Source organism: Lujinxingia vulgaris (assembly GCF_007997015.1).
In the GTDB taxonomy this organism is placed as follows: Bacteria; Myxococcota_A; Bradymonadia; order Bradymonadales; family Bradymonadaceae; genus Lujinxingia; species Lujinxingia vulgaris.
In genome coordinates this window covers 1-57,671 of record NZ_VOSM01000012.1, presented here as the reverse complement: position 1 = coordinate 57,671, position 57,671 = coordinate 1, and the positions used below count along the sequence as shown (strand labels likewise).

Here is a 57,671-nt window from a genome sequence, read left to right as displayed (position 1 = left end):
TCACCGGCGACGAGAACCCGGCGGTGCGCGAGGTCGTTGAGCCCTTTGTGCCCGACCTCAACCACATCCGCGGCGCCGGCAAACACCTGCTGGCGGTCATCAACGACATCCTCGATCTCTCAAAGATCGAGGCCGGCAAGATGACCACCCATATCGAGCTCTTCGATCTGGCCGCCCTCCTGCGCGATGTGACCGCCACGGTGCTTCCCCTGGCCCAGAAAAACGGCAACCAGGTCACCCTCGATATGGATGAAGACGCGATCCGTTTCGTGCGCACCGACCCCACCAAGGTGCGCCAGATCGCGTTTAACCTCCTGTCCAACGCCTGCAAATTCACCCACTCCGGCCAGGTCACCGTGGACGTGCGCCCCGACGAGGAGAACCAGCACATCGTCATGGCCGTGCGCGACACCGGCATGGGCATGAGCCCCGAGCAGCTCGCCAGCATCTTTGAGGCCTTCACCCAGGCCGACGCCTCCACCACCCGCGAGTTCGGCGGCACGGGCCTCGGTCTGACCATCACCCGCCACTTTGCGAGCCTGCTGGGCGGCACCATCGAGGTGGAGAGCCAGGTCGGTCAGGGCACGACCTTCACCGTGCGCCTGGCCATGGATCTGGGCAGTGACGACGAGGCTGAGACCCCCTACTCGACCCTTGTCGACTCCTCTCCGGTCGCCCAAGCCACCTTCACCGGCAGCGGCCACACCCTCTCCAACCTCCCGGCCATCGGCGAATCGGGCCTGGTGCTGGTCGTCGACGACGACCCGACGGTACGCGACCTCTTCCGCCGCATCCTGGAGCGCGATGGCTACGAGGTCGTCACCGCCGCCAGCGGCACCGAGGCCCTGCTGCTCGCCGAGCAGCTTCGCCCCGACGCCATTACCCTGGATGTGATGATGCCCCAGATGGACGGCTGGACCGCCCTCTCCCGGCTCAAGGCCCACCCGGAGCTCAGCCAGATCCCGGTCATCATGATCACGATGGTCTCCGAGGCCGCCCGCGGCTACGCGCTGGGCGCCGACCACTACCTGATGAAGCCCGTGGAGCGCGACGCCCTGCTGGAGATCCTGCACGCCTACCGCGACGCCGACCTTCCCGACGAGCACCCCATCCTTATTGTCGAAGACGACGAGCCCACCCGCGCGCTGATGCGCCGCGTGCTTCACAACGAGGGCTGGCAGGTGATCGAGGCCACAAACGGCCTGGAGGGCCTCGAGCGCCTCGAAGATCACAGCCCCCGGCTCATCCTCCTCGACCTGATGATGCCAAAAATGGACGGCTTTGAGTTTCTCCATAAGCTGCGACAGGATGAGGCCCATCGTCATATCCCGGTGGTGGTCGTCACCGCCAAAGAGCTCACCGAAGAGGACCGCACCCGACTTCGCCAGGGCGTTAACGCCATCATCGAGAAGGGCGGAAACGACCGCGATCGCCTCCTCGACGAGCTCCGCCAGATGGTGCGTCGCCACACCCCGCGCCCGGTCGTCGACACGCTCTAAAGGTCCGACCGAGCTTTTTCCATCGCCACGAGCGTTTGCCTGAAGGCGGTGCTCGACCCAGGGCTTGCACTATGTTTCAGAGAGCAGTCGACTATTTCATCCCCGCCGACTTCGGCGGCGGGCAGGACATTGAGAAAAAACGCGCCGAGCTCGCCATCAAGACGGTGATCTTCATGGTGATCTGGGGGCCGATCACCACGATCTTCTCCTACGCCACGCTGCGCTCTCTTCCCATCGCGCTGGCGGTGGTCGCCGCCACCCTCTGCGTGGCCCTGGCCCCCTTCGCGCTGCGCGCCACACGCAACATGAGCGTGGCCGGAAACCTCATCCTCATCCCCTTCTACGCGCTGATCTTAGGCCTGGTCTTTGTCTCGGGGGGCATCAAGGCCGCCGCGCTCAGCTGGATGGCGCTCGTCCCGATGTTCGCCCTCCTCTTCTTCGGCGCGCGCACGGCGATGGGCTGGATGGCGCTCACGCTCATCACCTGGGTGGCGGTCTTCGCCGCCGACATCGGCGGCTTTCCCTTCGGCCGCATCATCGGCGGCGAAAACGACGAGGCCCGCCGCCTCATCGAGATGGTCGGCCTGGGAAGCGTGGTGTTCGCGATGTTCGTCTTCAAAGATCGCCTCCAGGACTGGCTGATCGCCAACGTCAAAGAGCGCGAGGCCGAGACCCGCGCGGTGGTCGAGACCGCCCCCGACCCCATCCTGGCCATCAACGCCAATGGCGAGATCGAGGCCGGAAACCCCGCCAGCGCCCGCATCTTCGGCGTTGACCTGCGCTCGCTCCCCTCCACCCCCATCCAGGACCTGGTCCCCGCCCTCACCGCCACTCGCCTCATCGAGTCGGCGAAATCTGGCGAGTTGCGGGAGGCCACGGAGTTGGAGGGTCGCCGTGGTGGGGAGCTCTTCCCGATCGAGGTCGCGCTGGGCGTGCTGGGTGAGAGCTCACGCGCACGCTACGTCCTGATCCTGCGCGACGTCACCGAGCGCCACGCCTCCCGCCAGGCCCTGGAGCTCGCCCGCGACGAAGCCCTGGAGGCCAACCGCGCCAAGAGCGCCTTTCTGGCCAACATGAGCCACGAGCTGCGCACCCCGCTCAACGCCGTCATCGGCTACTCCGAGATCATTCTTGAGGAGATCGACGCCATCGCCGACGAGGGCGGCCCGGCCGCCGACGCCGTCGACCCCTTCCGACCCGACCTCAAACGCATCCGCTCGGCCGGAAAGCACCTGCTCGCGCTCATCAACGACATCCTCGATCTCTCAAAGATTGAGGCCGGCAAGATGACCACCCACATCGAGCTCTTTGATATCAGCGAGCTCCTGGATGACGTCGCCGCCACCGTCGCCCCCCTGGCGCGGCAGAACTTCAACACCCTGACGATGACCCTCGATCCCGATCTGCGCTACATGCGCTCCGACCCCACGAAGGTGCGCCAGATCGCCTTCAACCTTCTGTCCAACGCCTGCAAATTCACCCGCCAGGGCCAGGTCAAGGTCGACGCCCGCCGCGACCCCGAGAACGACCAGATCGTCATCAGCGTCACCGACACCGGCATCGGCATGGGCCCCGAAGAGCTCAAGCAGATCTTTGAGGCCTTCACCCAGGCCGACACCTCCACCACCCGCGAGTTCGGCGGAACGGGCCTCGGCCTGACCATCACCCGCCATTTCGCGAGCCTGCTGGGCGGCACGATCGAGGTGGAGAGCAAAAAAGATCAGGGCACGACCTTCACCGTACGCCTCTCGGCCGATCTGCGCGCCAACGAGATCCGCCGCGACGAGGCTGAAGACCCTGGCGAGCGCCCCCGCGCCCGCACGCTCTCCACGCCCGGTGAGGCCGGCGAAGCGCTGGCCGAGGCCGGCGTCGACCTCGCCACGGGCGACGTGGTGCTGGTGATCGACGACGACCCCACCGTGCGCGATCTGCTGCGCCGCATGCTCGAGCGCGAGGGTTTTGAGGTGGTCAGCGCCGCCAGCGGCACCGAGGGCCTGCACCTGGCCGCAGAGCTGCAACCGGCCGCCATCACCCTGGATGTGATGATGCCCCAGCTCGACGGCTGGTCCACCCTGGCCCGCCTCAAATCCGACCCGAAGCTCGCAGCGATCCCCGTCATCATGGTCACCATGGTCTCGGAGACCTCCCGCGGCTACGCGCTAGGCGCCGACCACTACCTGATGAAACCCATCGATCGCGACGCCCTGCTGGAGATCCTTCAAAAATACCGCAGCGACGAGCCCAACAGCGAGGCGCCCCGGAGCGAGCGCGTGCTCATCGTCGAAGACGACGAGCCCACCCGCTCGCTCATCCGCCGCGTGCTCGAAAAAGAAGGCTGGCAGGTCGACGAGGCCACAAACGGCCTCGAAGGTCTCGAAACACTCGCCAGCGACCTGCCCCCGGCGCTGATCCTCCTCGACCTGATGATGCCGAAGATGGACGGCTTTGAGTTCCTGCGCCGCGTGCGCGGCGACGATGCCCTCTGCGACGTCCCCGTGGTCGTCATCACCGCCAAAACCCTCACCGACGCCGATCGCGAAGAGCTCTCCCGCGGCGCCCGCGAAATTTTGCCCAAAGGCGGCGACGACGGCGAACTTCTCCTCGAGCAGATCCGCGAGCTGGTACGAAAGGTGCGTGAGCACACCTGATCGCTCAGCCCGCGCAGCCGGCGCTCTGGTTTTTGCCCGCCAGTCGATCTGCTATAGAAGCCGACGCAAGTCCCCTGACTTCGTCGGCTTTTTCTTGAGGATAGTGCCCATGCCCACGACGCCTTCCCCCCTGCTCGCCATCGCGCTGCTCCCGGCCCTCCTGCTCACTGCCGCCTGCGACCAGGCCCCCGACACCCCCCAGACCGGACCGGCCCCGGCGGCCACCGCCGCCGGCGCCAACGACACCACCGGCCTTCAGGGCGGAGCGCTCGTCTACAAAAACACCTTCGACGGCCTCGCCCTCGGCGACGAGTGGCAGAGCGGCTACGCCGGCTGGCAGATCGAGGAAGGAAAGCTGCAGATCGCCGGCGCCAAAAACGACGCCCTCTGGCTGCAAACGCCCCTTCCCGAAAATTTTCGCGTGAGCTTTGAAGCCACAGCGCTCTCGGAGGTGGGCGACCTCAAGTTCGAGATCCTCGGCGACGGCCAGACCCACGAGAGCGGCTACATCGGCATCTTTGGCGGCTGGAACAACAGCCTCAACATCATCGCCCGGCTCGACGAACACGGCGACGACCGCCTCGTCGGCGCCCCCGGCCAGAAGGTCGAACCCGAGCGCACCTACACCTTCGCCATCGTGCGCACCGACAACCGCCTGCGCTGGTTCGTCGACGGCAAACCCTTCCTCACCTACGCCGACGAAGATCCCCTCAAAGGCGACGGCCACCGCCATTTTGCCTTCAACAACTGGCAGGCCCCGGCCACCTTCGACAACCTCGAAGTCTACGATCTGGGCGCAGAGTAAGTTCGGCGCGGGGGCACCCAAAACGGCTGCCCCCCTGCACCCCACCAAACGCTCTCACGAACCTCCCCACACCGCACCGCCAACCCCTGTGCCCCACCAGCCCCACACACAAATCGACCCACATCGCGAACCCCGGCGCCCCTCAACCACCTAACCTCATAACCACCTAACCACAAAAAGCGCCCCACCAGCCCCACACAAACCTCCCCACACCGCGAACCCCCCAAGCGTTCTAACCCAACCGCCTCTTCACCCCCTCCACATACCGCCCCAACGCCGCCGGACACAGGTTGAAAAATAGCGACGGCTCCACCAGCTCCAACTCCGCCACCATCGGCGCTCCGTCTGCACCCCGCACCAGATCCACCCGCGCGTAGAGCAGACCTTCGCCCCCCACCGCCTTGAGCGCCCGCTCCCCAACCTCGCGCTCCGCCGCCTCGACCGGATGCGGCCCGCTCACCGACTCATCCTGCCCGGCAAAACGCGGCGACTTGCGCACGCTATGCGTGAGCTCCCCATCGATGAAAATCAGCGAGCGTTCCCCGTAGGTGTCCACGCTCTCGATGTAGGGCTGCACCAATACATCTTCGGCAGCCACCAGCGCCCCGACCACCTCCTCGTCGATCGCCCCGGCCTCCATCACATGCGTCTGGTACGAGCCGGCCGAGACCGCCGGCTTGACCACGATCTTACGCCAGCCCTGATCCTCACAGATCTCCCCGGCTTTTAAACACGAGCCCCGCTCGATCATCGCCGTAGGCACCGCCGCCACCCCCCGCAGCGCCAGCGTGAGCAGGTAGCGTTTGTGGGTGTTCCACAAAACCACCTCCGCCGGATTGAGCAGCTGACTGCGCTCCCCGACAGCCTGCGCCCAGGCCACAAAGGCATCGCGTCGACGGTGGTAATCCCAGGTCGAGCGAATCACCGTCAGGCTGCTCTCCCCCCAGTCCACGCTCGCGTCATCCCAGACCACCCGGCGGGCCCGCAGGCCTGCCAGCTCAAGCGCCGCCATGAGAGGGGCCATGTCGGCGTCGGGCTCCGGAAGCTCGGCGCAGGTCACCACCTGCACATCCCACTCCCGGAGCCCCGCCCCGCGTCGATCGTCGATCACAGCAGGATTTCCACGCGGTAGAGCTTCCCTTCGCTCTGATGCACAAAGTAGAGGTTGCCATCGACCGGACTGACCTCAACGCCCGCCAGCGCCCCGGCGCCCAGGCCCGTGTCCAGCTCCCGCAGATGCTCCCCATCGAGCGTAAACGCGTGCAGCTTGCCGGTGGCCTGATCGCTGACAAACATCACGCCCTCATGCAGCGCAAGCCCGCTGGGCTGCTCCAGAAGGCCCGCCGGCACGATCTCCTCAAGCTCGGCGCCCTCCATATGGTCGTACACCTCAATGCCGTCGTAGTTCGGCAGGGTGATCGGATCGCCCATATCCCCGGCGTCGATATTCAGGCGCACGATGCGGCTGTTACCGGTATCGGCCACATAAAGAAGACGCGTCTCCTTATCGAGCTCCATATGGCTGGGCACATTCTCCACCCGGCTCAGCTCGCCATTGACATAACGAAGCACCTTGCCGTCGGTATGGTCGGCCTCACCCACGCCGTGATCCTCACCGAAGTCGGTGCGATCCAGCGATCCGTGCATCCCGTTAAACACCCAGTAGACGTTATCGACCTCATGGGCGATCCCCATCCCGTAGGGCGCGTTATGCAGCATGTCGAAGTGCGAGCCGTTGAGCCCGGGATCCGGCTCTTCCCCGTAGATATCGAGGTCGGCCGACCAGAGCACCGGTCCCATAAAGTCGGCCTGACTGCCGAGGAAGTTCGCCGTGCGCTCTTCGCCCACCGTCGCCCAGAAGCCGTTATCGCCAAAGGCCATCGCCGGCGGACGACGCATAAAGTGCCAGGCGTTCGGGTCGACCTTGACGATCACCTCCTGGTCCGCGGTGCCAAAGTTCTTGATCGTCGTCGTCGATCCCTCCAGCGCTCCACAGCCCGCAGCGGTGGCGTTGCCCTCTTCGCAGGGCTCGCCGCTCTCATGCTCCCGACGAAGCAGCCAGAGCTCATTCTCCTCGGCCGGATTAAACGCCAGGTCGGTAAGCTCCATGGAGCGCTCCGTGGCATACACCTCTTCCAGAATCACCGACCCCGGCGTCCCGTCGCCCACCCCGATCTGGTAGCCCTGGGGCAGCGCCTCACAGGTCTGCTCCGGCGCACACCAGGGGGTCTCCCCGCCACAATCGGCAGAACTCTCACACTCAGCCTGGCTCCCCTCGCCACAACCCACAGCCAGCATCATCGACGCCGCCCCGAAAAGGGTCAGCTCCTTCAAACTTGCAACTCGCACATGTACTCCTGAACAAACCAGATGTTGTCTTCACATCGTCGGCGCTTTCCTCTCAGCGGTCTCGGAGGAACACCGTCCATAACCAACCGTCGCCGCACGGCGACGAGCCTTCAAAGGCGCGGGGCTGCGTGACTTCGACGCGCACTCTACGCCAGCACCACCCTCCCGACAAACACTGCCCTCGCCAGCCACGCAGCGCGTCCAGGCGTCGGTCAGCGGCGTCGGACCATGCGGCGCCGGCCACAACCACACATCGATCCCAAAAGGGACCTGCCAGAGGTTGTGCCAACCCAACGTCTTCAACCCCTCGATTCTTCCCCGGATCGTCTCGCGATCGCCCGCCAACAACGCCTCCCCGAAGGTTTTAGCGAGCCTCAAAAACCGCAAACGCCCGGCCCGATGCTGCGGCGCATACACCCCTTCCTCGTCGGCCAGAAAGGCCTCCAGCCCCACCGCCTCCGCCATCATGATCAGGGTCATCGTCGCGTAACGCGCCCTCACGCCCTCCACCTCAAAACGCCGCGTCGATGTCCGCACATAGCCCCCCAGCGTCACTCGCCGACCCCCCATCCTCTCCAGCGCCGCAACAAAACGCTGATCTTCCAAAAACCCCAGCCCCTCCTCAAATCCCCCCACCGCCTCAAAGGTCTCCCGGCGCATCAACATCCCCTGATCCCCGTGGGTGGTGAGCGCCCGATTCAACGCCGACTTACGCTCCAGCAGCCGATAAAACCTCCCCCGCTCCTCCCTCCCCTTCCCCTCAAACCTGAGCGAAAAATGCCCCACCACACGCTCCGATACACCTCTTTGCTCCTCCCACCTCATCCGCTCCAGGGCGTCCCTCACAAGATCCGGATCCCCCGGGACGCTGTCCGCATGCAAAAACAACAACCACTTCCCCTCACTCTCCTTTGCCCCCGCGTTCATCTGCACCCCTCGCCCCGCCCGACCCACCTCCACAACCCGGGCCCCTGCCTTACGCGCAACCTCCGGCGTCCCGTCACCCGAGCCCCCGTCGGCCACCACCACCTCCAGCCGCACCCCGCGCTGCGCCCGCAACCCCTCCAGAAGTCGCCCGATACGCCCCTCTTCCTCCAGGGTGGGGATGACCACGCTCAGCTCATACGTCTCGTTCACATCTTCGCCGTTTCACGTGAAACACCTTCAAGATCAACACCTTATCACGCCATGCACACCCTGACCCACAAACGCCCTGGCGTCTTCTCTTCCGCTCACGCACCGCGACACCATGCTCGCCACGCGCCAATCTGACCACGCATTGCCCGGCGTCCACATCACCACTCACCAACCCCTCAACACCCCCCTTCCCACTGGCACACCCACCCAACTTTCGGTACACCCACCCCCGACACAGACCTCAAACCCCCGGAGTGCACGATGAGTGAAGGACTGGATCAAGAAACCCTGGAAGGCCGCCTCAAGGCCATGCTCGACACCCTCGACGAGAGCGACCTGCGCTACCAGGCCCTCAAGGGCTCGGTGGAGTTTCGCTCCGCCTGGGTCGACCTGGCCGAATACCTGAGCGAAGTCGTCGACAATGACGCGTTCAAAGAGTGGGGCTACCGCACCGTCTTCGCCTACTGCGCCACCGAGCTCGACATCAGCCGCGCCACCGCCCGAAAACTTCTCGAAGGCTACAGCTGGCTGGCGGAAGAAGCCCCCGAATACCTGCCCAAAAACCGCCCCGCCGACGCCCCCGCCCGCGTGATGCCCGACATGGACACCGTCTCGGTCATGGCCAAAGGTTATGCCGACTACACCGACGAGCGCGTCCCCCAGGAAACCTACCTGGAGCTTAAAGACGCCGCCCTGCGCGGCGAACGCAACGCCCGCGAGCTGCGCAAAGAGTTCAAAGAGGCCGTGCCCGAGCACCTGCGCGAGACCCCCGCACCCAACCCCCTCAAACACCTCAAACGCGCCCTCAACGAGGTCGAAAAAGCCCTCGACCAGATGGAGCCCGAAGAACAGGCCGAGCTTCTTGAACAGGCCGGCGAGCTGCGGGATGCGATCTTTGCGCTGGTATCGAGCCAGGAGATCGCCGGGGAGTGATCGTTACTTTTATTTACATCTAAATGCTCGCCCCGGGGCCCTCACTCCTTAGGATGAATGGACATCCTTTCAGGTTGGCCCCGGGGGCTCTACGCATGTTCTTCCGCGCACCGAGGCCATCATAACGACGTCTCTGGCGTGTGGTGTGATGATGCGTGTTTTGTTCAGGGCAAGTTTCGGCCTTGTTGGCCTTCTCATAACCTCGGTGCTCGCAATGGCCTGCGACGACCCCGCTGAGGGGTCGCGCGGGAACGCAGCGCGGGCGCTGGTGCCTTACGAGCGGCCGGCCGCCGGGGTCTCGCCAGGCGGCACGCTGAGCGGCGAGTCGGCGCCAGGCAGCGAGCTCTGCCTGGCAAATTTTGACTATCAGTCCAATGGCTGGTGGCGGGGAGATTTTCAGGTAGCCGGCTTCAGCAGTGGCCCTGACCAGACCTTCCGCGACGCAAAACGCGTGCTTGCCAGCGCTTTTGACGAGCCGGAAATCGTCGTCAATTTAGAGCCCATCGCCACCCTCCTCGAAGATCGCCACGCCCAGCTTGCGCAGGATGGCGAGCGCGACATCGTCTGGATGGTTCAGGCGATTCCCCATCTCCACCGCTCCACACACCCTTATGGTCCAACACGAGATGGCGACACGTTGACCTACGCCCCCGAGAGTATCTGCGGCTTACCCGTGGAGCAGCGCCCGGCGAGCGCAGGCGAATTTGCGCAGCGCTGCGGGAGCGCCCGTGTAAAACTCGAGGTCCTGGGCCACGTCTACGTCTTCATCGCCGACATCACAGACCTCAACGGCGATGAACGCGCGGAACTCCGAAATGTACTTCCCTTTAACGTGCTCACCGGACCGGGTGACGAACCTGCACTCAACTGGATCAACTCTCTGACTGAGAGCACCTACGCGCAGCTCGGCTGGCAGCTCTACCCCCTGGGCGTCGAGAGCTTTGAGGAGTTCTTCACGCCCCTGGCCTGGCAATCCTTTGACTGGAGCACATTTCGCGAGCGCAGCAACACCATCCATGAAAGACTCTTCGAACACCGCGCTGATAACGAGTACGAACATCCCGCCTTTGGCATCCCATACGCCTTCACGACCGAACCCTACAACTCGGTCGAGCTCACCTACTGCCACGCCGACGCCTTTGAGGATGAGCTGGAGTGCCTCCATGAGTTCGAAACGCGTCGTGCCTCCTTTATTTCTCCGAGCAGTGATCTGAAGATCTGGCACGATCACCTGCGCTGGGTTCTCGCAAATCCGGCGCGCGTGATCTGGCAAAGCAACACGAGCGACCGTCAGGCTCCTCTTCAAAGCTGGGTCGACGAGGTGCAGCTCTGCATCGACACCCTGCATCAAAACGCCGCCAGCTGCGCTACCGCCGTCGACGCCCAGGCCCGGGGCGACGATACCGCACCCCTGCTCTGCGACGCCTGCACTCTCCCTGCTGACTGCGACCCCGAAGCCCTGCTGGCCGAGCTCGACGACTTACGCCTTCCTTATAATGACGACTCTCAGGAGATGTTTTTGCATCCCCGCCGCTTCGAGCCCCTCTTTCACGATGCTGAACAAAACAAGAGCGGCGGGGTGCGCGGCGCCGAAGACTGGCTCTGCACGCTCAACTCCATCAGCGGCTACTTCGCCGGCGGCGCCGAATCCGTCATGCTCTCCCGAGAGGTCGACACAACTGTTGGTCGCTCGTACTGGCACCTCGACTTCGACTCCGGGCGCGCGCACGCCGCCACCGGCGAACGCCTGCGCGCCGGCGTCAGCTGCATCCCCCGCGCCCTCTTCGGCGACGCCTCCTTCGAGTTGGAAAACGACGCCTTCACCGACCTGAGCACCTCCGCCCGCACCACCACCGAGGTGGTTGGCACGCGCCGGCAGCTCCACGCGCTGGCAGGTATCGGCGGCCGCCTCGGCGGCCTGCAGACCTTCGCCCAGACCGCCCTGGAACCCTCCTCCGACGACGCGCTCGCCACGATCGCCAGCACCGACGAGCTGCGCGCCCGTGTGCTGAGTTTTGGCAGCGTTGAGGATGGCGCCGAAGATGGCGGGGCCCTGCGTCTCATCAGCCCCGCGAGCGAATTTACCCTTCAGAACCCGCCGGCCGAACCCGGCGAAGCCAGCACCGAAACGACTCGCATCCTCGCGCGCCTCGATGAAGCCTACTGCTATCTCACTGAAATATCAGGTCAATTCGACGGTCGCACCGAGCTCGTCGACCTCAACGCCACCTACGACCACTGGCAGCTCCGGGTGCGCGCCGCCGCAGGAAAACAGGTGCGCGCCAGCGCCCGCTGCGTCACCTACGACCCGTCCGCAGTCCGCGATCCCTGATCAACTGCGACGCGCTCTTAACTCTCCGATGCCCCTTTTCGCTGCGAGCCCATCATGACCTTTTTGAAGATCAACACGTTTTGCCCGATCCTCCTGCTCCTCCTCGGCACAGCCGCCCTCGGCTGCTCCGATCCGGCGGCCTCCCGCACGCCTCAGAGCTGCCTTGAGGCCACCGCGGAACCAGGCTGCGTGCTGGCCGATGGCGAACGCGTCACCCTGCGTACTGCAGACGATCTCAATGAGACCTGCCAGGCGCTCTGCCCCCGCGCTTACTCCCTGACCTTCAGCCTCGACACCACCGAGCAGCTCCAGGGTTTTGCCGACCTCACCCACATCGACGCCTCCCTGCGCTTCTCGGGTAACCCGGAACTCCAGCGCGTCGAAGCCCTGGCCGGCGTACAAGAAGTCGGAAGCATCGAGGTGCTCAACAACCCCAACCTCACCAACCTCCCATCCTTCGCCAACCTCACGCGCCTCGACGGACTGCGCATTGAGCGCACCCCCAACCTTGAGACCTTACGCGCCTTCGCGAACCTCCGAGAAGTCGGCTTCCCCGACGATCCCCGCGCCGCCGAGCGTGGCGTCTTCCTGCGCGACCTCCAACGCCTCAGCGATCTCGAAGGCCTCAACGCCCTTGAGCGCGCCGGCACCCTGCACCTGACCCACAACCCCAACCTCACCTCTCTCGATGGCCTCAACAACCTCCAGGCCCTGGGCGGCCTGCACCTCCACGCCAACCCCTCGCTCACCACGCTGAGCGGCCTGGACGCGCTGCAACGCCTCGATCGCCTCGCCATCTCCGGCTCGCCAGAGCTGCGCCGCTGCGAGGTCGACGCCCTGCTCGCCAGCCTCGAAACCCCACCCCGGACCATTGAGCTCAACGATCTCAGCGACGCCCCCTGCACCTGAACTCCCCACCCCGAATTCGACCTCTGGCGCTCCGACCGCCCCTTATGCCATCCTCTCCCCTCCACATCACAGAAGTTGACCCTTCAGGGAGAGGTCCCCATGGCGTATGGATGGTTGATCCTTCGCACGCTTATCGTGCTCGCTGCCGTGCTCGCGCTGGCCTACGCCGCGCTGCGCCTGCTCGCAAGACACCTGGGCCGCCGCCAACCCACCGAGCCCGGCCGCATCGAGGTCCTGGAGCGCCAGCTCATCGAGCCTCGCCGCTCCCTGCTCGTCGTGCGCACCGCCGATGAGTACTGGCTGCTGGCCAGCACCGAGCAGGGCCTCAACCCGGTCGGAAAACTCGACCCCGCTCCCTGGCGCGCCGCCGCGACCTCATCTCCCGAGGTGGAGATCCCGGCCGACGCCCACCTCGCGCCCGACGCGATCGCCGCCGACACCAGCCTCAATAGCTTTGATGCCGAGGCCCTGATCCCCGCACCACAGGCTGAGATCAACCCGATCGAGTCCCCGAGCAACGCCCTCCCCGGGCGCTGACCCGATCAAAAAATTTTGAAAAAAACGCCTCCCCACGCAAAACCTCCGCGCGCCCCACGACAATAAGAGACACAGGCCTGACTGACCTCAGACGACCCGAGCCCGCGGAGCTCCTCGTGTCTCTTCGTTTCATCGCCCCTTTCATCGCTGCGCTCTCCCTTCTGGCGCCCACCCTGGCCAGCGCCGAGCCCCTGGCCCAACCTCTGGCGCCCGGTGGCGGCAGCCCCCTTGCGCTCACGGCGCTCCTGGCAGGCATGGCGCTCTTGCCCTTTGCGCTCATCCTGGTCACGAGCTTTGTGAAGGTCGCCGTGGTGCTCTCGATCCTGCGCACCGCCATCGGCGCCCAGCAGGTCCCGCCCAACACGGTCATCACCGGCCTGGCGATCCTTCTGAGCATCTACATCATGGCGCCGGTCGGCCACGACATCTTCACCGAGCTCCGCCCCCACATCGACGCCTATGAGGCTGGCGAGCTGCAGGTGAATTTTAGCAGCATCGAGGAGGCGTCGCAGGCAGGCGCCGCCCCGCTACGTGCCTTCTTGATGCGCCACGCCGACCCCGAAGATCGCCTCCTGCTGCACGAGCTCGCCATCGAGCTTCGCCCCCCCGAGCAGCACAAAAACGTCGCCGCCGAAGATCTGCTGGTGGTCGTGCCCGCCTTTGTCATCACCGAGCTCAAAGAGGCCTTCACCATCGGCTTCATCCTCTTTGTGCCCTTCATCATCGTCGACCTCGTGGTGGCCAACATCCTGCTCAGCTTAGGCATGCACATGCTCAGCCCCACCACGGTGAGCCTGCCCTTTAAGCTCTTGCTCTTCGTGCTCGTCGACGGCTGGTACCTGGTCGTTAAGGGCCTGATCCTCGGCTACGTCTGACGCCCCCTCACCCCCGGAGTTTCGCGTGGAAGATTACATCCTCCAGGTGGCCCGCGAGGGCCTGTGGCTTGTGCTCTTAACCTCCGCCCCACCGCTTATCGCCAGCATGGGCGTGGGTCTGGCGGTGAGCGTGGTCCAGGCCACCACCCAGATCCAGGAGCAAACCCTGACCTTTGTGCCCAAGCTCGTCGCCGTCTTCGCAAGCCTGGCCATCGCCGGCCCCTGGATCGGAAGTCAGCTCGTGCGCTTTACCCACGCGCTCTTCGAGGGTTTTCCCAACTACTTCTAACCGGCCCTCAGCCCAAGACGCGCCATGAGCGAGCTCTCCGGCTTTTTACAAAACACCGCCCTGCAGACGATGGCCTTTGAGGCCGTGGCCCTGGCCGCGCTCATCGCCGCGCGCCTGATCCCCATCGTACAGATGGTGCCCTACTTCGGCGGCAAGGCCACCCCGCAGACGGTCAAGCTCGCGCTGACCATCACGCTGGGCGCGCTCATCTTCCCCACCGTCTGGATGCAGGGTGCCGGCGCCGAGCTTCCCGAGAGCAGCGCGCTGCTCACCGTGCTGCTGCTCAAAGAAGTGCTCGTGGGCTTCACCCTGGCCTTCGTCGCCTCATTGAGCTTTGAGGCCATCAAAGTTGCCGGCCAGCTCATCGACAACAACGCCGGGCTCACCCAGGCCACAAGCCTCGTCCCCCAGCTCCCCGAGCGCGTCTCCCCCAGCACGAACTTCTTGCTGCAGCTGAGCATCGTCACCTTCTTCACCCTGGGCGGCCACCGCGTCTTTTTATGGGGCCTGGCCAAAAGTTTTGAGCGCCTCCCCCCGCAGGCCCTGCTCCCGGCACCGGTGGGCGAAGGCGCTGCGATGTTTGCCGAGACCGCCGACCTCATCCTGCGCCTGAGCGTAGAGGCCATCGCGCTCGGCGTGCTCATGGCCTTCCCGGTCATCGCTGCGATCTTGCTCGTTAACGTCTTTTTGGCGCTGGTCAACAAGTCCGCTCCCCAGATCAACGTCTTCTTCCTGGGCATGCCCCTGAAAGCCGCCATCGCCGTAGCCGTCATGCTGCTCGGCCTCGACGTGCTCCTCGATCTCTTTATGGATCGCGCCCTCGACGACATCGCGCTCCTTCACGCCCTCCCCACCATGATGGGAGGCGACCCGTGAGCGAAAAAACCGAAGAACCCACACCCAAAAAACTTCGCGACGCCCGAAAAGACGGAAAAGTCGCCAAATCTCAGGAGTTTACGGGCGTCGCCGTGATGCTCATCGCCCTGGCCACCCTCACCCTCACCCTGCCGCTCATCGCCCTGGAGTTGGCCGGCTTAAGCGCCCGCGCCATCGAGCTGGCCACTCGCCACGACCTCGACGTCACGCATATCGGCCCCCTGCTTTGGGAGGCTCTGCAGAGCATGGCCCGCGCGCTGGCCCCCGTACTCGGCGCGGCCTTTGTCGCCGCCGCACTCGCCACCTACCTGCAAGTTGGCGCGATGCTCGTCATCAAGCCCCTGATCCCCGATCCGCAGCGCCTCGACCCCATCCAGGGCGCCAAAAAACTCGTCTCCAAAGATCGCGTCGTCGAGCTGATCAAAAACCTCCTCAAACTCAGTCTGATGGGCTTTGTGGGCTACGGCATCCTGGGCGACTGGTTGCCACCGGTCTCCCGCGCCCCGGGCGGATCGCTGCTCGGCGCGCTGAGCGCCCTCTCAAAAGCCACCTTCGAGCTCACCACCCACCTGGTCGCCGGCCTGGTCGTCTTTGGCATCTGCGATCTTCTCCTGCAGCGCTACAACTTCACCAAAGGACTGCGCATGGCCAAACACGAGATCAAACGCGAGCACAAAGAGAGCGAAGGCGACGGCCAGCTCAAGGGCAAACGCAAACAACTTCACCGCGAGCTCACCGCCGGCAACGGCCTGGCGCGCGTGCGCGACGCCGACGCCGTCGTCGTCAACCCCACCCACGTCGCCGTGGCCATCAGCTACGACCAGAACGCGATGCGCGCGCCCACCATCGTCGCCTGCGGCCGCGGCGTGACCGCCCAGGTCATCAAACGCGCGGCCTACCGCCACAACATCCCCGTAGTCCAGAACGTCTCGCTGGCTCGCGCGCTGGTCGAGCTCGGCGAAGACACCGAGATCCCCGAAGCCTTCTTTGAGCCGGTGGCCGAGATTTTGCGCCACGTCTACAGCCTGCGCGACGCCGAGTCGCATTCACACCCGGGACACCCATGAACCCCGCACCCACCCTCGATCACACCGCGCGCCGCGCCATCCTGCAGCTCGCCTACTGGCATCTGGAGCGCGGCCACCTCCACAAAAGCGAAGCCCTCACCCGCGGGCTGCTCAGCCTCGACGCCACCGATGGTCCGGCCTGGTACTACCTGGGCGAATCATTGCGTCGACGAGGGCGCTTAAGCGACGCAGTCCAGGCGCTGACCCAGGCCACTCGCCATGGCGACCGCCGTCCTCAGACCTGGCTCGCGCTGGCCGAAGTTCAGGTCCTCTGCGCCGAGCCGGACGCCGCGCGCCACGCCATCACCGAGCTCTGCCGGCTCGTGCCACGCGACGATCCGCGCGCGAAGCGCGCGCGCGCTCTGCTGCGATGCTGCCCCGCCCCTTTTGTCGCGTCCTGACCTTCGGTCGGCCTCAGCCGATCAGGCTGGCGATCATCGGCGGAAGCTCCGCCGCGATCACCGGCATGCCGTCATCTTTGGACAACGCCCCCTGCGCCCCGCGCTCCGCGGCGATCTGCTCAAGCTCGGCGCGCGGACGCCCCGACACAATGATCACCGGCAAGCTCGCAAGCCCCCCGATCTCCCGCAACGCGCGCACGGTGTCATCCCCCGGAACTTCCGGCAGGTTCAGGTCCGTGATCACCACATCAAAGCCCTGCCCGGCGACCTCACCGACCTCCCCAAAACGCTCACACGCCACCACATCATGGCCCGCCCCCTGGCACACCATCGTGAGCATCTGCACGATCAACGGACTGTCTTCAACGATCAATACCCGCGCCATGAATCCCTTTCCTCTGGCCTCACCGCCGCTTAAACGTCGAGCGCTTCGCGATCGGCGGCCAGCAGCTCTTCCACCAGGTTGAGTAACTTCCCGCCGGCGATCTCGCCCTTAATCAAGTAGCGATTCACCCCGGCTGAGACCGCCTGCGCGATCTCCTCTTCTTCTTGAACACTTGTGAGCATCACGATCGGCAGGTCATCAAAGGTGCCCAGCCCGCGCACCGCGCGCACAAGCTCCGTGCCGCTCATATAGGGCATCTGCATGTCGGTGATCAACAGGTCGTACTCGGCCTGTTTGATCCTCGAGAGCGCATCTTTACCGTCGGTCGCCAGCACAATGTCGTAAGGCCCCTCCGAGAGCACAAACGCGATCGAGGCCGCCACCGTCTCGGTATCTTCCGCCACCAGAATGCGCTGCTTACGCACCGTCTCCTGACGCTCCACATAAGGCGCGACCGTCAGGATCTCCTGCACGCGGTTGACCAGCTCTCCGCCACCAATGGAGCCCTTGATCAGATAATCGATCGCCCCGGCCTTCAGTCCCGCCTCGCGCTGCTCGGGGTGGTCCAGGCTCGTGAGCAAAATCACCGGGATGTGGTCGAGCCCCGGCGTCGAGCGCACCATCCGTGTGAGCGCCACACCGTCCATCCGCGGCATATCCACATCCGAGATCACCAGCGAGTAGGCCTGCTCCTGCAACATCTGCAGCGCCTCTTCACCGTTCTCGGCGATGTCGATGGGCACCTCCAGATCGGAGAGCAAGAAGCCCACGCTCGCTGCAATCGTGGGGATATCGTCGACCACCAGGATGCGTTGCTCCAACACCTCCGGTGCAGGCCCATCTTCCACATCGGTGACTTCGGCCACGCCTTCGATCTCGGCCGGAATCTCCGGGGCCGCGTCCTCTTCGGTGCTTTTCGCCTGCTCCGGCGCTTTTTCAGCTGCGTTCGGTCCGGTGCTCGCCTGCTTCGCGGGCATCAGCACCGCCGCGCCGCTCTTCGACTCCCCGGCCTGCCGGGTCTGCCCGAGCTCACCGAGGGTTTTGCGAAGCTCCTGCACGATCTCGTCGGCCTGCACCTCATCGATGCGCGCGCCCTTCTCGCGGGCGGCGTCTTCGATCAGCGCATAGCCGCGCAGCAGGGTCTTGGTGGGCCAGGCGCGTTTGCCCGGCTCAACCTTGCGCATCGCCACGAGCACCTGCTCCATCGTCCCGGTCACTTCGGCCACGGGCTTTAAGCCCAGCATCGCCGCGCCACCGCGGATCGCGTGCAGGTGTGAGGTCGACTGCTGCAGCGCTTCTTCGGAGCCATGCTCGCTGAAGATCCCCATCATCGCGATCGACAACCCGGTGAGCCTGCGGCTGGCCTCCTGCTGGAAGGCCTCCACAAACTGCTCCAGCCCGGCGGCTGCGCCGCCTGAAGCCTTCGCCTTGGTCGGCGCCTTCACACTCGCCGCCTGGCGGGCGCTCAAGAAGTCGGCCAGCCCCGAGAGGCCGCGCACGATCACGTCAACGCGCGTGGCGTCGGTGCCGTCCTCGTCGAGCTCTCCGATGATTTCGGAAAGGCCCTGCGCGATCTTCGCGCTGCCCTCGCTGTGGGCGCTTTCGGGCTCGGAGAGCGCCTCAAAACGCTCCCTTAGTCTGTCGATTGCTGCTCGTTGATCCATCACGTTTATCAACGCCTGTGGGTTGCCTGATCGTCGTCCGCGCGGCACTTGCGCGCGCATCATACGTCGGCCTTCGATCTGGGGCAACGCCGTCAGGGCGCCAATCGGGGCCAAAAAAAAGATCCGGCGATCGTCTCGCGATCGCCGGATCTCCTATCGTGCCGCGTCGGGTACATCGCACCCAACGCGCTCTACACCTGACCCGGAGCCGGCCTCATCGGGCTCACGCAACATCGGGTCGGTGCCTGACCCTTATGAGGTCGAAGCAGGCTCGACGATCGCATGGATCCTCCAGCCTTCTCCGCGGGGAGACGACACCACGTTGATGGGCGTCTCGTAGTTCTCGGAAAAATCAGCCAACAGCTCGCCAAGATGCTCCACCCAACGCTGGGTGTAGGCGCGCTCGCGGCCTCGCATTCGCATGACAAATCGCACCTGGTTGCCGCCCTCCAAGAACTTCTTGGCGCGGCGCAACTTCACGTCCATATCGTGATCATCGGTGTTCGGACGCAGCTGCACGGTCTTGAGCTGCACGCGCGTCGAGCGCGATGCGGCCGCCTTCTTGGACTGGTCGTACTGGTACTTACCAAAGTCCATGATGCGGCAGACCGGCGGGCGCGAATTGGGCGCAACCTCCACCAGATCCAGGCCAAATTCCTTGGCCTTATCGCGAGCCTCATTGGGATGCATGATCCCCAGCTGCTCGCCATCCGGCGAGATCACCCGAACCTCGGATGCACGAATGGAGTGGTTGACGCGTTGTCCCGCGTTATTGCGATCGTTGTGATTGCTCCGGCGAATAATGACCTCCTCAAGGGTTGGTTGTTTTTTACGCTCTGAGCTCGCGTTGATGCCACATCTGCTGCGTTCAGCAGCCTCAACCTCTGCGCAGTGCGTAGTACGGGCCTACCGTACGAAGTTAACATAAGCCCTGTTACGCAACAAGCAAGCCGGCGGCACTCTTCCAGCGGAAGTCGGCTCTGAGCCCCAGAACTCGGACGCTGACACCGACACGACGTCCCCCGACTTTTTTCAGACCTTCCTTAAAGCTGCGCACCCTCACCGGACGCGGCGAGCCCGGCTGGCGTGTTTTTTTAGCCCTGAGGTTCAAAAAGAGGGTGCGGTGGGTTGGCCCGCGATCATTCCGTCAGAAAGATGCGTCGCACCCGCGGTGAGATGCGGCAGAGCAGCTCGTACGAGATCGTGTGACCGCGCTCGGCCCACTCCTCCACCGCGATCGAGGGGCCGCCGGGCGTCGCCTCGCCAAAGAGCAGCACCTCATCGCCCACCCGCACCTGCCCGGCATCGGTGACGTCGATCATCGCCACATCCATACACACGTTGCCCACCACCGGGCAGCGTCTTCCCCCCACCATCACCTCGCCACCATTCGACAAAAAGCGCGGGAAGCCGTCGTTGTAACCCACCGCGATCGTCGCGAGCCGGCGAGCCTGCCCTTCGCAGCGCCAGGTGCGCCCGTAGCCCACCGTGTCGCCGGGCTCCACCTGCTGCAGATGCAATATCCGCGTGGTAAAGCGCAGCGCCGGGCGCACTCCGCGGGCCTCATCGCCCACCGCCTCCGAGGGGTGAAGCCCGTAAAGTCCAAGCCCCACGCGCACCATCGAGTAGCGCGCGCGCCAGTGTCGCCAGGCCGCCGCCGTGTTCGCCGCGTGCACAACGCCTGTGGGCACTCCCGCGGCGCGCAAACCCTCGAGCACCCCGTCAAACGCGTCGAGCTGCCGGTGGGTGAAGGCGTCTTCGTCGGGATCGTCGGCTGCGGCCAGATGCGTCATCACCCCGCCGATGCGCAGCCCGCTCATCCCGGCGACCTTTTTGCCAAACGCCACCGCATCCTCCGGGCGAAGCCCCACCCGGCGCATGCCGCTGTCGATCTCCAGGTGCACATCGACCTCCCTGCCAGCCCGGCGCGCCTGCATTTGCAGCGCGCGAGCCACGGGCAGCGCATAAATCAGCGCTGTGAGGTCGTATTTGACGATCTTATCGGCCTCCGCCGCCTGCACATTGGTCACGAGAATCGGCAGGCGAATCCCGCGCCGCCTCAGCGGAATTGCCTCATCCGGATACGCCACCGCCAGCGCCCGCACCCCCTGGCGCGCCAAAAGCTGCGAGACCCGGGTGGCATCATTGCCGTAGCCAAAACTCTTGACCACAGCCATCACCCCCACCTCATCGCCCAGATGACGGCTGAGCGCGTGGTAATTGTCGCGGATCGTCCCCAGATCGATCGACAGCCGCGTAGGCGCCACACTCTCCAGAAGATGGCGCGCGGCGCGGTCGAGCCCGATGGTGCGGCTGGCCTTAAAGAGCACCACATCACCCGCCACAAGACGCTCTTCCAGCACGCGGTTGAGCGCCTCCAGCCCTCCCGCCTGGTGAATGCGCGCCGGGTCCATGCCCGCCTCCACCGCCCCCTCGCCAATGTATTTTGCGAGCTCCCCGAGCAGGTAGAGCGCGTCGATTTTATGGCGCGCCACCGTCCTCCCCAGCTCCCGATGTGCCTCCTCGGCGCGGGCGCCCAGATCGAGCATATCCCCTAAGATCGCTACGCTGCGCTGCCCCGCCGAGAAGTTCCGCAGCACCTCCAGGGCCGCCCGCGCGCTGGCCGGGTCGGCGTTGTAGGCGTCGTTGATCAGCGTCACGCCCCCGCTCGTCGTATGCATCTGCAGGCGCATCTCGCTGAGTTCAAAACGCTCCAGCCCGCCCACCACCTCGTTCATCGAGGCACCCAGGATCCCGGCCATCGCCGCGGCCACCGAGGCGTTTTGTACATTATGCGCTCCGGGCACCCGCAGGCGTACCTCCCGGCTGCCCCTCCCCGCCAACGCCAGCTCAAAACGCCAGCCCGAAGCCAGGGCCTGCACCTGGCGAGCAACGCTTAACCCATCCTCGCCATCGCCAGTGAATGCGCGCCCCTCAGCCTCCTCCGGAGTCTCACTGACCTCGCCATCGCCGGGCTCCGAGAGCCCCTCTTCCCCCGCGTTATCTCTTGCTTCAAACGCACCTCCAAACGCCTGATCGACCGCGATCTCCCCCTCGATCGCCGCGTCCACAAGGTGCGGTTTCACGTGAAACAGGTCCGAAAATTCCTCGAAAACCTCACGTAAAACGACCAGTCGGCCGGGCTCCAACCCCTCAAAAAGACGCATCTTTTCTTCGGCGATCCCCCGCGCATCCCCCAGACCCGCGGCGTGCGCCGATCCGATATTCGTCAAAATCCCGTGGGTCGGCCGCACCATCGCCACCTGCCGGGCCATCTCTCCGCGCTGGCTGATGCCCACCTCCACCAGCGCCACATCATGCACCGGCCGAATGCCCAACAAGGTCAGCGGCACCCCCACCTGGGAGTTGTAGCTCCCCGGGCTCGCATGCACCGTATGGCCCCGCGCCAGCATACTCGCCAGCATATCTTTGACAATCGTCTTGCCGTTGGAGCCGGTGATAGCCACCACCGGAATGTCGAACTTTGCCCGCCAGGCCGCCGCGATCGCCTGCAACGCCGCCCGCGTGTCCGCCACCCGAATCAGCGAGCCCTCGCCGAACTCCTCCCGACGCCCGTGATGCACAAGCGCCGCGCCCGCCCCCGACTCCAGGGCCTGTCGCACATACGCATGCCCGTCAAAACGCGGACCCTCCAGCGCCACAAAGAGCGCGCCGGCGGCCAGAAGCCGCCGCGAATCCACCACAACTTCGCTGATCTCGGTGTCCGGATCCCCCCCGTCGAGCTTCCCGTTGGCCCAGCGCGCCACCTCCCCCAGTGTCAGCCGCGCGGCCGACTCGCCACTCGCAACCGACCTCTTTTTGCTGCTCACCGCCACACCCCGTGCATCGGATTCACCGGCGAGATTCCCTCACCGACCTTCGGTGCCTTCTCGATCGCCTCGCTGATGAACTCGCGGGCAAAGGCCACCGCATCCACCAGCGCATCGCCCTTGGCGAGCCGCGCGCAGATCGCCGCCGAAAACGTGCAGCCCGAGCCGTGCACCCTTTTGGAGTCCACCCGATCCGCCCCGAACTCCACAAAGCCCGAGCCATCGTAAAACACATCGCGCACGATGCGCTCAAAATGCCCGCCCTTGATCACCACGTTCTTCGCGCCGGCGCCGTGCAGGCGTTTGGCGGCTTCTTTCATATCCTGCACGCTCTCCACCTCGCTCATGCCCGTGAGATGCCCGGCCTCAAAACGGTTGGGCGTCACGATCAGCGCATGGCGCAATAACTTCTCGCGCAGCGCCTTAAAGGCTGAGGGCGGCATCAGCGGCTCCCCGTGCTTGGAGATCATCACCGGATCGACCACCAGGCGCTCCATCGGATGATCTTCCAGATACTCGACCACACACCCGATCATCGCCTCCGAGCCCAGCGCCCCGGTCTTGGCCGCGGTGGGCTTGAGGTCGCCCAGCACCGCGTCGAGCTGCGCGCGCACCATCGTCTCCGAGACCATCTCCACCGCCGTCACGCCCACGGTGTTCTGCGCGGTGAGCAGCGTGAGCACGCTCGTGCCAAAGACCCCGCAGGCCGCAAAGGTCTTTAAGTCAGCCTGGATACCCGCGCCGCCCCCGCTGTCGCTGCCGGCAATCGTCAACGCCACCGCCGGCGCTACGCCTGCCCCCGGGCCTTCAGGCTTTTCGAAAAGATCAAAAAACGCGCTCATCTCAACCCTCGCTCACGCTGGTGTCGGGGCCGCCCTGCCCCTCCTCATCTTCGATCTGCTCGCCAGTCTGCCCGTAGCGCCGCTGGCGTCGGCTGTAATCCTCAAACGCTTCGATCAGCTTCGCCTCATCAAAATCCGGCCAGAGCGTCTCGGTGATAAAGAGCTCGCTGTAGGCGATCTGCCACAACAAAAAGTTCGAGACGCGGCACTCCCCGCTGGTCCGAATCACAAGGTCCGGATCGAGGCGCCCGCGGGTGTAGAGGTAGTCGCTGATCGTATCTTCATCGATGGCGTCGACGTCCAGCCTTCCGGCGACCGCATCACGCGCGATGTTGCGCGCCGCCTGGGTGATCTCTTCGCGACCGCCGTAGCTTACGGCCACCTGCAAAATCATCCCGGTGTTCTCGGCGCTGCGCGCCTCCAGCTCCCCGATGGCTTTTTGCAACTTCGGAGAGAGGCGCTCGCGGTCGCCGATCACCTGCATGCGAATGCCGTTCTGCAGAAGGCGTTTGCGCTCTTTCTTGATGTAGAGATCAAAGAGCGTCATCAACCCGCTGACCTCATCGCGAGGCCGCCCCCAGTTCTGGGAGCTGAACGCATAAAGCGTCAAAATCTCCACCCCCAGGTAACGGCAGCTCTCCACCACGCGGCGCACCGCGTTGGCCCCCTCGTGGTGGCCGCGAATGCGCGCCATCCCCCGCTGCACCGCCCAGCGCCCGTTGCCGTCCATGATCACGGCCACATGCCGCGGGACGCTTCCCTCAAACCGCTTGAGCGTGGCCTCATCGACCGTCAGTTTTGCCATCGCGTCTGCACTCGCAAAAGGTTCGAACTTGTTCAGAAAATTCAGCGCTCGCCAGGGCCCCTCAACATATCAACGCACGCGGGAGCCGGCGCACGCTACTACGCGCCGGGCAGCGATTGAAGGGCCTCAAGCTCGCCACTTACCTCACCGACGCGGATTGTCTGCCCCACCTCATACGCCCCACGTTTCATAAAGACCAGCCCCCGGTACAACGCCCCACCCACGTCGCGGGCCACGCTGACAAGCTCCCCCTTCTTGACCCACTCCCCATCAATGAGCGCCTCCACATCCGCCCCCACCTCCGGCGCCTCCCCCGCCTCCAAACTCACCCGCCGCAGCATCTTCGCCGGCGTGCCGCGGGTATCGAGCCGCGCGATGATCTCCTGGCCCAGATAACATCCCTTATCGTAGGCAATCGCGTCTTCAAAACCGGCCTCCAGGGGAATCACCTTCTCGTGCAGCTCCACCCCGAAGCGCGGCACCCCGGCGGCCAGGCGCAGCCTTTCAAAACCGGCCTCCCCGCACATCGAAAGCGGCCGACCCACGGCCTCTTCCACCGCCTTCATCACCTCGAGCACATCACCCGCATCCAGGCGCAGCTCGAAGGCTTCTTCAGGCGACCAGGGCACCCGCTGCACCACCACGCCACGTCCCGCGAGCTGACCCCAGGTGCCCGAAAACATATTTAAACTTCCCGGCGCCATCCGATGCGCCCACGACCCGCATTGCGCCAGCACCCGGGCTGCCCCCCGGCCGTAAAGCCCCAGCACAAAGGTCTCCGCGCTGCGATCGTTGAGCGTGACCTTTTCCAGAATAATATGGCGGCGCAGGTGACTCATCAGCCCCCCGGCCAGCGTGCCGGGCTCCATATCCACCAGAAGCATCTCGGGAAAATGCAAGAGGCGCGCCTCACCAACAAAGCGTCCGGTGTGGCTGACCCAGGCGGTGCGCTGGCCGCGGCCCTCCTCGGCCAGGCCCATCAGATCGCTCGTCACCAGGCCCTGAAGCCAGGGAATGGCGTCATCGCCGGCGATCGTCAGCGTCTCGCGCGGGCTTCGAGCCACCCAGCCCAGCCCCTCTTCGAGCACCGCGTCGACGCCGGCCTGATCCTCGTCGCCCTCCTGACCCACATAGCGAACCCGACCTTCGTCGCCAAAAACCGCGCCGCGCGCCTCAAAGTTCGCCCGAATCTGTTGCGATATCGCCATCACCTGCCTCACGCTCATCGTTGCATCGTTTAAAGTCGGCGGCCCGCAGGGATATCCTGGATATACTGCATATCCTGCCTCATCCTTCACCGGGGCGCCCACGGCGTTATAAGTCGGGTGCGGAACAAGCTCCAGCGCCGCTTCGTTCCACCGGCATCAAGCATGGGCACTTCGCCCACCCTTCCCGACCCGCAGGGCCTTGCGGTTGCGGTCGTTCCTGATTAGATTCCGCCTGCCTCACGGGCCTCATCGCCGGCCGCGCATCGCGCGCCGCTTCGGCCGGGCCCCTCCCAGCAGCTCCCCCCTCCTCGGTGAGCCCGACGTGTCCTCCCCAGACCTCTACAACCGGCGATTTTTCCTCTTCAGCGGCAAAGGCGGCGTGGGCAAAACCACCCTCTCGGCGGCCTTCGCCCTCAGCTGCGCTCGCCGCGGCGAACGCACGCTGCTGATGGAGCTCAACGTTAAGGGCAAGATCAGCACCCTCTTTGGCGCCGGTGAAGTCGACCACGAGATCCGCGAGGTCGACGACAACCTCTATGCCGTCAACGTCACCCCGGCCGCCGCGATGCGCGAATACGCGCTTATGATCCTCAAGATCAAACTCGTCTACCGCGCCGTCTTCGAGAACCGCATCGTCAGCTCCTTTCTCAAAGTGATCCCCGGCCTCAACGAGCTGGTGATGCTGGGCAAGGCCTACTACCACGTCAACGAGACCGACGAGTCCGGCCGCCCGAAATGGGACAAGATCATCGTGGACGCCCCGGCCACCGGCCACGGTATTTTCTTCCTGAAGATTCCCTCGGTGATCACCAGCCTTGTGAAGTCCGGCCTGATGTTTGAGGAAGCCCAGCGCATCCTCGATCTTCTGCAAGACCCGGAGCGCACGGCCATCAACCTGGTGACCCTGGCCGAAGACATGCCCGTCAACGAGACCCTGGAGCTGGCCCGGGTGGTGCGCGAAGAGATGGGGGTTCCGATCGGCGTGGTGCTCGCCAATGCCGTCTACCGCCCGCTCTTTGACGACGCCCAGGTCGCGCATCTCAACGAGGCCCACGCCGCCCTGCAGGCCGCCGCCGACGCCGGCGACGAGCGCGCCCAGACCCACCCGGGCGCGGGCTTTGTCGAAGCCGCCCGTTTCCGCAACGCGCGGGTCGCCATGCAGCAAGAATACCTCGATCTTCTGCGCGAGCAGGCCGACGCCCCCATGGTCGAGGTGCCCTTCTACTTCCACGACCGCATGAGCTTCGCCACGATCGACGAGATCGCCGAGCACCTCTCCCGCGAGCTTCCCGCGCTTGCCAACCCTGCCGAAGATACCGCCGACCGCTCCTCAAGCTCCGCCGGCTGAGTTGCCCGGCGGCGGCTGAGCACGCTCGGCGACCTTTTTGAAGGACTCCCCCCATGGCCCGCACCGACGATGAGGCCCAGGCCTCCCGATACTTTGAGCGCGTGATCTCCGAGCGACAGGTCGTGATCTGCGTGGGCTCCGGCGGCGTGGGCAAGACCACCTCCAGCGCGGTGATTGGCCTCAACGCCGCGCTCAGCGGCCGCCGCGTGCTGGTGATGACCATCGATCCGGCGCGCCGCCTGGCCAACTCACTGGGCATCGAGGCCCTGGGCAGCGAGATGCAGCAGATCCCACTCGAGCGTTTCGAAGAGCTCGGCCTTGAGCCAAAGGGCGAGCTCTGGGCGATGATGCTCGATATGAAGGATTCGTTTGATCGCCTGGTGCAGCGCCACGCCCCCGATCCCAAAACGCGCGACGCCATCCTCGACAACCGCTTTTACCATTATTTCTCCACCAGCCTGGCCGGCACCCAGGAGTACGCCGCCTCGGAGCGTCTTCATGAGCTTGTGCAGTCTGGCGAGTTTGACCTGATCGTGCTCGATACCCCGCCCACCACCCACGCGCTCGACTTTCTCGAAGCCCCCGAGCGCCTGGTCGACGCGGTGAGTTCCCGCGCGCTGCAGTGGCTCTATAAGCCCGGCGTGCTCTCGGGGCGCTCCGGCATGGGAATTGTCTCCCTCGGCACAAATTACGTGATGCGCACGCTGGGCAAGTTCACCGGCGGGGAGCTCTTGAGCGAGCTCGGCGTCTTCTTAAAAACCTTCTCCTCGCTCTTTGAGGGCTTTGAAGAGCGCGCCCGCGGCGTCATCGATCTTTTGAAAAGCTCCCGCACGGGCTTTGTCGTCGTGACCGCTCCCGACAGCCTCACGGTCGAAGAAGCGCTCTACTTTTACGAAAAACTCGACCGCGACGCCCTGCACGTCGACGCCTTCATCGTCAACCGCGTGCACCCCCGCTGGGTCAGCGAAGAGGCCCTGGCGCTGCCGCCCGAGGCCCTGGCCGCCGCGCTCTCCGAGCCGCCGCTCCCGGCCCTCGACCCCGCGCTCAACCCCACCGACCTGGCCGAGCATCTGCTGGAGAACGCCTCCCAGTTCGAGCTCCGCGCCACCCAGGACGCCTCCAGCATCGCGCTGATGGGCGATCGGCTCCCCAAAACGATGCCGATCCTGAAGGTGCCTTATTTTAACCGGGATATTCACTCCCTGGCCGGCCTCAACAAAGCCCGCACCGCCCTTTTCGGTTATTTTTAATCAGGGCCGCTTTATGCATCGCCGGTGAGGCTGACTCCGGAGCATGGTGCTTGATTCGGGGCTCTCTTCTTCGCTACAGCTCGGGGCATTCTCTGGATATGAATTCGGCGCCTTGATGCGCTCCCTGCCCCCGAGCCTGCCATGATCCTCAAAACTCTGCGTCGCCTGAGCGCGGCCCTCCTCTTAAGCCTCACCTTGAGCGCCTGCGGCGATGGGGATGTCGGCCAATGCGAAGCCTATCCCGCCTGCAACGCCGACCAGACCGAAGTCGAAAGCTGCGACGAAGGCGACGAGAGCTGCCACGAAAACACCCTCTGCGGCTCGACCATCTACTGCCAGGACACCCCCACCGATTGCACCGCGGTGCCCCAATGCGAGGTCGGCGACTCCCCTGTCGACAACTGCTCCTCGGTCGACGGCTGCTACTCGGTCACCGAATGCGGCGCGACGATCATCTGTGAGCGTGTCGAGGCCTGCCAGGGCGCACCGGTCTGCAACGACGACGACATCCAGGTCGATGCGTGTCCCGACGACTCCATCTGCTACGACGTCACCGAGTGCGGCACCACCATCATCTGCCAGACCGAGCACGAGACCTGCGACGGGATCCCCGAGTGCGACGAAGGTGACACCCCGGTTGAGACCTGCCCGGCCGACGCCTCCTGCTACGAGCGCGAGGCCTGTGGCGAGTCGATCACCTGCCAGGTCCTCGAGCTCTGCGAGGCCCTTCCCGAATGCGACCCCGGCGACACCCCGATTGACACCTGCCCCGACGATGCCTCCTGCTACGAGCGCGAGGCCTGCGGCACCACGATCACCTGCGAAGAAGCCCCGGGCGGCAGCTGCGCTCAGAGCTTTGAATGCCCCGACACCCACCAGAACACCCCGCCCTGCACCGAATGGGGTGACTGCATGAGCTTTTATGGCTGCGGGGAGTTCCAGCTGCTTTGCAGTGGCGAGCAGCGCACCACCGGGTGCCGCGCCGCCCCGGTCTGCCCCGAGGGTTTTGAGATCACCGAAGAGGCCTGCACCTCGATCGAAGATCCCTGCGTCGAGGTCACCGTCTGCGACACCACCATCACCTGTTCACCGGCGCTGACCGAGGGCTGATTCACGCGCCTGTTCGCCGCACCACATCAGGGCGATGTCCGACCGAGGGTCGGACATCGCCCTTTTTTTATGCGCCTCATCCGCGACCCGGGGTCGGACATCGACATCCCATCCGTTTCGTCTCCGGCCCGGCGTGTTCACGTTTCTGGCATACGCTGACCCTTTTCCACCGCCCCCCGGAGCCCCCCATGCGCTACGCCGACCGCCACCCCACTCGCCTCTCCCCCGACGAGATTGATGCGCTTATCGCCGACGTGACCTTCCCCATCTACACCGAAGATCTTTTAAGCCAGTTCCGCAACGCCGGCGCCTCCGAGCGCACCCTCAAGGCCCTGGGCGACATCCCCGAACACACCTACCAGGACCAGAATGAGCTGAGAAAAGCGCTCCTCGGCTACAAATTCGACCCCGAAAACGAGCCCCATTCCTCCACCTCCATCTTTAAAGGCAGCAGCAGCCTCCCCAACAAGACCGCACACTGATGGAGCGATGCGCACCACATCCCAATCCCCCCTACCCCACACCCCGGGCTGGAGACTGGCCATGAGCCCCACCATCGACCGCGCCACCAACCGCCTCCTCAACGAGGTCACCGAATACATCGCCGACGTCGAATACCCCGCCCACACCGGCGAGCTGCTGGATAAGGCGCGTAAGGCCGGCGCCCCCCACCGCGTGCTCGACACCCTGGGGCTTTTGCCCGAGCGCATTTTTCAAACCTACGACGACCTCGTCGCCCTGGTCGTCGACCCCGACACCGCCCCCGCCCCACCCGACGAAGACCCCCGCCACCACAGCGCCCTCGGCCGCGGCCTCCTCCCCGACGAATTTTTCCAATAATTTCAATCAATTAGATGGGGGGCATGGTGGGGTTTAGCGGGGAGTTCGGGGAGGTGAGGGCCGCCACTCAGGTGACTTAGCGCGGGTTCTGTTCATAACAGAGGGGCTACTCAGGCCCCTTACCTCTCGTTTTACTCAGGTAAATCGGCAACTCAGGCCCCTTACCTCTCGTTTTACTCAGGTAAATCGACGACTCGGACCCCTTACCTCTCGTTTTACTCAGGTAAATCGACAACTCAGGCCCCTTACCTCTCGTTTTACCCAGGTAAATCGGCAACTCAGGCCCCTTACCTCTCGTTTTACTCAGGTAAATCGGCAACTCAGGCCCCTTACCTCTCGTTTTACTCAGGTAAATCGGCGACTCGGACCCCTTACCTCTCGTTTTACTCAGGTAAATCGACAACTCAGGCCCCTTACCTCTCGTTTTACTCAGGTAAATCGGCAACTCAGCAACCGGGCCCCCACAAGGGGGGCCCCTACATCATGCCCCACTCACAGCATCGCTCCCTGATTAAAATCAATCGGAGAGGATGGCGTCGTGATCCGTCTCGTAGTCAGCCAGGCAATCCGCCGGAATACCGCGGCGGATGAGCTCGGTGGCGTGGTTGATGTCGGTGTAGAGCACGCGGTCTTCGCTCAAAAAACTGACCTTATGGCGCAGACTTTCGAGCGCCTTCGCGGTGCGTTTTCCGAGCTGATAGCCCTCGCGCAGGTCCAGCGCCTGGCCGGCGATCAAATACTCAATCGCCAGAATACGCTCCACGTTGGTCATGATGCGGAAGGCGTGCAGGCCGGCGTGCATGCCCATGGAGACGTGGTCTTCCATGTTGGCGCTGGTGGGAATGGAGTCGACGCTGGCCGGGTGGCTCTGGCTCTTGTTCTCCGACACAAGCGCGGCGGCGACGTACTGCGGAATCATCATCCCGGAGTTCAGGCCGGGCTCGTTGACCAGGAAGGCCGGAAGGCCTTCGGAGAAGTATTTGTCGGTGAGTTTGGCGCTGCGTCGCTCCGAGATGGAGCCGATCTCGGCGATGGCGAGCTTGAGGTAATCGAGCGCCATGGCGACGGGCTGGCCGTGGAAGTTGCCGCCGGAGAGGATCGCGCCGTCCTGGAAGGCGTCGGGCACAAAGACCAGCGGGTTGTCGGTGACGGCGTTGGCCTCGGTCATCAGCACGTTGATCACGTGGTGGAGCACGTCGCGGCAGGCGCCGTGCACCTGGGGCATGCAGCGCAGGCAATACGAGTCCTGCACGTACTCGACCTTGCCCTCGACGGTGCCCGGGGAGGAGCCGGCGAGCTCGCTGCCCTCGACCATGTAGCGCACGTGGCCGGCGCTGAGCATCTGACCGGGGCGGCGGCGGATGGCGTGAATGCGCGGATCGAGCGCCTCCATCCGCCCGCCGACGGCCTCCAGGCTCATCGCGCCGATGGCGTCGGCGCAGTCCAGCAGCGGGCGAAGGGAGAGGGCGACGACCACGCCCAGCGCCGTCATGGCCTGGGTGCCGTTGAGGAGCGCAAGGCCCTCTTTGTACGTCAGTCGCACCGGCTCCAGGCCGGCGCGGCTCATGCCTTCTTCGGCGGTGTAGGTCACGCCTTCGACCTGCACCTCACCAAGCCCGATCATGGGCAGGCACATATGCGCCAGGGGGCAGAGGTCGCCGCTGGCGCCCACGCTCCCGAGCTCCGGGACGATGGGGTGCACGCCGCGGTTGAGCATCTCGATGAGCAGGTTGAGCGTGGAGGTGCGGATGCCGGAGTTGCCCTGAGCAAGGGCGTTGATGCGCAGAAGCATCATCGCGCGCACCACGTCCACATCGAGCGCTGGACCCACGCCGCAGGCGTGGCTCATGATCAGGTTTTCCTGCAGGCGCTCGGCGTCCTGGGGGCGAATCACCCGGTCGCGGTTGGCGCCGAAGCCGGTAGTTACCCCGTAGACCGCCTGGCCGCTCTCGGCCATCTGACGCACGTAGGCGGCGGCCTCGTCGATGCGTTTGATGGCATCGGGCGCAAGCTCCACCGGTTTTCGGTGGTATACGACATCTTCGATATCTTCGAGGTTCAGCAGACGCTGACCCAACATCACGGCATCAACCACGGGATCAACTCCCCAATTTAAGCGCTGCAAGCATGCAGCAGAACCATCCAACAATCATCGCGGTGCCGCCGATGGGCGTGATCGCCCCCAGCCAGCGCGCGCCGGTAAAGACCATCAGGTACAACGAGCCGCTGAACACCAGGATCCCGGCCGTAAAACACCACCCGGCGGTGATCGCCGCGGTGGCCTGGGTCTGGCTAAAGAGCCAGGCCGCCGCAAAGAGGGCCAGGGCGTGCACCATCTGGTAATGCGCCGCCGTCTGCCAGATCTCCAGCATGCGGGCGTCGACCTTGTCGGCCAACCCGTGCGCACCAAAGGCGCCGGTGACCACAGCGAGCATGCCAAAGAGGCTGCCCAGGATCGCAAAGGTTTTCATCACTCCTCCTTGTCACGCGTCGAGTCGCCCTGAGGGTCTTGCCCGGGGCGATTCTGGCGCGTTTCTGGCGCGCGCTCGATGAGCTCATCGAGCATCAGTTGAGCCTTCCGGGCGGCGCGCTGGCGCTCGGAGTTCGGGTGCAGAAAGATGCGTTCATCGGCCGCGCGTTTTACCTCATCGGCCCACACGCGCCCGCGAAGCTCGGCGTGGCGACGGGCCACATCAAGGTCGACCTCCTCCGCCTGCTCACACCCCGGCGCTCCGAGAAACGCCACCGCCAGCAAAAGCACAACGAGGGCTCGAAGCGACGGGGTGCTCGACATATTACGTCGCGAGGTCCTTCTGGCCGGCTTACTCAGCCGGCTGACCCGCTTCGTGCATAAGGTAGGCGCTGGCTCGCACGCCGGCATAGAAGTTCTCCACGTCGAATTTCTCATCGGGGCTGTGCAGGCGGTCGTCCGAGAGTCCCAGCCCCATCAGCACGGTGGGAACATTGAGGATCTCCGAAAAGGTCGCGACCACCGGGATCGATCCGCCGCCGCGCGTAAACACAGCGTCGGTGCCCCAGACCCGGCTCAAAGCGCGCAGGGCGGCCTGCACGGTGGGGGCGTCGCGCTCAGTGAGCACGGGCTTTCCGCCGTGATGGGGCCGCACGCTCACGCGCAGCGCCGGATCGACAAGCTCGCGCACGTAATCTTCCGCCAGCTCGGCGATGCGGTCGGGGTCCTGGCCGGGCACGAGGCGGCAGCTGAACTTGGCGTGGGCCTTCGAGGGCAGCACCGTCTTGGCGCCCACGCCCGTAAACCCGCCCCAGATGCCATTGCAATCCAGCGTGGGCCGCGCCCAGATGCGCTCGAGCGTCGTAAAGCCCGCCTCCCCCTTAAGCCCCGCCGCGCCGGACTCTTTCAAAAACCCGGACTCATCGAAGGGAAGAGCGGCAAAATCGGCGCGCTCCTCGTCGGTAAGTTCAATCACATCGTCATAAAAGCCCGGGATCGCCACGCGACCCTGGGCGTCATGAAGTTTTGCGATGATGCGCGCAAGCTCGTTGATCGGGTTGGGAATCGCCCCGCCAAAAAGCCCGGAGTGCAGGTCGTGGTCGGGCCCCTCCACCGTCATCTCCAGGTACGCAAGCCCGCGCAGCCCGTAGGTGATCGAGGGTTTTCCTGGCCCAAACATCGAGGAGTCGCTGATCACCACCGCGTCACACGCCAGCCGCTCCTGGTTGGCCTCGATCCAGTGGTCGAGGTTCACGCTGCCCACCTCTTCTTCGCCCTCGATCAAGAGCTTGATGTTCACCGGCAGATCGCCCTCGGTGGCCAGCCAGGCCTCCAGCCCTTTGACATGGCAGAAGAGCTGGCCCTTATCGTCGGTGGCGCCGCGCGCAAAGATCTTGCCGTCTCGCACCTGCGGCTCAAAAGGCGGCGTCGTCCACAACTCCAGAGGATCGGGGGGCTGCACGTCGTAATGCCCGTAAATCAGGATCGTCGGCGCATCGTCCTGCGTCAGATGCTCGGCGTAGACGATGGGGTGACCCGGCGTCTCGTGCAGCTCCACCGTCTTCAGCCCGATGCCCTTCAGATGGGCGATTAACCACTCGGCGCAGCGGCGCACATCGCCCGCGTTCTCCGGGTCGGTGGAGACGCTGGGGATGCGCAGAAACTCAAAGAGCTCATCGAGAAAACGCTGCTGATTTTTTTCGAAAAAGGCATCCACCACATCAGTACTCAAAACGCCTCCATAGCTTTCAATTTTTTTGTTCAGGGGAGAGAGGGCGGTCCTGGCGAGGGTTAGCATCCTGCTCGCCAGGGCCCACATCGGGGTGTTTCTACGATGCGCTTGCGCCCTCGAGGGGTTCGGTCGGAGGCCCCAGGGTGAAAAACTACAGAGCCTCGATGTCGGGCACTTAGTATTACGCCGTGAGCTATCATTGACGCCGTGTCTGCTGCGTTGAGAGCACCTCGGGCAGCGTTGCAAAGCCTCGACGATGCTAAAGCATCGCCTGCGTTTCGCGCCTTGCCCGAGAAGCTCTCAACCTCGCAGCCATCGACGTCAATTTCTGCTCACAGCGTAGTACCGCAGCGCGGTCCGGGGGAGCAAGGGCCGGGCGTGCACCGGGCGGTCAGCCTCGTGTCAGTTAGCCTCGTGCAGGGCGACCTCGGGAGGGGAGGCCTCACGGGCGGCATCGCGCGCTTTGGCCAGGGCCTGGCGCACATGCTCGCGGGCAAAGGCGGGGACATCAAAGAGCTCTTCTTCCAGAGAGCCGCCGGCCAGCACGATCTGCTCGGCGCGGCGGTGCACCATCGGATCGTCGAGCAGGGCGCGCATACGCTCCAGATGCAGGGCGGTGGCGTCGATCCAGGCCGCCGCATCCGGCGACTGCACGATGCGCCGCGCCAGCCCTAAGTTGCGCTCGTACACGCTGAGCGCGCGCTCCATCACCACGCGGATCGTCTCGCGAAGCTCTTCAAAATAGATGGTGATCTGCTCCTCGTTGAGCCCGTCGGGGATCTCAGCGGCGAAGATATCCAAATAAAAGTCCTGGTAGAGCCGGCCGATTTTGTAGCCGGCGGCCACCGACCAGTAGGGGTGATGCTGGCGCAGGGCGCGCAGGTAGTTGGCCTGGGCGCTCTGGTGAAGATCGGCCTTGGTGTTGAGATCTTCGGTCATACGCTCGGTGGGAAGCACGAGCTTCAACTCATCCATACGCCCATGAAAACTCGCTCCGAGCCCGAAGTAGGCCTGTACGATGAAGTGGCTGTTCTCCAACAGCTTCTCATCGCCCGGGGCGCGGCGGTTTAAGTCGACGGCGGCCTGGAAGGCGTCTTCGGCCTCCGACCACTCTTCAAGCTCCAGCAGGGCGTTGCCGCGGCGCACGTGAGCCTCGACCGTGTCGAAGTGGTTTAAGTCGCGCAGCCCCAGGCTGAGCATGATCTCGACGACCTCCTCATAACGGCCGGCCTCATGCAGGGATTTGCCCAGGCGAAAGCTCGCGTTGATGGACTCTTCGCTCTCGGGAAAATCATCGATAATGCGGCGGTAGAGCAGGGCGGCGTCCTCCCACTGCTCCAGATGCTCCAGCGCCAGCCCGGCGTTGTAGAGGGAGGGCAGGATGAAGCGGCTGTCGGCAAAGTAGTCGATGATGATCTGGTAGTTCTGCAGGGCGTCTTCGTAACGCCGGGCCTGAAAGTCGAGGTAGGCGTTCTCAAAGACCTCTTTGGAGTCGAGCGACTCGGTATCGATCACCTCTCCGTCGCGCACGCGGATCAGGGTGGGGTCGGCCTCGAAGGTGCTCGTCGGCGTCTCGACGCCGGCCTCATCGCTGCGGGTTGCCCCGGTGGTGCAGGCCGAGCTCATCGCCACACCGCCGGCCACCAGAAGCAGCAGCGCGGCGCGGCGCACGCCAGAAACCCACGCAGCGCGGGCCGGCGAACGAAGAACGTGAAGGGCAGGGCGTCGACGCACGGGGTCTCTCCGGTCGTTCAAAGGGGAAGTGCCAAAAAGCTCGGGTTGGCCGGCGAGCTCAAGGCTCATAACGAGGCCAACCGGGCGCCATAGTCCCACAGGTGTTCGGGCGATCGCAATGAAGGGGGCTGTAACAACCCGTGATCTCGCCATCCCCCCCGTTTTTTCAATCTAAAAAACCAGGTGCATGGGGCTTCATCCCACGCGAACGTCGGGCCCTAAGAAGGATCATCGGGGGAGTTCGGGGGGTCGCTTTCGACCTCGGACTCCAGGTCGTCGAGGAGGGTGGGGCGGTCTTTGCTTCGGCCGAAGGGAAAGCTCAGGAGCTCCCCACCTTCCTTCGCCTTTTCGGAGGATTTTCGACCATTTGGACCATTTGGGCCATTTTGACCATGTTTGGCCTGATCGCCGGCCTTCTGCGGCGGCGCCACGGGCATCAGCCAGCGGATGGCTTTGAGGGGAATCTCCAGAACATCGCCGCGCTCATCGCGCAGGCGCAGGGCGCTCTGCATATCGCCGGCGCTGGCGTCGATAAGCTCCAGGGGTGTGGCGCGGTGGCGAAACCAGAGGTGCTGTTCGGCGTCGTAGCGCTCAAGCTCCAGGCCCTGGCCCTCCTCCAGCGCGCGCTGCGCCACCTCAAGGCGGCTTTTGACGTCGCTGGAGAGCATCAGGTCGAGCTCGGGGTGCCGGGGGGAGGGGGGCTCGGGGAGGGTTTCGGCCTCATGAAGCCAGGCAAGCGCGCGCTCGGCCTCGGCCTCACAGTGGTTGACAACCTCCTCGGGTAACGCGCGGCTTAAGCGTTTCAAGAGGGCGCCGGCGGCCCCGGCCCGCACCCTCGTGCCGCCGCGCAACGCCAGCGCTTCGATGAGTCGCCCCCCCACATAGGCCGCGCTCAAAAGATCCATCGTCGGCAACAAAGCCGGCCCCACCGGCTCGACCCGCTCCGGATAAAAAGGCTGCTGCGCATCGGGGCGCGGTGCCAGGTGTCTCAAAAATCGCCGCCAGCTCTCCATAAACGCTCCACAGGTGGTGTTTCACGTGAAAACGCACGTACGACGTCGCAACTCCCCGGCGAACTTAAACAACATCGGGCCCGCTGCACCCCTCGGGCCACGTAAAGACCTGTTCCACGCGGGCCGGGTTCCCATCGAACTCATCGACGCCCCCCGTACCTCCACCCCGCGCCGCCACCCCACACCGGCGTCATGCGTTGACTGAAAAACCTCAGCCGTGGGAGGCCGCCAGCGGATAACGCCAGCCCGATCCAAAAGCTTTGGCCGTGACTTTGAGCACCGGCGGCGACTGCCAGCGTTTGTATTCGTTGCGTCGAATCAGCCCCACCACCCGCTCCACGTCGCGGCGCTCAAAGCCCGCGTCGATGATCTGGGCGATGCCCTGCCGATCTTCGACGTAGCGGTCCACAATGGCGTCGAGCACCGGGTAGGGCGGCAGGCTGTCCTCATCGCGCTGGTCGGGGCGCAGCTCCGCAGAGGGCGCCTTTTCAATGATGTTGCGCGGCACTACCTCATAGCCCGCCAGGCGGTTGTACTCTTCGGCCAGAGCGTAGACCTGCATCTTGGGCACATCACCGATCACCGCCAGCGCCCCGCACATATCGCCATAAAGCGTCGAATAGCCCACGGCCAGCTCACTCTTATTGCCGCAGGAGAGCACGAGTTTGCCGAATTTATTGCTCAGCCCCATCAGGTACACCCCGCGGATGCGCGCCTGGAGGTTCTCTTCGGTCACGTCAAAGTCTTTGCCCTGAAAATGCGGCGTGAGCACATCGAGAAAGCTCGTATAGGGCTGCTCGATGCCGATCTCGTCGAACTCGATGCCCAGGTTATTGGCCAGGGTGCGCGCGTCATCGCGGCTATGGCGAGAGGAGTAACGCGAGGGCATCGCCACCGCATGCACGTTCTCCGGGCCCAGCGCGTCGGCGGCGATCACGGCGGTCACCGCCGAGTCGATGCCCCCGGAGAGCCCCAGGAGCACCTGTTTAAAGCCCGACTTTCGCACATAATCGCGGGTCCCCAGCACCAGCGCCGCGCGCAGCTCGCCGATATCATCGCGCTCCGAGGCCGAGCCCCCCTCCGGCCCCAGGACATCGCCGGTGGTGACCACACTCACAACCTCGCAGGCCGAGGCAAAATCCGGAAGGCGATGGGCAATCTGCCCGGTGGAGTCGATGGCCACAGACGCCCCCTCGAAGATCAGCTCATCGGTGGCGCCGACCTGGTTCACAAAGATCAGCGGCCGTTTATGACGCGCGGCGTGCTCGCAAAGCAGCGCCTCGCGCATCGCGCGTTTGCCCCGGGCAAAAGGGCTGGCCGAGATATTGATCAAGACCTGCGCCCCGTTGGCCACCAGCGCCGCCACCGGATCGCCCATATAACGCGGCTGCTCCCAGTGCTCGACCGGGGCCCAGGCGTCTTCGCAGATGCTCACCCCCAGGCGCACCCCCTTAAAATTGAGGATCGGCGCCTCGCCGCCGGGCTCAAAATAACGCGCCTCATCAAAGACGTCGTACTCGGGCAGAAGCTGCTTAAAGACGCGCTCTTTGACGCGTCCTCCCACACAGAAGGCCGCAGCGTTGACCAGGCGTCGGCCCACGTGGTGGGGGTTGCGATCGGCATAGCCGACGATCAACCCAAAGTCGTCGTCGGTCAGCGCGGCCAGCGCCTCCAGGGTCTTGAGCTGGGCGTCGATGAACTCGTCGCGGTGCAAAAGATCGCGGGGCGGGTAGCCCGTGAGCGCCAGCTCCGAAGTCACCAGCAGATCGGCGCCGGCGGCGCGCGCGCGCTCCACCTCGTCGCGAATGCGCGCGACGTTGCGGTCGAGATCCCCGACCTTGAAGTTGATCTGAGCCAGCGCGATTCGAAGCAGGGAGGGGGTCTGGATCATAAAAAAAGGAGGGGGAGAGTGGGGTAGGAAACGAGGCCGCGCCGGAAGCTGGCGCGGCCTTTTCAGAGGAGGTCAGCGCATGAACATCGAGACAAGGTACGCCACGTAACCGACGACCATCACGATGCCTTCCCAGCGCTTGAGACTATGTCCCGTACGCAGAAGCGGCCACAGCAGCACGCTGATGCCGGCCATCACCCAGAGATCGATGCCCAGCGCGTCTTCGCCCACCATGATCGGGTGTAGCGTCGCCACCATCCCCATCACAAAGAGCAGGTTAAAGACGTTGGAGCCCACCACGTTGCCCACCGAGATGTCGGCTTCGCCGCGAAAGGCCGCGACCACCGAGGTCGCAAGCTCCGGCAGGCTCGTGCCGATCGCCACGATCGAGAGCGCGATGACAAGCTCGGAGATCCCCATCGTCATCGCGATGGTGGTGGCCCCGTCGACCATCCATTTCGCACCCAACGCCAGGCCCACGATGCCGCCGACCATCAGCAGAACATCGACGATGGCTTTGCGCTGGTTGGGATCGACCTCGCTCAAATCATCGCCGACGATCGCCTCCATGCGCTTCATGTCTTTTCGGGCTCCTACAAACATGTAGGCGATATAACCGGCCATGGCAGCGAGCAGGATGAAGCCGTCGATACGCGTGAGAGCCCCGTCGAGCGAAAGCCCGATGAAAAGCCCCGTGGCCGCCAGCATGATCGGGAGCTCATGGGTGACCACCCGGCTCTCGATCTTCAGCGGGCTGATCGTGGCCGCCGCCCCCAGAATCAGCATGATGTTGGCGATGTTGGAGCCGACGACGTTGCCCAGGTTGACGTCATCGCTGCCGATGAGCCCCACCAGGAGCTCCGGGGCGCTGGTGCCAAAAGAGACGACCGTCAGGCCGACGATAAGCGGGGTGATGCCCAGGCGAAGCGCCAGCGAACTTGCGCCTCCCACGAGCGCTTCCGCGCCAAAGTACAGAAGCACCAGGCCGGCGAGTACCATGGCGATGGCCAGTAAGATCGGATCCATAAGGTCTGACTCCCAACAACAAGAGGGTCCGGTGAGCGGGGTAACCACCGCGCTTCTCGGCGCAAAGGTTGCGGCCGGAGCGCGGGTTACTACGCCGTGAGGCAATGTTGACGCCTTTGGATGCGAGATTGAGAGCGACCTGAGCAAGGCGCAAAACGCAGGCGATGCTTTTAGCATCGTCGAGGATTTGCAACGCAACTCAGGGTGCTCTCAATGCAGCAGACATGGTGTCAACGTTGCCTCACGGCGTTACAATACCGGTCAACCTACTTTAATTGTCGGGGGTTGCAAGGCGTAGCCGACCGCCGCTCAGGGCAATCGCAAAGTCCCACAAGGTTTTTTTATGGAGACCCCACCCAATCCGTAGGGAGGGGTCTTGTGCCCCTCCGGAACTCCCAGGGCGGGGACCCACAAGGGGTCCCCCTACGATGGCGGGTGGTGGGGACCCACTTGGCGATCCCTGGACCGCCGGCTTAGCGATGTTCATCCTGCGGGATGTCTGGATCGGCAGGGGGTGCGGGCTCGGGCGTCGGCTCAGGCTCGGGCGTCGGCTCAGGCTCGGGCGTCGGCTCAGGCTCGGGAGTCGGCTCAGGCTCTGAAGGGGGTGCGGGCTCGGGAGTCGGCTCCGACGCTTTTGGCGATTCGACCGCTGGCGAGGCCGCCGCCTCATCTTCCTTCGCCTTCGCCTTAAACTCCCGCTCCAGCTCCTTCACGCGTCGCGTCTTCCAGAGGTCCACCATCGCCTTCACACCTTCGCCCACAAAGGTGGAGACGGCCTTCTTGAGGGCGTCTTCGCCGATCTCTTTCCAGAGGTTTTTGCCGGTTTCACCGGCGACTTCGGCGGCTGTTTTCAAAAGATCGCTCATAAGAAAGCTCGGGGCTACGCTCAACATGCGCGCCAGCACCGATGGCGAGGCAGGTCTGGCGAGTCGCTTTAAAGATGGGGGCCTGTTGCCACGGAGGCAAAGCGCCGTGGCAGACCCTGCCCTCATTTAAACACCTCAGCGAAGCTCAACAATCCGCACACCACCTCGGAGGCTCGCCAGGCGGACACCGCCGGACGGCGGCACACCCGGATCGAAAAAATCAGGCGTCGTGTTGGGGAAGATGCGCGGAGAGGGCGGCGTGCTCGGCCATCGCCCCAAAAACATGGGCGGCAAAGGTGCGCGCGCGCTCGCGGGAGGCGGCGTCATCGGTTGCCGGCGCACAGAGGGGGGAGAGTGCCTGGCGAGTCTCGAAGAGCAGCTGCGCAAAAGCCTCGTGCTCGGCGGCCGGCACCCCGAAGATCGCCGCCAGGTCGGCCGTGGCCTCACCGCCCCCCAGGTGCAGATCCTGCTGCACCAGCGCGGCGTTATCGTCCAGGTACACATCGAGCGCGGCGCTGGTGTCGTTGACCAGGGTCACCGTCAGAATCACCGCCCCCACCACCACCGCCGTGGTCGTCGTCGAGGTCGAGAGCGAGAAGATGTCATTGTAGAAGGGCGTGCCGTTCGTTGGCTCCGACTGCGCAAAACCTGGCGAGGCCACGAGCATCGTCAGCGCCGCCGCACAGAGCGCCACTTTCCACGCTCGCGTCACGCGCCACGACGCCATTGATTGTCCAAAAGTTTTGGATCGAAACCGGTGCCACTGCATACCTGAGATCTCCACGACAGCACCCGCAAAGCGGGTCAATAAAGAGTGTTTCGACGACCCGTTGACGCTACCGAGCAGCGCGACAGCGCGCAAGCAGCGAGGCGCAGCGATGGCGAGAGAAGCGCCGGTCGGCCCCCTTAGCTCTCGTTTTACTCAGGTAAATCGACGGCTCGGCCTTCTCCCGCATGGTAAAAAGCCCGAGCGCATCCAGGGCGAAGTCCAGCAAGGAGTAAGGAGGAAGCTGTAGCAGCGCTACCGCGACGACGAAGCGACACAGCTGGCTTCGTCCTGGGGCGTTCGGCACAGGTAAATCGACGACTCAGACCCCTTAGCTCCCGTTTTACTCAGGTAAATCGACGACTCGGATCCCTTAGCGCTCGTTTTACTTAGCTAAATCGCCATCACATCCCTTCGCATCCCCCCCAACGCCGACACGAATCGCCCGACATCGCGAACCCCCGGCGCCCCACAACCACCCAACCACCTGACCACCTGACCACACGCCCACACGAATCGCCCGACATTGCGAACCCCCGGCGCCCCACAACCACCCAACCACCTGACCACCTGACCACTCGCCCTCACGAATCGCCCGACATCGCGAACCACCGGCGCCCCACAACCACCCAACCACCTGACCACCTGACCACACGCCCTCACGAATCACCCAACATCGCGGACCCCCGGCGTCCCACAACCACCCAACCACCTGACCACCTGACCACATCCTTTCGCATGCCCCCCAACCCGAGCGTATCCAGGGCGCGGATGGCAAGGAGGCAGGGATGAAGCTGTAGCAGCGCTACTGCGAATCCCTGACGACGCAGCCAGCGTCGTCCTGGGACGCTCGGCACCGAGGCACAAAAAAAACCGGGCCCACCAAGAGGCCCGGTCTTTTCAACTCGTCTCCCGGTCCGCGAGGCGCCGACCGAGGGTATTTAGAGAACTTACGCGCCCACGCGCGGCAGGTGCTGCGCGAACTCGGGCTTTTCCATCAGCGCGTCGTAAATCACCCGCACAAAGGTGCCGGCGCGCTCGGCGGTCAGCGTATCCACGTCGGTGAGCGGAAGAAGCGCGTCGCGATTCTCGGTGAGAACCTGTGCAAATTCAGCGTGCTGCTCGGCCGGCACATTGAAAACGCTCGCGAGCTCGGCAGTCGTCTCACCGCCGCCCATATGCAGGTCATGCTGCAGGGCGACATTATTTTCCTGGATGTACGACTCCATCTCCGAGGAGGAGCGAAGAAGCAGCACGACCACGAGCACCGTCAAACCCACGGGAACCGTGAAGATGGCAGCATAAGTGGACGTCACCGAGGTGAAGGCCATCCCATAGGCAGCATCTTCATCCGCCGTCGATTGGGCAAAGGCAGGGGTGGAAAATGCAAAAGCAAGCGCAACGATCAACGCCGCAACGAAGCTACGAGAATACGTCGACATAGAAATCTCCGATCAAAAGAGATCAACGAAACCAACTCGGACCACGAAATTGTGTGAAGGCATCCTGTGTACCCCGAATCCGGGGGTGAGGTCCAGTGATTTTCGGCGAGTAATTTTGACCGGGATGAGGCGCCGCAATGCCCTCGCATAAACAAAAAAACCGGGCCCGAAGGCCCGGTTTTTTCAAATCATTTTTTGGTCGGCAAGGCGCTGCCCGAGCCACGGACCGCCGGCTTAAGCGCCGATGCGCGGAAGGTGCTGCGCAAACTCGGGCTTCTCCATCAGCGCGTTGTAAATCACGCGCACAAACGTGCCGGCGCGCTGCGGAGTAAGCGCGTCAACGTCGGTGAGTGGAAGGAGCTCGCCGCGATTCTCGGTGAGCACCTGCGCAAATTCCGCGTGTTGCTCGGCCGGTACGTTGAACATCATGGCCAGCTCGGCGCTCGTCTCACCGCCCCCCATATGCAGGTCATGCTGCAGCGCGACGCTGTTCTCTTTGATGTACGACTCCATCTCGGAGGAGGAGCGAAGGAGCAGCACGGCCACAAGCACCGTAAGACCAACAGGAACCGTAATGGCCATGGCGTAACTCGACGTTGTGAGCGAATAAGCGCCGGCTACATCCATCTCATCCACGTCTTGCTGCGCAAATACCGGAGCTGCAAAGCTCATCTGAAGCGCAACGAGCAATACGGCTACAAACAAACGAGAGGTCATAACTATCCATATCTATTAGAGAAAAAGGAGGTCGGAGGTGAATCAACACATGTATTAAGTAAGCTCGAATGAGCGATCTTTAGATGGTGAGATCCAGAGACTCTCGAAGCGCGTCTTCGACCGGATTGAAATAATCGGGGGCGCGGCGCAGCACGCCGCTCAAACCTTTGCCGCCGTCGACGGGGCGGAAGACGTCGGCGAAGGTGCCGGCGGCCAGGGTGTCGAACATACCCTTCTCGCGCACGTCTTCCAAAAGCTGGCAGGCTTCAGCGAGCACCTGCTGGGCGCGGCGCTGGATGATGCCGCCCGATTTGAACTCAATCTCCTCGCCGAGCTGGCGGGTGTTGTTCATGACGTAGTGGGCGTTCTCAATGGCGAGGTAGCGGTCGCCCATATGGGGGGTGTGCATCGCCTCGGTCATCATGCCCAACAGTTGAATGCCCTGGCCGGTCCAGCCGCCAATCAGGTTGAAGAGGGCGTCCTGGATATGACCGCGAAAAATGTTGCCGGTCATGTATTTGGTTGGGGGCATGTATTTGAGCGGCGCTTCGGGGAAGAGCTCGCGCGCGAGCTGGGCCTGGGCCAGCTCAAACAAAAAACCGTTTTCGATGGTGGGGTCCATCTCCATGGCGTGGCCAAGGCCCATCTGCACCGGGGGAAGACCGCTGCGCAGCGCGAACTGCTCGTTGATGAACTGGCTGGCGGTGACGGTGTGGGCGGCCTCCACCGCGTCAGCGGTGGTCAGGTAGTTGTCTTCACCGGTGTTGATCACAATGCCCGCCGCCGAGTTGATCATGCGGCTAAAGTACTGGTCGACAAACGTGCGCTGGGGGTTGATGTCGCGAAAGAGGATGCCGTAGAGGGCGTCGTTGAGCATCATATCCAGGCGCTCAATCGCGCCCATCGCCGCGATCTCGGGCATGCAGAGACCACTGCAATAATTGCAGAGGTGAATATACCTCCCGAGCTCCTCGCCGACCTCATCGAGCGCCTCGCGCATGATCTTAAAGTTGGCCTGGGTGGCGTAGGTGCCGCCAAAACCCTCGGTGGTGGGGCCGTAGGGCACAAAGTCGAGCAGGCTCTGCCCGGTGGAGCGGATCACGGCGATGATGTCGGCGCCCTGGCGGGCGGCGGTGCGGGCCTGAACGGCGTCTTCATAGATGTTGCCGGTGGCCACGATCACGTAATGCAGCGGCGCCGGCCGTTTCTCAAAACGATCTAGAAAATCATCGCGCTCAGCTCGCCGCGCCGCGATACGCGCCATCGCCTCCGCGGCCAGCTCCTGGCCGAGCTCCTGAATCTGGGCCTCATCGATCAGGGGAAGATCCGTGAGCGTAAGGTCGCCCTCGGCGATGGCTTCGCTGACCGTCTGGGCGTCGCGACCGGTGTGAATCATCGCCCGCGCGATATGGCGGGTGATGCCCTCAGCGAGCAGCCCGGCCTCCAGGGCATGATCGACCACCACATTGGGCAGCGGCACGTCGTCCTCATCGACCCCGTCGACGCCGAGCAGGCGCAGGGTGGTGCGCTCCACGGCCACGGTGGTGCGCTCGCGAATAAACGCGTCCATCGTGTCGGCGATGTCGCTGGCGGCCTGGCGCGCGCGGTCGATGATGCGGGAGTCGAGATCGAGTTTGGAGGCCATAACGTGTACCCGAAGCGAAGAGGCAAAAAGAGAGGTGGAGGGGCGAAGAGACCGGCGCCCGCCGCGTCAGCAGCAGCGGCGCTCAGGGGCCCGGTTTACCCCGAGCGTAGCGGGGGGAGCAAGATCAGCGATGAGGGCCATCGTCATGATTTTTCGCTCAAGACCCTTTGAGTGAATCACCGCCTGAAAACGTTTGAAATTCAGGCATTTATACGGACCCGGGGTCGCGCGTTTCACGTGAAACAGAGTCATTCTACGAGGCCAAAAAGCCTCGTGTTTCACGTCTTTTGCCAGGCCGAACTCGAAACACGAGAGCTCGCGAGAGAACGTGCATCCGAGCCTGATTGAACATTACCTGATTGAACATTAAAGGGCGGGGCGCACCGCTTCGAGCAGGCCGGTAAGCATGGCGTCACAGCTCTGGGTGGCGCCGGCGGTGGATCCGGGCAGGGTCACCAGCAGAGTGTGGCCGGCCTGGCCGGCGACCCCGCGGGAGATGAGCGCGCGGGGGGTGCGGGCCTGACCGTGGGCGCGGGCGGCCTCCATGATGCCGGGGATGGGGCGTTGAATGCGGGACTGCACCACCTCGACGGTGCGGGCGTAGGGCTCAAGGCCGGTGCCGCCCACCGTGATGATGAGGTCGAGCTCGCGGGCCAGAAGATCATCGATCGTCGCCTCGATGGGGCCCGGGTCGTTGCCGAGCAGGATGTAGTCAAAAATATCGACGCCCTCGCGCTTGAGCAGGCGGTCGCGCACGATGCGGCCGGCTTTATCGTCCTTAAAACCCTGCACCACCGCGTCGCAGGTGACGACGATGGCGGCGCGCACGCTGACCGGATCGCGAAAATCGCTCTTGCCGCCGCGTTTCTCGACAAGTTTGATGTCGGTCACGCTGATCAACCCCGTGTCGGCAGAGGCGTGGGGTTTGAGCATGTCATAAAGGTTCATCGCCGCGACGCTGGCCGCATACAGGGCCTCCATCTCCACGCCGGTCTGGCCGACTGTGGTGGCGGTGACCTCCAGGTAGATGCCCTCGGACAAAAAGTCGAAATGCACATCGCAGGCGGTGATGGGCAGCGGGTGGCAGAAAGGCAGCGCCTCCCAGGTGCGTTTCACGGCCATGATGCCCGCCACGCGCGAGGCTTCGATGGCGTCTCCCTTATCGGTCTTACGCCCGTGGGCCGTCGCCTGAAGGATGGCCGAGTCGATGCGCAACATCGCCGAGGCGCGCGCAAACCGCTCACTGGTAGGTTTGTGGGTGATGTCTTTCATTCTCAGATTCTCACTTAAGAGGTGCCGGCGATCTGCCTGCGCAATAACTGGCGAGCAAGGCGGTGTGCGTAACGGGCACAGCGTGGGTAAGCGCGGAGTCACAGGTCGGGGCCGTGACGCCCCGGGGTGGTGTTAACCCTGATCTTCGGGCTGAAGGGGAGTGCCGTCGAGGTAGCGCTCGGAGCCGTCGTCGTAATGCTCGAGCTTCCAGATGGGGGTTTTTAGTTTCAGCGTATCGATGGCGTAGCGGGCGCCCTCAAAAGCCGCGGCGCGGTGGGCGGCGCGGCAGATCACCAGCACCGAGGCCTGGCCCACCTCCACCCGGCCGGTGCGGTGCTGGATGCGGCAGCGCAGCACGTCGAAACGCTCCATCACCTCGGCTTCGAGCTCGCTTAAGACGCGGGCGGCAATGGCCGGGTGCGCTTCGTAGGTGATGGCGGTGACGCCCCGGCGGCCTTCGTGGTGGTTGCGCACATCGCCGCTGAAGACCACAAGGCCGCCGCCGGCCGGATCTTCGCATTCGGCCAGCAGGGCGCTCAGATCGAGCGGGGTTTCGGAGAGCCAGCGTGACGGAGTGGCGGGGAGGTCGGTGCCCCCGCTGACCGGCGGAAGCAGGTCGAGAGTCGCGTCTTCATAAAGGGGGGTCGAGGCCGAAACAATCGTGTTGTCCAACGCCACCGCCACCCGCGAGAGCATCGAAGCCAGCGAGGGAAATTCTTGCTCGATGGCCGAGAGGGCGTCGGCGACACGAACCTCCCCACCCTCATCGCGCCCCGGTGCAACCTGAATAAAAACATCGCGGCAGCCGGCGCGGCTGGCGAGTCCGGCGAAAAATCGCACGTGGATCTTCATCTCAACCTCCCAGGGCCGACATGCCCGCGGCGGTCACGTGACCTTTGCGCCACTGATGGCCGGCGGGTTTCTGGAAGACGGCGAGCTCAAAGATGGCCTTCAACGCCTCACGATCGCGGCGACGCGTCGCCTCTTTGAGCTCGTGCTGATCGTCGACCGCCAGACATGCCCGCAGCTCTCCGGTGGAGGTCAGCCGCAGCCGCGCGCAGGTGTCGCAGTAGGGGTTGGAGATGGGGGTGATAAAGCCCAGACGCCCCCGCGCGCCCGGGGCGCGGTAGTAGCGCGCAGGTCCATTGCCCACCTTCGCGTCGTCGGGCTCTACGCCGCGGGTCGCCATCAGCTCGGCAATCAGCTCGGTGAGGTTCACAAAGCGGCCCGCTTTTGCGTGCAGCGCGCCTTCGCCAATGGGCATGATCTCCATAAAACGCACGTCCACCGGGTGGGTGCGGGTGAGCTCAATCCAGCGGTCGAGCTCATCGTCGTTGACGCCGGCCAGGAGCAGGGTGTTGACGCGCACCGGGTCAAAGCCGCTCGAAAGCGCCGCCTCCAGCCCGGCCCAGGCTTTTTCAAAGGTGCCATTGCGGGTGATCTCGCGAAAACGCTGCGGATCGAGCGAGTCCAGGCTGATGTTCACCCGGTCGAGCCCGGCGGCTTTGAGCTCGGCGGCCTTGCGGTCGAGCAGCAGCCCGTTGGTCGTCAGCGCCACATCGGCCACGGCCGTCTCCCCTTTGAGCATCCTGACGAGCTCCGGCAAATCTCGCCGCAAAAGGGGCTCACCGCCGGTGAGGCGAATCTTATCGACGCCCAGCTCGCAGGCCACGCCCACCACAAAGGTGATGTCTTCAAAGGTCAAAAGCTCGGAGCGCGGCGCGCAGGGCAGACCCTCGGCGGGCATGCAGTAGGAGCAGCGCAGATTGCAGCGGTCGGTGACCGAGACGCGCAGCGAGCGGTGCGCGCGTCCGAAACGGTCGATGAGCTGCGATGAGGGGGGGGATGAGGTCATGGGCCGACTGCCTGCTAGAGAAACCCGAAGTCGGCGCTCAGTGTAGTGTGGCGAGGGGCGCTGTCCAGTCGTCTGAGTGGCGCGCGTGCAAAGGGGGTAGCCGAGCTCGGGCTCCCATAATCTCAAAAGAGGTCGCCATCATCCTCATCGAGCAACTTCAGGTCGTTGTCGGCCGCTTTTTTGCCCTCTGCCGGCGCCCGGAACTCTCCCGATCGATCCCACTCGCCGCGCACGGGGAAGCCGGCTTTCTCCTCAAAAAAATCGCCCTTCATCGGGCTTGTGCTGCGGGAGTGAAGTTCGCCGGAGACGGGCATCCGACCGGCCTGGGCGGTGGCGCCGGGGAGTTTGCGCCCCTCGGGGGTAAGGGTGGGGAACTTCGCGGCCTGATTCTCCAGCACAATCGCCAGGCTCACCGACAGCTCAGTGAGCTCCTCGAGGATCGTCTCATCGCTGAGCGCCCCGCGGCGTTTGAGGCGCAGATGGGCGTCACGCACCTCGATGTGGTGGGCGAAGGCGGCGGCCTCATTCCAGGCGTTCACAAGCGCCGGGACCTGCAAAAGCTCATGGGCCTGGGTGGGGCCTTCAGCGTAGACGGTGTCGATGGTGGGGGCCTCGTCGGCGTCGGGCTCGCTGATAAGGGTCAGCGTTTTGTGCAGCGCTTTGACGAGATCGATCTCCGCCTCCAGCTCGTAGCCCTCGCTCAAGGGGTCGCCTTTGCCGGTGAGAATAAGGGGGCAGGCGCGGTGCGAGCCCACCAGGCGCTCAACCCCGCTGGTGCTCTCGGCGTCGGGCTGGAGGTTGAAGGTCTCGGCGATCGTTCGCCAGTAGGATTTCGTCTTCATAAGTTCCTGCATGCGCGAGATGTTTTGCAAAATCCCAAAGAAGGCGGCGATGCCGAAGCCCACGATCACCACGATGACGAGCAGCTCGAAGTTCATAATGACCTCATCTCCACCAGCACAAAACACGCCACCTATTTCCCATCCGGACGGCGCTCACACTACCAACACCCCAACGTGCAGCAAAGCCGCAGCGAGTGAGCCCCCTGCTCGCCAGGTTCAGGTCGAGGCCTGGCGGGTTAAGAGCGCGACGTTCTCCACGTGATAGGTCTGCGGGAAGAGGTCGACCGGCTGCACGACCTCCAGCTGGTAGCCGCCCTTGATGAGCGCGACCAGGTTGTCCGCCAGGGTCTTGGGGTTGCACGACACATAGACCAGCGTGGGGGCGGCGATCTCCAGAATCTGCTCAATCGCCTGGTCAAAAAGCCCGGAGCGGGGCGGGTCGACGACCACCAGATCAATCGCGTCGCCGCGGGCCTCGATGAACTCGGGGCTGGCGAGCACCTTGCCGACGTCGCCCACAAAGAAGGAGGCGTTGTCGATCTGGTTGTCGGTGGCGTTTTTGCGGGCGTTGTCGACGGCGTCGGGCTGCAGCTCAATGCCCAGCACGCGCTCGGCGTAGGGAGCCAGGCAGAGGCCGATGGTGCCGGTGCCGCAGTAGAGGTCGAGCACGGTTTTGGGCCGACGGGGGTTGTCGGCGTCGAGCAAACCGGCGCGCTCGATGACCTCGGTGTAGAGCTGCTCGGCCTGCAGAGTATTCGGCTGAAAAAACGCACGAGGGTGAATCTCAAAGCGCAGCTTTTGCGAGCCCGGGAGGTGCATCTCCTCGCTCAAGACGGGGGCGCCGGCGAGCAACGTCTCCTCGATGCGGGTGCGGCTGCCTTTCTCGGCGATGTACTGCGACCAGTAAAAGGAGGTAATGGGCCGCCCGAGCTCCGAGGCCAGGCGTTGGGCCTCCTCCATAAACCCGCGCGCGGCCTGCTCCGCATCGACCCTCACATCGCCAAACTGCACCTCTTGTGCCGGGCTGGTCATCAGCTCCACCATCACCTCGCCAGTGCGTTTGCCCTCGCGGATGGTCAGGTTGCGCAGCCACCCCTCGTCGCGGCGGCTGTGGTAGGGCTCAAGCCCCACCGAGGCGCAGAAACTGCCCATCGCCGGCACAAAACGCGAGACGAACTCCGACTGCAGGTGGCACTCCTGCAGATTCAGGATCTCGAATTTGTAGCCCGAGGGGTAAAGCCCCAGCGCGAAATTGCGCTCGGCGTCGTCACCGAAGGTGAACTCCATCTTGTTGCGATAAAACCAGGGCTCCTCCATGCCTTTGAGGGGGAGCACCAGCCCCGGATCGAGGCCCACGCGCTGAAAATTCTCTTTGATCAGGCGCTCTTTGATGGCGAGCTGATGGCGGTAGCGCATCGACTGCAGGGTGCAGCCGCCGCAGCCTTTTCCGGCCTCTTCGCGGGTGCCAAAGTGGCGGCAGCGCGGGTCGATGCGCAGCTGCGAGGGCTCCAGAATCTCCAGCAGGGTGGCCGAGGCGCGCTTGCGGCGCGTCTTGTCGATGCGCACGCGCACCCGGTCGCCGGGGATGGCCTTGCGCACAAAGACCTCGTAGCGCTTCTCCATCTTCTGCGGGCCGATGACCGTCTCGACAAAGGCGACCCCTAAGCCCCGCTCGTTCATCTTGTCGATGGTCAGCTCGACCTCATCGCCGTGTCGAAATCCCCGGCTAAGCTCCAGAATCATGGTTTTGCTCTCTTCAGGCGTAGAAGGCTCAAAAGCGTCGATCGCCTTATTCGATGCGCTTCGACGGCATGGTTTTAAATTAAAACTGCTGTGTCGGGCACTCCGATAAGGGTTTTTCAATGTGAAAGAGATGTGTCGGACTGCCCGACACGGGTTTTTCAATTTGAAAATGCTCTGCCGATGGGCTCGACGAGGCTTTCGCCCTTTAAAAGAGCTCTGTCAAAGCCATCGCCGCGATGGTTTTGGTTTGAAACAGACGCGTCGTTCGCTCCGACGCGCTTATCTCAGGATAAAACAGCCGCGTCGTTCCCTTCGACGACGTATTTTGATGGTGAAGGAGCCGTGTCGTTCGCTCCGACACGGGTGTTTTAACCGGCGAAGGCTATGTCGTTCGCTTCGACACGGGTGTTTTAACCGGCGAAGGCCGCGTCGTTCGCTTCGACACGGGTGTTTTAACCGGCGAAGGCCGCGTCGTTCGCTTCGACGCGGGTGTTTCAACCGGCGAAGGCCGCGTTGTTCGCTTCGGGGCCACTGTTCTAACCGGCGAAGGCACCGACACTCCGTTTGAGCGATGTATTCGGTTCATCACCCCTGGTCCGAGACACGCTCGATGACCTGGCCGCCCTGCACATCAAAAATACTGAGATTCTCATCCAGCAGAATAAAATCGCGGTGGGTGGTGGTGATGAAGACCTGCCCTTGAGTGCGGCTGCGCAGAAAGTCGAAGAGCAGGCGGTTACGTTGCCGGTCGAGCTCGCTGGAGACGTCGTCGAGGAGGAGGATGGGGGCGAAGTGGTAGCGCTCTTCCAGGTAGGTGATCTCGGCGATTTTCATGGCGAGCACGAAGGCGCGGGTCTGGCCCTGGCTGCCGAAGGTGCGCACGTCGTGGCCGCCGAGCGTGGTGTGGAGGTCGTCGCGGTGGGGGCCAATGAGCGTGTAGCCGCGCTCGCGTTCGTCGCGCTCGGTGCGCCTTAAGGCCTGCTCCAGGGCGCGTTCCAGATACTGCGGGGAGTTTAGGGCTTCGGCCTCATCCAGAAAATCTTCGCCCTCCGCGAGCCAGCTCGGGGCGTAGCGCAGGTCGGCGGCAAGCGAGGGGTCGAAAATTGTCGAAAACGTGCGGGTGAGCACGGGCCGAAAGTGGGTGATGAAGTCCAGGCGGCGGCGCAGGATCTGGGCGCCGTAGGTGATGAGCTGCTCGTCGTAGACCGCGCGCAGCGCCGGGTCCTGGCGCGGCTCTTTCAGGAGCGCGTTGCGGTGCTTGAGCACGTCCTCGTAGTGGGTGGATTCGGTGCCAAAGGCGGGGTGGGCGTTGAAGATGGCGCGGTCCATAAAGCGGCGGCGCTCCGAGGGGGAGCCGCGCAGGATGCCGATGTCATCCGGCCCGAAGATCACGACGTTAAGAGTGCCGAAAAAGTCCGAGATATTGCGGACTTGCCCCTCATTGAGAAAAACCTTTTTGCCGCGCTCGGAGATCTCCAGGCGCACCAGGCGCTCATGGCCGCCGCGCTCCACGCGGGCTTCCAGGGTGGCCTCTGTGCGCTCGAAATGAATCAGCGCGCGGTTGGTCGTGCCGGGCCGAAAGCTCTTCACCGCGCTCAAGAGATAGATGGCTTCCAGGAGGTTGGTTTTGCCCTGACCGTTGGGACCGGCAATCACGTTAAAACGCGGGTTGGGCGTCAACATCACGTGCTGCAGGTTGCGAAAATCGCGCAGTCGGAGGGCTTCCAGAAGCATCGAATATATATCCCGGGGAACTTGGGCTCTATGGCTCAGGGGGGGCGCGAAAACGCGAACGCCCCCGGCGAAGGTCGTCGGAGGCGCGCACTAACTCATTTACTAAAAAAGCCGCAGAGCAAAGACTGGCCAGCACAGACTGGTCTGGTTGCCCTGATTAAAAGGATCAGAGGCGCATGGGCATGACGACGAAGAGCATCTCGTCGCGCTGGGTGTCGCGGATGAGGGTGGGGGAGAGGGTGTCGATGATCTCGATGGAGACCTCGGAGCCGTCCAGGGCGCTGACGACGTCGTTGAGGTAGCGGTAGTTGAAGCCAGCTTTGACGGCCTGACCGCTGTACTGCATCGGGACGACCTTGGTGGCTTCGCCGCGATCGGGGTCGGAGGCGTAGAGCTCCAGGCCGTCGTCGCTCAGCGAGATGCGCACGTTGTTGGTCTTGGAGCTGGCAAAGAGGCTGACGAACTTGAGCGCCTGCTGGAAGACGTCTTTTTCGACGACGGCGCGGTGCTCGCTCTCTTTGGGCAGAACCTGGGTGAAGTCGGGGAAGCTGCCTTCGATCAGGCGCACCGAGAGGCTCATCGGGCCGCTCTTAAAGACGATGTTGTTGTCGATGATGCCAAAGCTGAGTTCATCGCTCTTCGCATCGACGGTGCGTTTGATCTCCGCCAGACCTTTACGCGGGATGATGATGCCCTTGTTGAGCGCGGAGGGGATGTCGCCACCGGCGTCGAATTCTTCGGGCTTCGTCTCGATTTTCGAGAGGCGGTGGCCGTCGGTGGAGACCATCAGGAGCGTCTTCTCGTTGGTGACCTTGAAGAAGGCACCGGTGAGGTTGGCGCGGGCGTCGTCGGTGGAGACGCTGAAGAGCGTCTTGTCGATCATGTCGAGCAGGCGACGGGTGCCGATGGGGAAGAGCTCCACGCCCTCGATGTCGAGGAGGTGGGGGAACTCATCGGCGTGGGTGCCGACGATGCGGCAGTTGACGTTGCCGCTCTTGAGCTTGGCCCAGTGGTTGTCCTCGGTCTCCAGCGAGAGGGTGTCTTCTTCGAGGTTTTTGACGATGTCGAAGAGGCTGCGGGCCTGCAGGGTGACCTTGCCCGGCTCCAGCACCTCGCATTCGCAGGAGGTGGACACGGAGATGTCCAGGTCGGTGGCGTGCAGGGTCAGCGTGTTGCCCTCGGCCACAAGAAGCGCGTTGGACAGGATAGCCAGCGTGCTGCGGTGGCTGACGACGCCTTGAAGTTTGAAGAGCTCGTCGGTGAGCGTCTTGCTGGAAATGCGAATCTTCATGGAGCGCGTCTCCGCGGAGAGGTTTGGGTTCTTTAAAAAAATTTCCCGGCTCGTAAGCCCTGACAATCCACCACAGGTTGGAGAGGGTTTCAAGTGCTAATCGCCCTTGTAACTCGCGAGTTTGCGCCCCTTCGAGGTGCGAAGGTTTTCCACAGACACGGATCTTCTACCAGAAGACAAAAAAGGTTTGGTGTGTTTGAGGTACGTAGAAGAAGTAGGGCCTGTGGAAATGTGGAGAGGTGCGCTAAAGGGCCAAAATACTTCGACTATTTATCCACATTCGGATCGGGGAAAGCGTGTGGGAGAAGTGGGGAGAGTCTGAGGGCCGAGTTTGCCCCAGGTTTTCCAGCTGTGGATTAACAGCTTTAGCACAGGGTTTCGCACAGAGTTTTCCACAGCCCCTCTGGGCCAATCTCGATCGCAATAAGATCAAATTTTTCGAATCAGGGAGTTTTGTTCAGGGGATCCGGGTGCGCTGTTGAGGTCAAGAAGCCCGTGAGCGTGTGCATATGCGTGGCGGAAGGTTCTTGGGGCTGGCGTTGTTTTCTCAGTGAGAGCTGCGTGTGGGGTGTCGGATGATGGTCCTGGCCCCCGAAATGGTTGAAACACTTGAGGAGGCAGAGATGGTGAAGCGAAACGTGACGAATGAAGACGGGTCGAGGATCCACGTGAAGGGGGCCGAAGAGCCCGAGTGCGAGCACAGCCGCCGGGCGCGGGAGCACACGCTCTTTGGCGGGGCGATGGGAGCGCTGAGCGTGGCGGGGCTGGCGGCTTTTGGCACGGTGATGTGCCCTTTATGCGTGGTCGCCGCGCCTGCTTTTCTGGGCAGCGCGGCGTGGAACGCGCGCAAAGCCCGGCAGAAAAAGGCCGAGGATCCGGGGTACGACGGCAATCTTGCACCGGGGGATCGCGTAGAGTTCTGAGCAGTGCCAACCGCATCAGGACGACGTTGGCTGCGGTCGGGTTTTTTCGATCACGTTGGCCGGCAGAAAACCTGTAAAGCGTTGTGATCCCTTGAATAGAGCGCGTCCCGGGAGGGTCCACTCGTAGACAGACGATGTCTTCGATGTGGACCCTTTTTTATGCGTTTTACCCCAGGGCTGGCGATGACTGTTGCTCGATGGACCGCCCGGCGCGCTGCGGCGTCCGGATTTCTGACCCTTATCGTGTGGCTGAGCGGGGGATGCGCCGTTCACCACCATCACCATTATCCGCCAGAGTCCCAGGCGCCCTCCGAGGTGCCCGGGGCGCAGGTTGAGAGAAGCGGGACGGAGACCGCCGAGCCCCGGGCGGCGTCCTCTTCAGCGGGAGAGAGCGCTGAGACTGCAGAGGCGTCTTCTGGTGCGGCCGATCCTGGCGATCAAGACGTCGTGCCTGAGCTTCAAGCGGAGGCTCAGCCCGTCGCAACGCCGACCTCCTCGGACGATCCGGCCGGCCGCTTCGAGCCCTTTGAGGACTGCGCGGTGGATGATGATGTGACGGGCTGGGTGGTCGTGGACTGCCCCGACCAAAACTACCTGGTGCAGACGGGCCCCACGATGCGCGGGAGCTTCGATCGCCGCTTTGCCTATGCCGGGCAGCTGGCCACGAAACGTCATCCGAAAGAGGTCGCGTACTGGGGGAAGGTGAGTGATGTGCGTCTGAACCAGACGCGCTATCGCGCCATGCAATTTGAGCTTCGGGAGAGCCGGGATCAGGGGTTTGGCCTGTCGGCGCCCGATGAAGAAGGGGAGGTTGTGGCCGAGGGGATGTACGCCGCGGCCGACTCGGCGTTGGGAGCCATCGGGATGCTCTGCGTTGAGGATGGGCAGCTGGACCGGGCCGAATGCCTGCGTGTCTTTGAGGCGCTGAGCTCAGCCGAGGAGCTGCCTTTTGGAAAGGCGTTTTCCACAAAAATTGAGGTGCTGGGGTGGACGCTGGAGAGTGAGGGGGACTGCTACTTTTCGCATCCGGGACGGATCGACTGCATGACCGGCCATCTCTCGTGGACCCCTGGCGATCGTGAAGACCTCGACAACAAGCTCAACGAGACGATCGCGGTGTGGACCGATGATGGTGGCATCCCCGGGTTTCATAATCCGCATACCACCGGACCCTGCGAGCTTGCCGGACAGGCCACGACCTGCCACCGGGTCGAGTACAAAGGAGTGCGCGATGAGCCCGGTGAGATCTTGCATCTGGCAATAGTGCAAGAGGCAGAGGAGGAGGTGCTGGTGCGGTGCTCTTATAGCACCCGCTATCCGGTGCCGGAGCCCTGCCGCCAGGCGTTTAGCGATGCGCGTTGAGCCGCAAACCAGCCCGAGCCGCACCTTTTGATTCGACTCGGGCTGGTACCTCGCCGCGTCTCTCGCGCTGGCGCGCGAGATTGCCGGCTGGCAGACGCTCAGTCCTCGTTGGAGTCCTGCTGCTGCATGTCCTCGTCTTTCTTCTCCTCCGAGTCTTTCTTCTCCTCGGAGGGGGTGATGGGCCCGCCGCCGCGGCCCTGGCGGCTGTTTTCACGATCTTCGATGCCGGCGGGTTTCTGGCGCTCGGGGAAGGAGCCGGCCAGCATGTCGACGCCCTCCTGCGGCTCGGCCATGTCGATGAGGACGGCGCGCTGCTGACGAATCTCGTTGGTATCGATGTCGAGGGCTTCGTCGCGGGCGTTGAGCAGAGATTCGTTGAGCTCCCCGTCGGCGTTGAAGGACCAGGCCAGCATCGGCTCACCCATAGGCAGTTCGTCGCCTTCGACGCTGGCGTTGCCGGTATGCCAGAGGTGGAAGGTCTTGCCGTAGCTGTTGATTTTGCTCTCCATCAGCGCCTGCTCGGCGGCGTCGGGAAGGCCCGGGGCGACGAGCTGGCCGGAGAGGATCTCGTAGTTATGGGGGTGCCAGTACTGCTTCTCTTCCTCGGGGAGCTGCTCGTAGAGCAACGAGGAGATGATGTACTCGACGCCGTTCAGGTTGGCGTCGGCGCCGTCGCTGTCGAAGAGGGCGCACTGGGCAAAGTCCTCGTTGACCTGACGGCAGAAGTGGTGGGCCTCCATCTGGATCGAGGGGTCGTCGGCCATGGGGTGAAAGCCCACCAGGTGAATATCGAGGGCGGAGGGGGCGCCGGCGCCCTGAAGCACCTCGGCGCCCGCTCCCAGCGCGCGGGTCTCCGCGCTGGCCTCGCGGCCCTGCGGCGTGACGTTGGGGCTCGTCGAGGAGCAGCTGACCATCAGCATCAACGCCAGCGCCAGGCAGCTCACACTCCAGAGCTTGAGCCAGGTGACGTGACGGGGCGATGAAGCAACAGGGTACGACCTACGACTGAGCGAATTTTTCATTCAGTTCCTCCCAGTGTGATCTGATGATCGGATCGGGGCCCCGCGTGACGCGCGGCCTATCCCCCTCTTCATGAATTGTGACTGCGGGTTCAAAGCTGTAACCACTGCCAATTTAAAGACAAGCCGAGGATGCCGAGCGCCCCAGGACGACGCTGACGGCGTCGATAGGGATTCGCGGTAGCGCTGCTACAGCTTCATCCCTATCTCCTTGTCAGGCGTCGCCCTGGATGCGCTCGGATTTTTTATTTTGCGAAGAACGTTTCGTCGGCCCTGGATGCGCTCGGATTTTTTATTTTGCGAAGAACGTTTCGTCGCCCTGGATGCGCTCGGATTTTTTATTTTGCGAAGAACGTTTCGTCGGCCCTGGATGCGCTCGGATTTTTTAT

Annotated in this window: 51 protein-coding genes (1 of these 51 running past the window's edge); 19 read left to right on the top strand and 32 right to left on the bottom strand. The window is 63.9% G+C overall.

Features of this window, described 5'->3' with window-relative positions; translation table 11 throughout:
- From FRC98_RS18215 to FRC98_RS18205, 3 genes are all read left to right on the top strand, one after another.
- Window positions 1-1,499, top strand: the 3' portion of a protein-coding gene (locus tag FRC98_RS18215; protein WP_230467763.1) for a response regulator. Its footprint begins 1,066 nt before the window's first position; 1,499 of the gene's 2,565 nt are visible here — the last part of the coding sequence; its start codon lies beyond the left edge, outside the window; it ends in the stop codon at window positions 1,497-1,499.
- Between the two features lie 71 nt (window positions 1,500-1,570).
- Window positions 1,571-4,147, top strand: a complete 2,577-nt coding sequence (locus tag FRC98_RS18210) for a response regulator (protein WP_146982855.1) — start codon at window positions 1,571-1,573, stop codon at window positions 4,145-4,147.
- A gap of 109 nt (window positions 4,148-4,256) precedes the next feature.
- Complete coding sequence (locus FRC98_RS18205; protein WP_146982854.1) at window positions 4,257-4,952, top strand: hypothetical protein; 696 nt, start codon at window positions 4,257-4,259, stop codon at window positions 4,950-4,952.
- Between the two features lie 232 nt (window positions 4,953-5,184).
- Here FRC98_RS18205 and FRC98_RS18200 read toward each other — a convergent pair whose 3' ends face one another.
- From FRC98_RS18200 to FRC98_RS18190, 3 genes are read right to left on the bottom strand one after another with little or no spacing between them, the layout of a single operon-like run.
- Entirely contained in the window at window positions 5,185-6,063 is an 879-nt protein-coding gene (locus FRC98_RS18200) for an ATP-grasp domain-containing protein (protein ID WP_146982853.1), read from the bottom strand.
- Entirely contained in the window at window positions 6,060-7,301 is a 1,242-nt protein-coding gene (locus FRC98_RS18195) for an NHL repeat-containing protein (protein WP_146982852.1), read from the bottom strand. The genes FRC98_RS18200 and FRC98_RS18195 overlap by 4 nt, the downstream gene beginning before the upstream one ends.
- A gap of 30 nt (window positions 7,302-7,331) precedes the next feature.
- Window positions 7,332-8,438: a TIGR04283 family arsenosugar biosynthesis glycosyltransferase gene (locus FRC98_RS18190; protein ID WP_146982851.1), complete on the bottom strand. Its 1,107-nt coding sequence runs from the start codon at window positions 8,436-8,438 to the stop codon at window positions 7,332-7,334.
- A 261-nt stretch (window positions 8,439-8,699) separates the two neighbouring features.
- On the opposite strand from FRC98_RS18190, the gene FRC98_RS18185 reads away from it, so the two are divergent.
- From FRC98_RS18185 to FRC98_RS18145, 9 genes are all read left to right on the top strand, one after another.
- Window positions 8,700-9,371 (top strand): hypothetical protein, encoded by a 672-nt coding sequence (locus FRC98_RS18185; protein ID WP_146982850.1) that lies wholly within the window; start codon window positions 8,700-8,702, stop codon window positions 9,369-9,371.
- Window positions 9,372-9,585: 214 nt separating this feature from the next.
- A complete protein-coding gene (locus FRC98_RS18180; RefSeq protein WP_146982849.1) occupies window positions 9,586-11,703 on the top strand; it encodes a hypothetical protein in 2,118 nt (705 codons plus the stop codon).
- A gap of 54 nt (window positions 11,704-11,757) precedes the next feature.
- Window positions 11,758-12,612 carry a leucine-rich repeat domain-containing protein gene (locus FRC98_RS18175; RefSeq protein WP_146982848.1) on the top strand — a complete coding sequence of 285 codons (855 nt, stop codon included), beginning with the start codon at window positions 11,758-11,760 and terminating at the stop codon, window positions 12,610-12,612.
- A 99-nt stretch (window positions 12,613-12,711) separates the two neighbouring features.
- Window positions 12,712-13,149 carry a flagellar biosynthetic protein FliO gene (locus tag FRC98_RS18170; RefSeq protein WP_146982847.1) on the top strand — a complete coding sequence of 146 codons (438 nt, stop codon included), beginning with the start codon at window positions 12,712-12,714 and terminating at the stop codon, window positions 13,147-13,149.
- 116 nt (window positions 13,150-13,265) lie between these two features.
- Window positions 13,266-14,024 (top strand): type III secretion system export apparatus subunit SctR, encoded by a 759-nt coding sequence (gene sctR, locus FRC98_RS18165; protein WP_146982846.1) that lies wholly within the window; start codon window positions 13,266-13,268, stop codon window positions 14,022-14,024.
- A gap of 25 nt (window positions 14,025-14,049) precedes the next feature.
- Window positions 14,050-14,313 (top strand): flagellar biosynthesis protein FliQ, encoded by a 264-nt coding sequence (gene fliQ / locus FRC98_RS18160; protein WP_146972982.1) that lies wholly within the window; start codon window positions 14,050-14,052, stop codon window positions 14,311-14,313.
- 24 nt (window positions 14,314-14,337) lie between these two features.
- On the top strand, window positions 14,338-15,189 hold the full coding sequence (locus FRC98_RS18155; protein WP_146982845.1) for a flagellar biosynthetic protein FliR: 852 nt from the start codon (window positions 14,338-14,340) through the stop codon (window positions 15,187-15,189).
- A complete protein-coding gene (locus FRC98_RS18150) occupies window positions 15,186-16,256 on the top strand; it encodes an EscU/YscU/HrcU family type III secretion system export apparatus switch protein (protein ID WP_146982844.1) in 1,071 nt (356 codons plus the stop codon). Before FRC98_RS18155 ends, FRC98_RS18150 begins: the two co-directional genes overlap by 4 nt.
- Window positions 16,253-16,657: a tetratricopeptide repeat protein gene (locus FRC98_RS18145; protein WP_146982843.1), complete on the top strand. Its 405-nt coding sequence runs from the start codon at window positions 16,253-16,255 to the stop codon at window positions 16,655-16,657. Before FRC98_RS18150 ends, FRC98_RS18145 begins: the two co-directional genes overlap by 4 nt.
- Before the next feature lie 13 nt (window positions 16,658-16,670).
- Here the strand turns inward: FRC98_RS18145 and FRC98_RS18140 are convergent, their stop codons facing one another.
- The 7 genes from FRC98_RS18140 to ygfZ form a co-directional block, all read right to left on the bottom strand.
- Complete coding sequence (locus tag FRC98_RS18140) at window positions 16,671-17,042, bottom strand: response regulator (RefSeq protein ID WP_146982842.1); 372 nt, start codon at window positions 17,040-17,042, stop codon at window positions 16,671-16,673.
- Window positions 17,043-17,071: 29 nt separating this feature from the next.
- Window positions 17,072-18,706: a response regulator gene (locus FRC98_RS18135; protein ID WP_230467762.1), complete on the bottom strand. Its 1,635-nt coding sequence runs from the start codon at window positions 18,704-18,706 to the stop codon at window positions 17,072-17,074.
- 252 nt (window positions 18,707-18,958) lie between these two features.
- Entirely contained in the window at window positions 18,959-19,507 is a 549-nt protein-coding gene (gene infC, locus FRC98_RS18130; RefSeq protein ID WP_283809658.1) for a translation initiation factor IF-3, read from the bottom strand.
- Between the two features lie 338 nt (window positions 19,508-19,845).
- Complete coding sequence (alr, locus tag FRC98_RS18125; RefSeq protein WP_230467760.1) at window positions 19,846-22,536, bottom strand: alanine racemase; 2,691 nt, start codon at window positions 22,534-22,536, stop codon at window positions 19,846-19,848.
- A complete protein-coding gene (gene thiD / locus FRC98_RS18120; RefSeq protein WP_146982838.1) occupies window positions 22,533-23,378 on the bottom strand; it encodes a bifunctional hydroxymethylpyrimidine kinase/phosphomethylpyrimidine kinase in 846 nt (281 codons plus the stop codon). Before thiD ends, alr begins: the two co-directional genes overlap by 4 nt.
- 1 nt (window position 23,379) lies before the next feature.
- On the bottom strand, window positions 23,380-24,183 hold the full coding sequence (gene uppS / locus FRC98_RS18115; RefSeq protein ID WP_146982837.1) for an undecaprenyl pyrophosphate synthase: 804 nt from the start codon (window positions 24,181-24,183) through the stop codon (window positions 23,380-23,382).
- A gap of 98 nt (window positions 24,184-24,281) precedes the next feature.
- Window positions 24,282-25,391 carry a CAF17-like 4Fe-4S cluster assembly/insertion protein YgfZ gene (gene ygfZ / locus FRC98_RS18110; protein ID WP_230467759.1) on the bottom strand — a complete coding sequence of 370 codons (1,110 nt, stop codon included), beginning with the start codon at window positions 25,389-25,391 and terminating at the stop codon, window positions 24,282-24,284.
- Window positions 25,392-25,713: 322 nt separating this feature from the next.
- On the opposite strand from ygfZ, the gene FRC98_RS18105 reads away from it, so the two are divergent.
- The 5 genes from FRC98_RS18105 to FRC98_RS18085 all read left to right on the top strand — a co-directional run bounded on the left by FRC98_RS18105 (window position 25,714) and on the right by FRC98_RS18085 (window position 29,939).
- On the top strand, window positions 25,714-26,739 hold the full coding sequence (locus tag FRC98_RS18105) for an ArsA family ATPase (protein WP_230467758.1): 1,026 nt from the start codon (window positions 25,714-25,716) through the stop codon (window positions 26,737-26,739).
- A gap of 53 nt (window positions 26,740-26,792) precedes the next feature.
- On the top strand, window positions 26,793-27,989 hold the full coding sequence (locus tag FRC98_RS18100) for an ArsA family ATPase (RefSeq protein ID WP_146982834.1): 1,197 nt from the start codon (window positions 26,793-26,795) through the stop codon (window positions 27,987-27,989).
- Window positions 27,990-28,130: 141 nt separating this feature from the next.
- On the top strand, window positions 28,131-29,099 hold the full coding sequence (locus FRC98_RS18095) for a hypothetical protein (protein WP_146982833.1): 969 nt from the start codon (window positions 28,131-28,133) through the stop codon (window positions 29,097-29,099).
- A 188-nt stretch (window positions 29,100-29,287) separates the two neighbouring features.
- Entirely contained in the window at window positions 29,288-29,581 is a 294-nt protein-coding gene (locus tag FRC98_RS18090) for a DUF2795 domain-containing protein (RefSeq protein WP_146982832.1), read from the top strand.
- A gap of 61 nt (window positions 29,582-29,642) precedes the next feature.
- The gene (locus FRC98_RS18085) at window positions 29,643-29,939 is read left to right on the top strand and encodes a DUF2795 domain-containing protein (RefSeq protein WP_230467757.1); all 297 of its coding nucleotides are present in this window, start codon (window positions 29,643-29,645) and stop codon (window positions 29,937-29,939) included.
- Between the two features lie 517 nt (window positions 29,940-30,456).
- On the opposite strand, the gene hutH is transcribed toward FRC98_RS18085, so the two are convergent.
- The 20 genes from hutH to dnaN form a co-directional block, all read right to left on the bottom strand.
- The gene (hutH, locus tag FRC98_RS18080) at window positions 30,457-32,019 is read right to left on the bottom strand and encodes a histidine ammonia-lyase (protein ID WP_146982883.1); all 1,563 of its coding nucleotides are present in this window, start codon (window positions 32,017-32,019) and stop codon (window positions 30,457-30,459) included.
- Window positions 32,020-32,038: 19 nt separating this feature from the next.
- Window positions 32,039-32,410, bottom strand: a complete 372-nt coding sequence (locus FRC98_RS18075) for a DUF423 domain-containing protein (protein ID WP_146982830.1) — start codon at window positions 32,408-32,410, stop codon at window positions 32,039-32,041.
- On the bottom strand, window positions 32,410-32,733 hold the full coding sequence (locus FRC98_RS18070; protein ID WP_146982829.1) for a hypothetical protein: 324 nt from the start codon (window positions 32,731-32,733) through the stop codon (window positions 32,410-32,412). Before FRC98_RS18070 ends, FRC98_RS18075 begins: the two co-directional genes overlap by 1 nt.
- A 28-nt stretch (window positions 32,734-32,761) precedes the next feature.
- Complete coding sequence (locus FRC98_RS18065; RefSeq protein WP_230467756.1) at window positions 32,762-34,141, bottom strand: dipeptidase; 1,380 nt, start codon at window positions 34,139-34,141, stop codon at window positions 32,762-32,764.
- 402 nt (window positions 34,142-34,543) lie between these two features.
- Entirely contained in the window at window positions 34,544-35,875 is a 1,332-nt protein-coding gene (locus tag FRC98_RS18060; protein WP_230467755.1) for a tetratricopeptide repeat protein, read from the bottom strand.
- Window positions 35,876-36,093: 218 nt separating this feature from the next.
- Complete coding sequence (locus tag FRC98_RS18055; protein WP_146982826.1) at window positions 36,094-36,888, bottom strand: hypothetical protein; 795 nt, start codon at window positions 36,886-36,888, stop codon at window positions 36,094-36,096.
- Between the two features lie 211 nt (window positions 36,889-37,099).
- A complete protein-coding gene (locus FRC98_RS18050; protein ID WP_146982825.1) occupies window positions 37,100-38,779 on the bottom strand; it encodes an NAD+ synthase in 1,680 nt (559 codons plus the stop codon).
- Between the two features lie 72 nt (window positions 38,780-38,851).
- Window positions 38,852-39,805, bottom strand: coding sequence for a calcium/sodium antiporter (locus FRC98_RS18045; RefSeq protein WP_146982824.1), 954 nt, complete (start codon window positions 39,803-39,805; stop codon window positions 38,852-38,854).
- Window positions 39,806-40,278: 473 nt separating this feature from the next.
- Window positions 40,279-40,671, bottom strand: coding sequence for a hypothetical protein (locus FRC98_RS21745; protein WP_230467754.1), 393 nt, complete (start codon window positions 40,669-40,671; stop codon window positions 40,279-40,281).
- Between the two features lie 220 nt (window positions 40,672-40,891).
- Window positions 40,892-41,398, bottom strand: a complete 507-nt coding sequence (locus FRC98_RS18035; RefSeq protein WP_146982823.1) for a hypothetical protein — start codon at window positions 41,396-41,398, stop codon at window positions 40,892-40,894.
- A gap of 989 nt (window positions 41,399-42,387) precedes the next feature.
- Window positions 42,388-42,879, bottom strand: a complete 492-nt coding sequence (locus FRC98_RS18030) for a DUF3015 family protein (protein ID WP_146982822.1) — start codon at window positions 42,877-42,879, stop codon at window positions 42,388-42,390.
- Between the two features lie 234 nt (window positions 42,880-43,113).
- A complete protein-coding gene (locus FRC98_RS18025) occupies window positions 43,114-43,596 on the bottom strand; it encodes a DUF3015 family protein (protein WP_146982821.1) in 483 nt (160 codons plus the stop codon).
- A 79-nt stretch (window positions 43,597-43,675) separates the two neighbouring features.
- Complete coding sequence (gene kamD / locus FRC98_RS18020) at window positions 43,676-45,241, bottom strand: lysine 5,6-aminomutase subunit alpha (RefSeq protein ID WP_146982820.1); 1,566 nt, start codon at window positions 45,239-45,241, stop codon at window positions 43,676-43,678.
- 366 nt (window positions 45,242-45,607) lie between these two features.
- The gene (locus FRC98_RS18015; RefSeq protein WP_146982819.1) at window positions 45,608-46,513 is read right to left on the bottom strand and encodes a cyclic pyranopterin monophosphate synthase MoaC; all 906 of its coding nucleotides are present in this window, start codon (window positions 46,511-46,513) and stop codon (window positions 45,608-45,610) included.
- A gap of 132 nt (window positions 46,514-46,645) precedes the next feature.
- Window positions 46,646-47,365, bottom strand: coding sequence for a molybdenum cofactor biosynthesis protein (locus FRC98_RS18010; RefSeq protein ID WP_146982818.1), 720 nt, complete (start codon window positions 47,363-47,365; stop codon window positions 46,646-46,648).
- Between the two features lies 1 nt (window position 47,366).
- Entirely contained in the window at window positions 47,367-48,368 is a 1,002-nt protein-coding gene (gene moaA, locus FRC98_RS18005; protein WP_146982817.1) for a GTP 3',8-cyclase MoaA, read from the bottom strand.
- Between the two features lie 122 nt (window positions 48,369-48,490).
- Complete coding sequence (locus FRC98_RS18000; RefSeq protein ID WP_146982816.1) at window positions 48,491-49,306, bottom strand: hypothetical protein; 816 nt, start codon at window positions 49,304-49,306, stop codon at window positions 48,491-48,493.
- Between the two features lie 120 nt (window positions 49,307-49,426).
- Window positions 49,427-50,953: a class I SAM-dependent RNA methyltransferase gene (locus FRC98_RS17995; RefSeq protein ID WP_146982815.1), complete on the bottom strand. Its 1,527-nt coding sequence runs from the start codon at window positions 50,951-50,953 to the stop codon at window positions 49,427-49,429.
- Window positions 50,954-51,538: 585 nt separating this feature from the next.
- Entirely contained in the window at window positions 51,539-52,687 is a 1,149-nt protein-coding gene (recF, locus tag FRC98_RS17990; RefSeq protein ID WP_146982814.1) for a DNA replication/repair protein RecF, read from the bottom strand.
- Window positions 52,688-52,853: 166 nt separating this feature from the next.
- A complete protein-coding gene (gene dnaN / locus FRC98_RS17985) occupies window positions 52,854-53,978 on the bottom strand; it encodes a DNA polymerase III subunit beta (protein WP_146982813.1) in 1,125 nt (374 codons plus the stop codon).
- Window positions 53,979-54,601: 623 nt separating this feature from the next.
- On the opposite strand from dnaN, the gene FRC98_RS17980 reads away from it, so the two are divergent.
- Both FRC98_RS17980 and FRC98_RS17975 read left to right on the top strand, forming a co-directional pair.
- On the top strand, window positions 54,602-54,901 hold the full coding sequence (locus tag FRC98_RS17980; RefSeq protein WP_146982812.1) for a hypothetical protein: 300 nt from the start codon (window positions 54,602-54,604) through the stop codon (window positions 54,899-54,901).
- A gap of 183 nt (window positions 54,902-55,084) precedes the next feature.
- Complete coding sequence (locus FRC98_RS17975) at window positions 55,085-56,263, top strand: hypothetical protein (protein WP_146982811.1); 1,179 nt, start codon at window positions 55,085-55,087, stop codon at window positions 56,261-56,263.
- A gap of 98 nt (window positions 56,264-56,361) precedes the next feature.
- Here FRC98_RS17975 and FRC98_RS17970 read toward each other — a convergent pair whose 3' ends face one another.
- Complete coding sequence (locus FRC98_RS17970) at window positions 56,362-57,183, bottom strand: OBAP family protein (protein ID WP_146982882.1); 822 nt, start codon at window positions 57,181-57,183, stop codon at window positions 56,362-56,364.
- A gap of 288 nt (window positions 57,184-57,471) precedes the next feature.
- The coding region (locus FRC98_RS21740) for a hypothetical protein (protein WP_230467752.1) at window positions 57,472-57,671 on the bottom strand (200 nt) is incomplete at its 5' end.

What these genes read in the sequence shown, in the direction of transcription:
- FRC98_RS18145 (WP_146982843.1), top strand. Translation starts at nt 16,253, where the DNA reads ATGAACCCCGCACCCACCCTCGATCACACCGCGCGCCGCGCCATCCTG.
- dnaN (WP_146982813.1), bottom strand. Translation starts at nt 53,978, where the DNA reads ATGAAGATTCGCATTTCCAGCAAGACGCTCACCGACGAGCTCTTCAAA.
- FRC98_RS18205 (WP_146982854.1), top strand. Translation starts at nt 4,257, where the DNA reads ATGCCCACGACGCCTTCCCCCCTGCTCGCCATCGCGCTGCTCCCGGCC.
- FRC98_RS18045 (WP_146982824.1), bottom strand. Translation starts at nt 39,805, where the DNA reads ATGGATCCGATCTTACTGGCCATCGCCATGGTACTCGCCGGCCTGGTG.
- FRC98_RS17980 (WP_146982812.1), top strand. Translation starts at nt 54,602, where the DNA reads ATGGTGAAGCGAAACGTGACGAATGAAGACGGGTCGAGGATCCACGTG.
- FRC98_RS18075 (WP_146982830.1), bottom strand. Translation starts at nt 32,410, where the DNA reads ATGAAAACCTTTGCGATCCTGGGCAGCCTCTTTGGCATGCTCGCTGTG.
- FRC98_RS18035 (WP_146982823.1), bottom strand. Translation starts at nt 41,398, where the DNA reads ATGGCGTCGTGGCGCGTGACGCGAGCGTGGAAAGTGGCGCTCTGTGCG.
- FRC98_RS17970 (WP_146982882.1), bottom strand. Translation starts at nt 57,183, where the DNA reads ATGCTGATGGTCAGCTGCTCCTCGACGAGCCCCAACGTCACGCCGCAG.
- FRC98_RS18175 (WP_146982848.1), top strand. Translation starts at nt 11,758, where the DNA reads ATGACCTTTTTGAAGATCAACACGTTTTGCCCGATCCTCCTGCTCCTC.
- FRC98_RS18090 (WP_146982832.1), top strand. Translation starts at nt 29,288, where the DNA reads ATGCGCTACGCCGACCGCCACCCCACTCGCCTCTCCCCCGACGAGATT.
- FRC98_RS18100 (WP_146982834.1), top strand. Translation starts at nt 26,793, where the DNA reads ATGGCCCGCACCGACGATGAGGCCCAGGCCTCCCGATACTTTGAGCGC.
- recF (WP_146982814.1), bottom strand. Translation starts at nt 52,687, where the DNA reads ATGCTTCTGGAAGCCCTCCGACTGCGCGATTTTCGCAACCTGCAGCAC.
- hutH (WP_146982883.1), bottom strand. Translation starts at nt 32,019, where the DNA reads ATGTTGGGTCAGCGTCTGCTGAACCTCGAAGATATCGAAGATGTCGTA.
- FRC98_RS21745 (WP_230467754.1), bottom strand. Translation starts at nt 40,671, where the DNA reads ATGAGCGATCTTTTGAAAACAGCCGCCGAAGTCGCCGGTGAAACCGGC.
- uppS (WP_146982837.1), bottom strand. Translation starts at nt 24,183, where the DNA reads ATGGCAAAACTGACGGTCGATGAGGCCACGCTCAAGCGGTTTGAGGGA.
- FRC98_RS18030 (WP_146982822.1), bottom strand. Translation starts at nt 42,879, where the DNA reads ATGTCGACGTATTCTCGTAGCTTCGTTGCGGCGTTGATCGTTGCGCTT.
- FRC98_RS18170 (WP_146982847.1), top strand. Translation starts at nt 12,712, where the DNA reads ATGGCGTATGGATGGTTGATCCTTCGCACGCTTATCGTGCTCGCTGCC.
- thiD (WP_146982838.1), bottom strand. Translation starts at nt 23,378, where the DNA reads ATGAGCGCGTTTTTTGATCTTTTCGAAAAGCCTGAAGGCCCGGGGGCA.
- FRC98_RS18210 (WP_146982855.1), top strand. Translation starts at nt 1,571, where the DNA reads ATGTTTCAGAGAGCAGTCGACTATTTCATCCCCGCCGACTTCGGCGGC.
- FRC98_RS18050 (WP_146982825.1), bottom strand. Translation starts at nt 38,779, where the DNA reads ATGATCCAGACCCCCTCCCTGCTTCGAATCGCGCTGGCTCAGATCAAC.
- FRC98_RS18135 (WP_230467762.1), bottom strand. Translation starts at nt 18,706, where the DNA reads ATGGATCAACGAGCAGCAATCGACAGACTAAGGGAGCGTTTTGAGGCG.
- FRC98_RS18085 (WP_230467757.1), top strand. Translation starts at nt 29,643, where the DNA reads ATGAGCCCCACCATCGACCGCGCCACCAACCGCCTCCTCAACGAGGTC.
- FRC98_RS18095 (WP_146982833.1), top strand. Translation starts at nt 28,131, where the DNA reads ATGATCCTCAAAACTCTGCGTCGCCTGAGCGCGGCCCTCCTCTTAAGC.
- FRC98_RS18025 (WP_146982821.1), bottom strand. Translation starts at nt 43,596, where the DNA reads ATGACCTCTCGTTTGTTTGTAGCCGTATTGCTCGTTGCGCTTCAGATG.
- FRC98_RS18185 (WP_146982850.1), top strand. Translation starts at nt 8,700, where the DNA reads ATGAGTGAAGGACTGGATCAAGAAACCCTGGAAGGCCGCCTCAAGGCC.
- ygfZ (WP_230467759.1), bottom strand. Translation starts at nt 25,391, where the DNA reads ATGGCGATATCGCAACAGATTCGGGCGAACTTTGAGGCGCGCGGCGCG.
- FRC98_RS18155 (WP_146982845.1), top strand. Translation starts at nt 14,338, where the DNA reads ATGAGCGAGCTCTCCGGCTTTTTACAAAACACCGCCCTGCAGACGATG.
- FRC98_RS18015 (WP_146982819.1), bottom strand. Translation starts at nt 46,513, where the DNA reads ATGAAAGACATCACCCACAAACCTACCAGTGAGCGGTTTGCGCGCGCC.
- FRC98_RS18055 (WP_146982826.1), bottom strand. Translation starts at nt 36,888, where the DNA reads ATGGAGAGCTGGCGGCGATTTTTGAGACACCTGGCACCGCGCCCCGAT.
- FRC98_RS17995 (WP_146982815.1), bottom strand. Translation starts at nt 50,953, where the DNA reads ATGATTCTGGAGCTTAGCCGGGGATTTCGACACGGCGATGAGGTCGAG.
- kamD (WP_146982820.1), bottom strand. Translation starts at nt 45,241, where the DNA reads ATGGCCTCCAAACTCGATCTCGACTCCCGCATCATCGACCGCGCGCGC.
- FRC98_RS18000 (WP_146982816.1), bottom strand. Translation starts at nt 49,306, where the DNA reads ATGAACTTCGAGCTGCTCGTCATCGTGGTGATCGTGGGCTTCGGCATC.
- FRC98_RS17975 (WP_146982811.1), top strand. Translation starts at nt 55,085, where the DNA reads ATGACTGTTGCTCGATGGACCGCCCGGCGCGCTGCGGCGTCCGGATTT.
- FRC98_RS18140 (WP_146982842.1), bottom strand. Translation starts at nt 17,042, where the DNA reads ATGGCGCGGGTATTGATCGTTGAAGACAGTCCGTTGATCGTGCAGATG.
- FRC98_RS18180 (WP_146982849.1), top strand. Translation starts at nt 9,586, where the DNA reads ATGGCCTGCGACGACCCCGCTGAGGGGTCGCGCGGGAACGCAGCGCGG.
- FRC98_RS18070 (WP_146982829.1), bottom strand. Translation starts at nt 32,733, where the DNA reads ATGTCGAGCACCCCGTCGCTTCGAGCCCTCGTTGTGCTTTTGCTGGCG.
- moaA (WP_146982817.1), bottom strand. Translation starts at nt 48,368, where the DNA reads ATGACCTCATCCCCCCCCTCATCGCAGCTCATCGACCGTTTCGGACGC.
- FRC98_RS18010 (WP_146982818.1), bottom strand. Translation starts at nt 47,365, where the DNA reads ATGAAGATCCACGTGCGATTTTTCGCCGGACTCGCCAGCCGCGCCGGC.